At 72.8% G+C, this 46,912-nt stretch carries 35 protein-coding genes and 1 pseudogene; 25 read left to right on the forward strand and 11 right to left on the reverse strand.

Annotated features, from left to right (window positions below):
• Together GT045_RS10570 and GT045_RS10575 are read right to left on the reverse strand one after the other, a co-directional pair.
• The coding region (locus GT045_RS10570; RefSeq protein WP_161333987.1) for a glutathione-independent formaldehyde dehydrogenase at positions 1–1,169 on the reverse strand (1,169 nt) is incomplete at its 3' end.
• A gap of 285 nt (positions 1,170–1,454) precedes the next feature.
• Positions 1,455–2,588: a hypothetical protein gene (locus tag GT045_RS10575; RefSeq protein ID WP_202516034.1), complete on the reverse strand. Its 1,134-nt coding sequence runs from the start codon at positions 2,586–2,588 to the stop codon at positions 1,455–1,457.
• A gap of 264 nt (positions 2,589–2,852) precedes the next feature.
• Between GT045_RS10575 and uvrA the strand changes: the two genes are divergently transcribed.
• Positions 2,853–5,321 (forward strand): excinuclease ABC subunit UvrA, encoded by a 2,469-nt coding sequence (gene uvrA / locus GT045_RS10580; protein ID WP_161333988.1) that lies wholly within the window; start codon positions 2,853–2,855, stop codon positions 5,319–5,321.
• A 127-nt stretch (positions 5,322–5,448) separates the two neighbouring features.
• Here the strand turns inward: uvrA and GT045_RS10585 are convergent, their stop codons facing one another.
• The 3 genes from GT045_RS10585 to GT045_RS10595 all read right to left on the reverse strand — a co-directional run bounded on the left by GT045_RS10585 (position 5,449) and on the right by GT045_RS10595 (position 8,546).
• Complete coding sequence (locus GT045_RS10585) at positions 5,449–6,012, reverse strand: type 1 glutamine amidotransferase domain-containing protein (protein WP_161287273.1); 564 nt, start codon at positions 6,010–6,012, stop codon at positions 5,449–5,451.
• 367 nt (positions 6,013–6,379) lie between these two features.
• Entirely contained in the window at positions 6,380–7,225 is an 846-nt protein-coding gene (locus GT045_RS10590; RefSeq protein WP_161333989.1) for an aldo/keto reductase, read from the reverse strand.
• A 133-nt stretch (positions 7,226–7,358) separates the two neighbouring features.
• Positions 7,359–8,546, reverse strand: coding sequence for an MFS transporter (locus GT045_RS10595; protein ID WP_345942604.1), 1,188 nt, complete (start codon positions 8,544–8,546; stop codon positions 7,359–7,361).
• Positions 8,547–8,812: 266 nt separating this feature from the next.
• Between GT045_RS10595 and GT045_RS10600 the strand changes: the two genes are divergently transcribed.
• The gene (locus GT045_RS10600; RefSeq protein WP_161333991.1) at positions 8,813–9,703 is read left to right on the forward strand and encodes a LysR family transcriptional regulator; all 891 of its coding nucleotides are present in this window, start codon (positions 8,813–8,815) and stop codon (positions 9,701–9,703) included.
• A 187-nt stretch (positions 9,704–9,890) separates the two neighbouring features.
• Here GT045_RS10600 and GT045_RS10605 read toward each other — a convergent pair whose 3' ends face one another.
• Positions 9,891–11,660 carry a helix-turn-helix domain-containing protein gene (locus GT045_RS10605; protein WP_161333992.1) on the reverse strand — a complete coding sequence of 590 codons (1,770 nt, stop codon included), beginning with the start codon at positions 11,658–11,660 and terminating at the stop codon, positions 9,891–9,893.
• 291 nt (positions 11,661–11,951) lie between these two features.
• Here GT045_RS10605 and dnaK point away from each other — a divergent pair, with 291 nt between their 5' ends.
• The 9 genes from dnaK (at position 11,952) to panD (ending at position 21,641) form a co-directional block, all read left to right on the forward strand.
• Positions 11,952–13,850, forward strand: coding sequence for a molecular chaperone DnaK (dnaK, locus tag GT045_RS10610; RefSeq protein WP_161333993.1), 1,899 nt, complete (start codon positions 11,952–11,954; stop codon positions 13,848–13,850).
• Positions 13,851–13,858: 8 nt separating this feature from the next.
• On the forward strand, positions 13,859–14,467 hold the full coding sequence (locus GT045_RS10615; RefSeq protein ID WP_161295957.1) for a nucleotide exchange factor GrpE: 609 nt from the start codon (positions 13,859–13,861) through the stop codon (positions 14,465–14,467).
• Between the two features lie 6 nt (positions 14,468–14,473).
• Positions 14,474–15,427, forward strand: a complete 954-nt coding sequence (locus tag GT045_RS10620; RefSeq protein ID WP_161333994.1) for a J domain-containing protein — start codon at positions 14,474–14,476, stop codon at positions 15,425–15,427.
• Entirely contained in the window at positions 15,424–15,831 is a 408-nt protein-coding gene (locus GT045_RS10625) for a chaperone modulator CbpM (RefSeq protein WP_161295961.1), read from the forward strand. The genes GT045_RS10620 and GT045_RS10625 overlap by 4 nt, the downstream gene beginning before the upstream one ends.
• Positions 15,822–18,461 (forward strand): ATP-dependent chaperone ClpB, encoded by a 2,640-nt coding sequence (clpB, locus tag GT045_RS10630; RefSeq protein ID WP_161333995.1) that lies wholly within the window; start codon positions 15,822–15,824, stop codon positions 18,459–18,461. Before GT045_RS10625 ends, clpB begins: the two co-directional genes overlap by 10 nt.
• Positions 18,458–18,904: a thioredoxin gene (gene trxA, locus GT045_RS10635; protein WP_161333996.1), complete on the forward strand. Its 447-nt coding sequence runs from the start codon at positions 18,458–18,460 to the stop codon at positions 18,902–18,904. The genes clpB and trxA overlap by 4 nt, the downstream gene beginning before the upstream one ends.
• Positions 18,905–18,909: 5 nt before the next feature.
• Positions 18,910–19,173, forward strand: a complete 264-nt coding sequence (locus GT045_RS10640) for a UBP-type zinc finger domain-containing protein (RefSeq protein WP_161295967.1) — start codon at positions 18,910–18,912, stop codon at positions 19,171–19,173.
• Entirely contained in the window at positions 19,173–20,987 is a 1,815-nt protein-coding gene (locus GT045_RS10645; RefSeq protein WP_161333997.1) for an FAD-dependent oxidoreductase, read from the forward strand. The genes GT045_RS10640 and GT045_RS10645 overlap by 1 nt, the downstream gene beginning before the upstream one ends.
• A gap of 234 nt (positions 20,988–21,221) precedes the next feature.
• Positions 21,222–21,641: an aspartate 1-decarboxylase gene (panD, locus tag GT045_RS10650; RefSeq protein WP_161333998.1), complete on the forward strand. Its 420-nt coding sequence runs from the start codon at positions 21,222–21,224 to the stop codon at positions 21,639–21,641.
• 1,049 nt (positions 21,642–22,690) lie between these two features.
• Here panD and gndA read toward each other — a convergent pair.
• Positions 22,691–24,130 (reverse strand): NADP-dependent phosphogluconate dehydrogenase, encoded by a 1,440-nt coding sequence (gene gndA / locus GT045_RS10655; protein WP_161333999.1) that lies wholly within the window; start codon positions 24,128–24,130, stop codon positions 22,691–22,693.
• 270 nt (positions 24,131–24,400) lie between these two features.
• On the opposite strand from gndA, the gene GT045_RS10660 reads away from it, so the two are divergent.
• On the forward strand, positions 24,401–25,600 hold the full coding sequence (locus GT045_RS10660; RefSeq protein ID WP_161334000.1) for a transglycosylase family protein: 1,200 nt from the start codon (positions 24,401–24,403) through the stop codon (positions 25,598–25,600).
• A 730-nt stretch (positions 25,601–26,330) separates the two neighbouring features.
• Here GT045_RS10660 and GT045_RS39590 read toward each other — a convergent pair.
• A pseudogene (locus tag GT045_RS39590) lies at positions 26,331–27,152 on the reverse strand (DMT family transporter); the annotation flags it as partial.
• A gap of 228 nt (positions 27,153–27,380) precedes the next feature.
• On the opposite strand from GT045_RS39590, the gene GT045_RS10670 reads away from it, so the two are divergent.
• The 6 genes from GT045_RS10670 (at position 27,381) to GT045_RS10700 (ending at position 36,170) form a co-directional block, all read left to right on the forward strand.
• Positions 27,381–28,142, forward strand: a complete 762-nt coding sequence (locus tag GT045_RS10670; protein ID WP_161334001.1) for a (2Fe-2S)-binding protein — start codon at positions 27,381–27,383, stop codon at positions 28,140–28,142.
• A 45-nt stretch (positions 28,143–28,187) separates the two neighbouring features.
• Positions 28,188–29,333, forward strand: a complete 1,146-nt coding sequence (gene glgA / locus GT045_RS10675; RefSeq protein WP_345942606.1) for a glycogen synthase — start codon at positions 28,188–28,190, stop codon at positions 29,331–29,333.
• A 51-nt stretch (positions 29,334–29,384) separates the two neighbouring features.
• Positions 29,385–30,605, forward strand: a complete 1,221-nt coding sequence (gene glgC, locus GT045_RS10680; protein WP_161298331.1) for a glucose-1-phosphate adenylyltransferase — start codon at positions 29,385–29,387, stop codon at positions 30,603–30,605.
• Positions 30,606–30,729: 124 nt separating this feature from the next.
• Positions 30,730–33,051 (forward strand): GH92 family glycosyl hydrolase, encoded by a 2,322-nt coding sequence (locus tag GT045_RS10685; protein ID WP_161334003.1) that lies wholly within the window; start codon positions 30,730–30,732, stop codon positions 33,049–33,051.
• Between the two features lie 147 nt (positions 33,052–33,198).
• Entirely contained in the window at positions 33,199–34,530 is a 1,332-nt protein-coding gene (locus GT045_RS10695; protein WP_161334004.1) for a wax ester/triacylglycerol synthase family O-acyltransferase, read from the forward strand.
• A 137-nt stretch (positions 34,531–34,667) separates the two neighbouring features.
• Positions 34,668–36,170 (forward strand): SDR family NAD(P)-dependent oxidoreductase, encoded by a 1,503-nt coding sequence (locus tag GT045_RS10700; RefSeq protein ID WP_161289902.1) that lies wholly within the window; start codon positions 34,668–34,670, stop codon positions 36,168–36,170.
• Positions 36,171–36,201: 31 nt separating this feature from the next.
• Here the strand turns inward: GT045_RS10700 and GT045_RS10705 are convergent, their stop codons facing one another.
• A complete protein-coding gene (locus GT045_RS10705) occupies positions 36,202–36,597 on the reverse strand; it encodes a hypothetical protein (protein WP_161334005.1) in 396 nt (131 codons plus the stop codon).
• Positions 36,598–37,088: 491 nt separating this feature from the next.
• Between GT045_RS10705 and GT045_RS38835 the strand changes: the two genes are divergently transcribed.
• Together GT045_RS38835 and GT045_RS10710 are read left to right on the forward strand one after the other, a co-directional pair.
• On the forward strand, positions 37,089–37,262 hold the full coding sequence (locus tag GT045_RS38835) for a hypothetical protein (RefSeq protein ID WP_345942605.1): 174 nt from the start codon (positions 37,089–37,091) through the stop codon (positions 37,260–37,262).
• A 57-nt stretch (positions 37,263–37,319) separates the two neighbouring features.
• Positions 37,320–37,805, forward strand: coding sequence for a GNAT family N-acetyltransferase (locus GT045_RS10710; RefSeq protein ID WP_161334006.1), 486 nt, complete (start codon positions 37,320–37,322; stop codon positions 37,803–37,805).
• A 9-nt stretch (positions 37,806–37,814) separates the two neighbouring features.
• Here GT045_RS10710 and GT045_RS10715 read toward each other — a convergent pair whose 3' ends face one another.
• Positions 37,815–39,167 (reverse strand): amidase family protein, encoded by a 1,353-nt coding sequence (locus GT045_RS10715; RefSeq protein WP_161289911.1) that lies wholly within the window; start codon positions 39,165–39,167, stop codon positions 37,815–37,817.
• A 305-nt stretch (positions 39,168–39,472) separates the two neighbouring features.
• Positions 39,473–40,540, reverse strand: a complete 1,068-nt coding sequence (locus tag GT045_RS10720) for a LacI family DNA-binding transcriptional regulator (protein WP_161292032.1) — start codon at positions 40,538–40,540, stop codon at positions 39,473–39,475.
• Between the two features lie 219 nt (positions 40,541–40,759).
• Between GT045_RS10720 and GT045_RS10725 the strand changes: the two genes are divergently transcribed.
• The 5 genes from GT045_RS10725 to GT045_RS10745 form a co-directional block, all read left to right on the forward strand.
• Complete coding sequence (locus GT045_RS10725) at positions 40,760–42,046, forward strand: sugar ABC transporter substrate-binding protein (protein WP_161334007.1); 1,287 nt, start codon at positions 40,760–40,762, stop codon at positions 42,044–42,046.
• Between the two features lie 6 nt (positions 42,047–42,052).
• Positions 42,053–42,940 carry a sugar ABC transporter permease gene (locus GT045_RS10730; RefSeq protein WP_161334008.1) on the forward strand — a complete coding sequence of 296 codons (888 nt, stop codon included), beginning with the start codon at positions 42,053–42,055 and terminating at the stop codon, positions 42,938–42,940.
• Positions 42,937–43,842 (forward strand): carbohydrate ABC transporter permease, encoded by a 906-nt coding sequence (locus GT045_RS10735; RefSeq protein ID WP_161334009.1) that lies wholly within the window; start codon positions 42,937–42,939, stop codon positions 43,840–43,842. Before GT045_RS10730 ends, GT045_RS10735 begins: the two co-directional genes overlap by 4 nt.
• Positions 43,843–43,880: 38 nt before the next feature.
• The gene (locus tag GT045_RS10740) at positions 43,881–45,137 is read left to right on the forward strand and encodes a glycosyl hydrolase (protein WP_202527715.1); all 1,257 of its coding nucleotides are present in this window, start codon (positions 43,881–43,883) and stop codon (positions 45,135–45,137) included.
• A partial coding sequence (locus GT045_RS10745) for an endo-beta-N-acetylglucosaminidase (protein WP_161334010.1) occupies positions 45,134–46,912 on the forward strand: 1,779 nt, incomplete at its 3' end. The genes GT045_RS10740 and GT045_RS10745, both read left to right, overlap by 4 nt.

A 46,912-nucleotide genomic window follows, 5' to 3' on the forward strand; every position in this document is an offset into this window, starting at 1 on the left:
TTGTGGCCGTTGCCGTGGCCGTCGGGATGCAGGACGACCTTGGTCCAGCCCTCGTCACGGGCGTCGAAGTGCTCGTAGGCGGTGGGGGCCTCGTCCAGGCTGAGTTCGTGGGAGACGACGAAGCTCGGTTCGGCCTTCCCGCCGGCGATCAGGTCCCGCAGCGCCCGGTTGTACCGCTTCACCGGCGCCTGCCCGGTGCCCATGTGCTGGCCCTTGAACCACATCAGGCCGAAGTCGATCGGGACCTTGCCCTGGGCCTCGAGTTCGCCCTGGGCCTGCGCGCCGCCGGGGTCCTGGGGGAGGAACACGCCCACCACGCCGATGTCGCCCGTGAACCGGACCGAGTCGATCAGGCCGTTGAGGGTGAGGCTGGCGTCCTCGTGTCCCTGGGGGTCGTGTGCCTGGTAGCCGACGCATTCGCAGCCGTTGTCGGCGCCCAGGCCGAGGGTGGCTTCCTTGACGACCTCCGCGGGGTTCTGCTCGGCGGTGTTGATGGGGATGGCCCCGATCTCCTCCGCCTTGCGCAGCCGGTCGGGGTGGTGGTCGGCCGTCCAGACGCGGCCGGCGCCCTTGAGGAGGGCGGAGTAGGTCGCCATCAGCCCGACGGGGCCGGCCCCGAAGACGATGGTCTGGTCGCCCGGTTTGACGTGGGCCATCTCGGTGGCGTGGTAGCCGGTGGGGAAGATGTCGGCGAGCATCACGTAGTCGGTCTGGCGTTCGGCGGCGTCCTCGCCCAGGCGCAGCGCGTTGAAGTCGCCGTAGGGCACGCGCAGCAGTTCCGCCTGGCCGCCCTGGTAGGGGCCCATGTCGGCGAATCCGTAGGCGGCTCCGGCGAGGGCCGGTTCCGGCTGCATGGTCAGGCAGTAGTTGGTCAGGCCCTGCTCGCACTGCTTGCAGAAGCCGCAGGCGATGTTGAAGGGCAGGACCACGTATTCGCCGACCTGGACCTTGCGGACGGCCGAGCCGACCTCCACGACCTGGCCCATGTTCTCGTGGCCCAGGGTGCGGCCGGACTCGAACGAGGTGCGGCCCTCGTACATGTGCAGGTCCGAGCCGCAGATGTTGGTGGTGGTGATCTTGACGATGATGTCGCAGGGGTGTTCGATCTTCGCGTCCGGCACGTCCTTCACGGTGACCGTTCGCGGTCCTTCGTATACCGCTGCTTTCATGGTGACTTCCCTTGATGTCACGGCCTGGCGGTGAGGAAAGGGCACACAGAGCCTGACTCCCGGAAGCGCTGCGACGGGGGCCCGGGGCTCCGGTACTCCTTGGGGGCCGTTCCACCCGGATCAGGTGGAACGGCGGTCATGCCGCCGGCCCGCCAGGCGGAACTCGGCGCTCCGGCGGCGTTGCGTCCGGGTCCCCGCCCGCCCCCGAGACGAAACAATCACGCACCGACCGATCAGCGGAACATCCGCACCGCGACGGCCACCGACCGACGGCACCTCCCCGGCTCAGCTCACCGGCTGGTCACCGTGGTCGTCCTGCAGCATGCTGCGACGTTCCTGTTCGCGCTTGGAGTAGGCGGCTGCCCGGATCGCCTCGTCGCTCTCCAGACCCGACCCCAGCGCGCCGCCCACCGTGGCGACCGAGGCGACGAACCATGACAACGTCCAGTACTGCGAGGCATGCAGCGGCGTTCGTGCCATGGAGGCGAACACTCGGTCGTTGAGGATGAACAGAGCCCACACCAGGTTGATGACCATCAAACCCACGTAGCAGACGAGCACCCCGATACCCACGGTCACGACCGTCGAGGCGTTGTAGAGAGCCGTCCTCTTCCTCGCCTCCGGCGAACCCTCGTCCGTTCGGTGCCACAGGTTCGCGTCCACGATCAGCCAGCCGATCATGAGCGCGACGGAGCCGACCGTCGCGATCACCAGGCGGGGCGTGCTCAGGGACGCGGCCAGGCTCCAGATGGTGGAGTTCACGGTGGCGACCGCTCCCGTGGCGAGCGCGGCCGCCAGCGCTTTCGACAAGCCCGGCACCAGGCGCCACGGCCGGTTGGCGCGGACCATACCGAGGAGCACCCTCAGGTAACCGCGCGGGCCACTGACCACGTACCGCAGGTCGGCGATCTCCTCCTCGCCGACCTGGCCCGGATGGATGGGCGCGAGACGACTGGTGAAGGGCCCCCGCAGCGGCTGACTTCCCGGAGGTCCCTCAGCCTCGGTGGCCTGCGGGCCCGCCAAGCTGAGCACGGCTTCTTCCACGGCCTGCCGGGCCCGCGTCTGCAGCCGGAATCCCCCCAGCGGGGGAAGGGACAGCAGCGCCAAGCCGTGTTCGTGACTCAGATCCACCACGAGCTTGCGTCCGTGTGAGTGCAGCGGGAGGTCGGTGAGAGCCACGACGACGTCCCAGTTCCCCTTGCTTCCCCGGTCCATGATCCGGTGCATCAGCGTGGGCGGGTCCTCGGTCCCCGCGGTGAAGGGCTCACTGACCACCTCGACGTCGAACCGTCGTCCCTGGCCCGACTTGTCGGCGAGCCGAGCAGGAAGAATCCGGGCCATGCGCTGCGCGATCTCCGTGGGCGCGTCCGGATCCGCCAGGAGGGCCACGACCGTAACGTGCTGAGACGACACCCGCATGGCTCCTTCTCGTCGGCTGCCCCCGCGATCGCCCGTGCCCACAGGATGCCCCCGGGGCGACGCCGACGCCGGGTGACACGCTGGCCCCTGCCGGCAGGGGCAGGTACGGTCGGATCTCCTCGTCCTCCCCCCTGCGGGAGCTGCTCCACCGTGGGCGGTGCTGGGGCCGTTGTCACCGAAACCGCGATTCGCCGGACGCTCGGGGCGAGGCCCGGTGACGCCGCCTGGCGCGCGGTTCCCGGCGTGATCAGGTAATCAGGAACGGTGGACAAGGACGCGACCGACCCCTTCGTACATGTCCGGGGCGCCGGTGAGAACAACCTGCGGAACATCGACGTCGACGTTCCGCGGGACGCGATGGTCGCCTTCACCGGCGTCTCCGGTTCGGGCAAGTCCTCGCTCGCGTTCGGCACGCTCTACGCGGAAGCCCAGCGGCGCTACTTCGAGTCCGTGGCACCGTACGCCCGAAGGCTGTTGCAACAGGTCGGCGCACCGCACGTGCAGGAGATCACCGGACTGCCACCGGCCGTGGCCCTCCAGCAGCGACGCGGGTCGCCCAGCTCGCGCTCGACGGTCGGCACCATCACCACGCTGTCCAATCTGCTGCGGATGCTGTACTCCCGCGCCGGCACCTATCCGCCCGGGGCCGCACGACTGGAAGCCGAGTCGTTCTCCCCCAACACCGCGGCCGGCGCCTGCCCGGAGTGCCACGGACTGGGCGTCGTGCACGACGTCGCCGAGGACCTGCTCGTCCCGGACCCCTCGCTGAGCATCCGCGAGGGGGCGATAGCCGCCTGGCCGGGGGCCTGGCAGGGCGCCAACCTGCGCAGTGTCGTGAACGGCCTGGGGATCGACATCGACCGGCCGTGGCGCAGGCTCAGGAAGAGGGACCGGGACTGGCTGCTGTACACGGACGAGCAGCCCTCCGTGTACATCGAGCCGGAGGAGGACCGCGTCGACTACGGCTACCAGGGCAAGTTCTGGAGCGCCCGCAAGCACGTCATGCACGTCCTCGCCGACTCCAAGAGCGAGAAGATGCGCGAACGGGCGCTCCGCTTCGTCAGGAGTGTGCCCTGCCCCGAGTGCCACGGCAGCGGACTGCGCCCCGAGGCGCTCGCCGTGACCTTCGCCGGACGTTCCATCGCCGAGATCAACGCGATGCCGCTCACCGAGGTCGTGGCGCTGCTGCGGCCCGTGGCCGGGCGGTCCGAGGCCGACGCCACCACGTCGACCGCCCGGTCCGGGGAGACGACCGAGGTCGCGGTCCGGATCTGCGGCGATCTGGTCGCGCGGATCGACGTACTGCTCGACCTGGGCCTCGGATATCTCGGCCTCGGGCGCCGCTCGACGACCCTGTCGCCAGGCGAGGCGCAGCGCCTGCGGATCGCCTCCCAGCTGCGCTCGGGGCTGTTCGGCGTCGTCTACGTCCTCGACGAACCCTCCGCGGGCCTGCACCCGGCCGACGCGGAACCGCTGCTGGACGTGCTGGACCGCCTCAAGGCGGCGGGCAACTCGCTGTTCGTCGTGGAGCACGACATGGACGTCGTACGGCGGGCGGACTGGGTGGTCGACATCGGCCCCGGGGCGGGCGAGGGCGGCGGGCGCGTGCTGTACAGCGGCCCGGTCGCCGGTCTGGAGCGGGTCGCGGAGTCGGCCACGAGCCAGTACCTGTTCGGGCGCGCCCGGCCGCTCGACCACCGCCCGCGCACCCCGCACAGCTGGCTGCACCTGCGCGGAGTCTCCCGCCACAATCTGCGCGACGTGTCCGTCGAGGTACCGCTGTGCGTACTGACGGCGGTGACGGGCGTGTCCGGTTCCGGGAAGTCGACGCTGGTGACGCAGGTGCTCGCCGAGGTCGTCCGCGGCCACCTCGGAGTCGTACCGGAGGAGCCCGAGGAGGCGCAGCTGGAGGTCGACGTCCAGGACGCCTCGGGGGTCGAGTCGTTCGACCGGCTGGTCCTGGTCGACCAGCGGCCCATCGGCCGGACCCCCCGGTCCAACCTGGCGACGTACACCGGGATGTTCGACGCGGTGCGCAAGCTGTACGCGGCGACGGACGAGGCCAGGGCGCGCGGCTACTCGGCCGGGCGGTTCTCCTTCAACGTGCCCGAGGGGCGGTGCGAGACCTGCCAGGGCGAAGGGTTCGTCGCGGTGGAACTGCTGTTCCTGCCCGGCACCTACGCGCCGTGCCCGACCTGCCACGGCGCCCGGTACAACGCCGAGACGCTGGAAGTCACCTACCGCGGCAAGAACATCGCGGAAGTGCTGGCGCTGTCCGTCGACGCCGCCGCCGAGTTCCTGTCCGCCGTCCCGGCCGCCTCCCGCAGTCTGGAGACGTTGCGCGAGGTGGGACTGGGATACCTGCGGCTGGGCCAGCCCGCGACGGAACTCAGCGGCGGTGAGGCGCAACGCATCAAACTGGCCACCGAACTGCAACGGGCCCGTCGCGGGCACGCGCTGTACCTGCTCGACGAGCCGACGGCGGGGCTGCACCCTTCGGACATCGCGCTGCTGCTGCGCCAGCTGCACCGGCTCGTCGACGCCGGCAACACGGTCGTCCTCGTCGAGCACGACCTGGACACGATCGCCACCGCCGACTGGGTCATCGACCTCGGGCCGGGCGGCGGCGACGCGGGTGGGCGGGTGGTCGCGGTGGGCCCGCCGGCCAAGGTGGCGCGGGCCCGCCGCAGCGCCACCGCGCCCTATCTCGCGGCCCGGCTCGCACGCTCCTGACACCGGCGAGGAGCTGAGCACCGGTCAGCCGCGTTCGGGGCGCAGGGTCGCGCGCGGCGCCGTGCCGCGCTCCGTCTGACGGCGGACACGGCTCGTGAGCTGCCCCGTTCGGGACCGTTCCGCCGGGTCAGCCGGGTATGGGCTGGTGCGCCCGGCCGAACTGCTCCACGACGGCGGCGCAGAAGGCGGGCAGGTCGGCCGGCCCGCGGCTGGTGACCAGTTGCCCGTCGACGACCACCTCCTGATCGACGACGTCCGCGCCGGCGTTGCGCAGGTCGGTGCGGATGCTGGGCCAGGACGTCAGGCGGCGGCCCCGCACGGCGTCGGCTTCCGCCAGGGTCCACGGGCCGTGGCAGATCGACGCGACCGGTTTCCCGCCCGCCATGAAGTCCTTGACGAATCGCACCGCGTCACGGTCCATGCGCAGCTGGTCGGGGTTCATGGTGCCGCCGGGCAGGAGCAGGGCGTGGTAGTCGTCGACGGAGGCATCGGCGACCAGGCGGTCCACAGGGAAGGTTCCGGCCGCGTCGAGGTCGAACTGGCGGGCCTGGATCTCGCCGGGGTGCAGGGAGAGGATCTCGGTCTTCGCCCCTGCGCCCTGCAACGCACCGCGCGGCTGGTCGAGTTCCACGCGCTCGACGCCGTCGGTGGCCAGGATCGCCACCCGCATCCCCTGGAGTTCCTGTGTCATGTCATGGCTCCCTTCGCGAGTCGCGGGCCGGAGTCGGACGCCGCCGCGTGCGGGCGAGGAGAATCCAGGGTTCGACGGTGTCCCTGCCTCACGGACGCCGACACACCCGGCACGCTCATGCCTCTCGCCGCCGCACCGGGACCGGAGGGCTTCGTCCGCTCCCGCCCGCGCCGCCATCGGCTGCTACCCCGACGAGATTCGCAGAGCCCCCCGTCGAGCGCCTCCGCACCCCAGGCCGAAAAAGGACTCCCCCTCTTCCCCCGGCAGAGCAGCACGAAGCGCCTGGGCATCCCTCGGCCGGCCGTCCGCGCGAGGCTGCCGGGCGTCGCGACACCGCCCCGCACGGAGCGCCACCCTGTCGGCTCCTTCAGAGCATCTCCAGGGGCGTGGGCCCGCTGGGCGGCGGGAACGACTCGTCGAGAGCGTCGAGCGCCTCGGCAGGAAGGCGGAGGTCCACCGCGCCGCGGTTCTCCCGGACGTGGTCGGGTGATCCGGAACGCGGGATCGCGGCCACCCCTTGTGCCAGCACCCAGGCGAGTGCCACCTGGGCCGGCGTGGCGCCGAGGGCCCGGGCCACGGCACCCAGAGCCTCGCCCTTCAGCAGCCGCCCCTGCTCGATCGGGGAGTAGGCCATGACCGTCACCCCGGCACCGCGGCACCAGGGGAGCAGATCCCACTCGATGCCGCGCCGGGAGAAGTTGTACAACACCTGGTCGACGGCCACGGCGTCGCCACCGGGGAGGGTGGTCAGCTCGACCATGCCGGCGACGTCCAGATTGCTCACGCCCCAGTGACGGATCTTCTCCGCCTCCATCAGGTCGGTGAATCCCGCCAGGGTCTCCTCGAGCGGCCACCGTCCCCGCCAGTGCAGCAGGTAGAGGTCCAGCCGTTCCGTACGGAGCCGCCGCAGGCTGCCCTCGCAGGCGGCGACGGTGCCCTTCCGGCTCGCGTGGCCGGGCAGCACCTTGCTGACGAGGAAGACCTCATCCCGGCGTCCGCGCAGGGCCTCCCCGACGAGCTCCTCGGCTGCGCCGTCGCCGTACATCTCCGCCGTGTCGACGACGGTCATGCCCAGGTCCACACCCAGTCGCAGCGCGGCGATCTCCTGTTCGCGCCGGGCCGTGTCCTCGCCCAGGTACCAGGTGCCCTGCCCGAGCGCCGCGATCTCCTCACCGGAGGGGAGCGCGACCGTTCCGGCCGATTCCGCAGACATCTCGGGCCTCCCGTCTGCCGCGGATCCGCGTCACGCGCCCGCACCGGGTGCCCTGGTCCGCGTCACGCGCACCCGCACCGAGTGCCCAGGTCCGCGCGTCCCAGACAGCCGTGCCGCATGCGCCGCAGGGAGGTCAGGAGGGGCGAGCGGACCGTGCCGAGAGCGCGCCGGGACCGGGTGCGCGACCGCGCAACGCGACGGCGACCGACACCACGGCGCCGCAGGAGAGGACCGCCGCGAAGCCGATCATCGCGGTCTGCACGGCGAAGTGCCGCAGGGCGATGCTGAACAGGACGGACGGCAGGCCCATCCCCAGGTACGCGACGACGAAGAACACGGCGAGGACCCCCGCGCGTGAGGCGGGCTCGGCCACGGAGACGGCACGTTCGACGCCTCCCTTGAACAGCAGCCCGGAGCCGGCTCCCGACAGGGACACGGCGACCAGGTAGAGCCAGAGCGCCGGATGGTAGAGGGCGACGGCGCACAGGACCAGGCCGGCCGGGAAGACCACCGCCCCCACGGCCAGGACCCGGGGCAGCGGGAGACGGCCCAGCACCAGCTGGGCGGCCGCCGCGGACCCGAACATGAGGAAGGCCGCCAGACCGGCCACGAGGTGCGAGTCGGTGTGCAGGGTGCCGTGGAGCACGCTCGCCCCCAGGGAGGAGATCAGGCCGAGGATCGCGAAGGCGAAGGCGCCCAGGGCGCCGGCCGCGCCGAACGTCCGCCGGCCGCCCGGGCGCAGGGCGAACCTGAGGGGCGGTTCGGCCGCGGGCAGCTCCCGGTCCACGGTCTCCGGGGTGGACAGGACCAGCACCAGGCACACGGCCATGGCGAGCGTGAAGATCAGCTGGGTGGTGACCAGGGGCGTGGGAAGCCACTCGGCGGCGGCTCCGGCGACCAGGGGCCCGGACGCCAGGCCACCGAGATTGGCCGCGGTGGCCACGATGCCGGGCAGCACCGAACCCGTCCGGTCCGGACGGGCCTCGTGGTGGAGGTCGTGCAGGTACGTCGTAGCGGTCGAGGCCATCAGCCCCAGTCCGACACCGTTCAGGATCCTGCCCGTGATCAGCCCCGGCAGGTCCCGCCACACGATCAGTACGACCGACGCGACGATGCCGACCAGCAGCGCCGGGACGATGATGCGTCGCCGGCCGAGCCGGTCCGACAGGTGGCCCAGTCCGAGGAAGCCGGCCGCCGCGCCCACGACCATCGATGCGTAGGCCACCGTGACGGTGGTCGAGCCGAAGTGGTCCCGGGCCTCGTACAGCGGCCACAGCGGGGTCGGCGCCGTGCCGAAGGCCATCAGCACGGTGAAGGCCACCGCCACGAACCAGAAGCCGGTCGTGTGCGAGGCACGGCGCCGGGCGGGGGCGCGGGGCGGCAGGCCGGCGGGAGCGGGTGCCGGGATCCGGTGGGTCGGGCCGGCGGGAGCGTCGGCTGCGGGACGGCTCAGCGGCGTCGGGACGGCAGGCAGGGGTACCCCTCCTCGGGTGGAAGTGGATGGCGCTTTCCATCCTCCTCACCAGGCAGGATCAATGCCAACGAATGTTTTTGCTGAGCTCGAGCAATGCGAGTGATACTTCTCGTGTGGAGCTACGTCAACTGGAGCACTTCATCGCGGTCGCCGAGGAGCTGAGTTTCACGCGTGCCGCACGTCGGCTGCACGTGGTGCAGTCGGCCGTGTCCGCCGCGATCCGCTCCCTGGAGCGCGAGCTCGGCTGCGCGCTGTTCGAGCGCACGTCGCAGCAGGTCCGGCTCACCGGGGCGGGCGCGGCGCTGCTGCCGGAGGCCCGGGCCACCCTGCACGCCGCCCAGACGGCCCAGGACGCCGTGCGCGCCGCACAGGACACGCTGCGCGGCACGGTGATCGTGGGCGCCATGGCCTCGGTCGAGGTGGTGGACCTGCCTGCGCTTCTCGGGCAGCTGCACGCGCGGCATCCGGCGATCGACGTCCGGCTGCGGCTGGCCACGACCGGATCGGCGGGACTGGCGCACGCGCTGCTCAGCGGCGACCTGGACGTGGCCTTCCTGTCGCTGCCCGAGCGCAGGCCCGCCGGGATCGACGCAACGGAGCTGGCCACCGTGCCGCTCGTCCTGGTGGTGAGCGCCGGCCATCCGCTCGCGCGGCGGGGAGAGGTGGCGCTTGCGGACCTCGCGGGGGAACCCTTCGTGGACTTCCCGCCGGGCTACGGCAACCGCGAGGTGGTCGACCGGGCGTTCGCGGCGGCGGGCGTCGCACGGCGGGTGGCACTGGAAGTGCCCGACATCGACATGGGGGCGGCGCTGGTCCGGCACGGTCTGGGCATCGCCTTCCTGCCCGCGTTCGCCGTCGCCCGCACCCCCGGCCTGCACGTCCTGGACGTCCACGACGCCACGCTCCGCTGGAGCATGCATCTCGGCACGTCGTCGACCCGGCGGCCCGGCGCGGCTCTGCGGGCGCTGCTCGACCTGGTCGACCTCCACGTCATCGCCCTGTGACGCCGGGGCCGGTGCCCGGGCCTTCTCGCCCCCCGAGGCCGGTGCCGAAGGCCCCGCCGGGCATGGCGACGGCGGTGACGAACCAAGGCCCCGTCCGGAAAGAGCCACCCGCCCACCGCAGCGCTGTGGCAGGGCAGCCCGCCCGACCGCTGCTGACACCGCTCGGCGCAGAAGGTCCGGTGAGGCATCAGCCAGGTCTGCCCAGCACGATCTTCCACACTCGGGTCGCCACCTGGAGGTTCAGCCGGTCCTCGACGTTCGCGAGGTCGTGGGCGCTGATGTCGCGGATGCGCTGGAGCCGGTAGCGCAGCGTGCTGCGGTGGATCGCGAGGGAGTCGGCGGTCTCGTCGTAGTTGCCGCCGCAGTCGAAGTACCGGGACAGGGTCTCCACCATGGCCGCGTGGTGCCGGGAGTCGTAGTCGATGAGCTGTCCGAGCCATTCGTCGACGAACGTCTCCAGTTCCCGGTAGTCGTTGCCGGGTCCCAGGATGCGGTAGAGGCCGAGCTCGTCGAAGAACGTCGTGCCGTAGCGCTCGCGGGAGTGGCGGCGGACGTCCAGGGCGCGCCGCGCCTCCTGGTAGTGGTGGGGGATGTCGTTCAGGGAGTCGGAAGGGGCGCTCACCCCGATCGTCCCGGACCGTGTTCCGGTCTCCCGGGCGAGCGCCTCGTACAGCGCGTGGGCGTGCGGCCTCTCGTCGGCGATGAGGACGACGTGGTCCGGGCGGCGGGCCAGCAGCGCGCGCATGCCCACGGCGGAGGCCGCCCGCCCCACGGTCTGTGCGAAGGAGTCGTCGGGGGTCCGGTTCGACCACTGCACCACGACGACGTAGTGGCTGCGGTGCAGGTCGTGTCCGGCTGCCTCGGACCGGGCGTAGGCGCTCGGTCCGTCCGTCCCTGCCAGGAGGTCGTCGGCCAGCTCGCGGTGCAGCCTCAGCTCCGTCTCGGCCAGATCGCGCAGGTGCGTCATTTCCAGGGCGAGCGACGCGGCGGCGTGTTCCAGCGCGAGCACGGTGTGCTCGTCGGCCTCGTCCCGGGCGTCGACCAGGGCCAGCACGCCCAGGATCTCGCCGTGCGAGCGGATCAGGGTGATCAGCCGGTCCCTCATCCGCACCGGCCCGGTCTCTCTGGCGACGGCGTGCAGCATTTCCTCCTGGCGCACGGGATCCGGTTCGGGATAGGGGACGGGGCGGCTGGGGCCGGTCCAGGACCTCAGCCGGCCGAAGCGGTCCTCGACCAGCGCGGGAAGTCCGGTGAGCCCGTGCAGTGCGCGGGTGACAGCGTCGTCGCCGCCACCCGACGCAGCGACGTCGGCCATGAGAGCGTGAACGGCTCGCTCGTAGCCCAGCTCGGCCCCCACAGAGATCAGCTGCCGCTGGAGGGCTGTGCGTTCCTCCCTGAGCCGGCGAAGCTCCAGCGCGTCCTCGCGCTGGCGGCGGCGTGCGAAGGCGACGGACAGTGCGGCGGTGGTGTGCCGGACGAGCAGGGCGAGCAGGGATCGCTCGGCCGCGGTGGGCCGGGAGCGGGACGTGACCACGAGGTAGCCGTGGAGTCCCCCAGGTCCGCGTAGCCCCAGGGCCCGGCCCCAGGGCCTGCCGGCCACGGTCACGTTGCCGTCCTGCCCGGCCAGTTCCCGCACCCTCCGGCCCACGGCCAGGGCATGCGGCCGCCTGTTCCTGGGGCTGGGGACCAGGTCGCCGCCCACCGTGAGGTATCCGGCCTCGGCGCGGTACGGCCCCGCGGCGACGATGTGGTCCATGGCCAGGCGCAGGATCGCGTCTTCGTCGGGGGCGTCGAACAGGGAGCGGGAGAGCGCCGTCAGGCCGCGGGGGTCACGGTCGGCGAGTGGGCGGGGCTGCCTGCGCACGGCCGCGTGGTACCGCCGGGCGCTGCCCCGCGAAGGGCGGCCCGCCCGGCCGGGGCAGCGGTGGTAGGGGCTGTGCGTCCGACTGCCGGCCATGTGATCACTCCGTTCTCCCCGAGCCTTCAGGGAGGCGAGCGGTATTCGGCGTACCCGCTACCGGGTCGGTCTACCCGGGATGTCCGGATGTGTTTTCTCGTCCTCGTGGGGCGACCGGACCCGTGCATTCCTGACTCGCCAGGCGCAGGCGTGGAGCCACCCGGTTCGTCACCCTGGGGAGTGCTCGAGACCCTCCGTGCGCACCGACGGGAGACCGGCGGGGTCCCACCTCCACCTGAGCGAGGGTGATCCGGAGAGTCGACGCAGGCGCCGCACCTGGAGGAGTTCCTCATGGCCAAGGCAGTGGGCATCGACCTGGGCACCACCAACTCGGTGATCGCCGTGTGGGAGGGCGGCGAGCCGACCGTCGTGCCCAACAGCGAGGGCAACCGCACGACACCGTCCGTGGTGGCCTTCACCGACACCGGGGAACGTCTGGTGGGCCAGCTGGCCCGGCGCCAGGCGATCCTCAACCCCAAGGGCACCATCTACTCGGCCAAGCGGTTCATCGGCCGGCACTTCGACGAGATCTCCGACGAGGCCAGGGCGGTGGCGTACGACGTCGTCGAGGGCGACGGCGGGGCGGCCCGCTTCAAGGTGCGCGACAAGCTGTACGCGCCTGAGGAGATCAGCGCGCAGGTGCTGCGCAAACTCGCCGACGACGCCTCCAAGCAGCTGGGGGAGCGGGTCACGGAGGCGGTCATCACGGTGCCCGCCTACTTCAACGACGCTCAGCGCACCGCCACCAAGGACGCCGGACGGATCGCCGGACTGGAGGTGCTGCGGATCATCAACGAGCCGACGGCGGCCGCCCTCGCGTACGGCATGGACAAGAAGGAGCACGAGACCGTCCTCGTCTTCGACCTGGGCGGCGGCACCTTCGACGTGAGCATCCTCGACGTCGGCGACGGCGTGGTGGAGGTGCGCTCCACCGCCGGTGACAGCCACCTGGGCGGCGACGACTTCGACCGGCGTCTGGTGGACCACCTGGCGGACGACTTCCAGAAGGAGAACGGCATCGACCTGCGCAAGGACCCGCAGGCGCTGCAACGACTCTTCGAGGCGGCGGAGAAGGCCAAGACCGAGCTCAGTTCGGTGACGCAGACGCAGGTCAGCCTGCCGTTCATCACCGCTGACGCCTCCGGCCCCAAGCACCTCACCGACTCGATCATGCGGTCCACGTTCGAGCAGATCACCGGGGACCTGGTGGAGCGTTGTCTGGGACCGGTCCAGCAGGCCATGGCCGACGCCAAGGTCGGCGAGAGCGACATCGACGAGGTCATCCTCGTCGGCGGTTCCACCCGCATCCCCGCCGTCCAGGCTCTGGTCCGCAGGCTGACCGGCGGCAAGGAACCCAACATGAGCGTCAACCCCGACGAGGTCGTGGCCCTGGGCGCCGCGATCCAGGCCGGGGTGCTCAAGGGAGAGGTGAAGGACGTCCTGCTGCTCGACGTCACGCCCCTGTCGCTGGGCGTGGAGACGCGCGGCGGCGTGATGACGAAGATCATCGAGCGGAACACCACCATCCCCGTGCGCCGCAGCGAGACCTTCTCCACCGCCGAGGACAACCAGCCGGCCGTCGACGTGGTGGTCCTCCAGGGCGAGCGCGAGCGGGCCGCCGACAACCGGGTGCTGGGCCGGTTCCAGCTCACCGACATCCGGCCGGCACCGCGCGGCGAGCCACAGATCGAGGTCACCTTCGACATCGACGCCAACGGCATCCTCAACGTCAAGGCCCGCGACCGGGACACCGGCAAGGAACAGGGCATCACCATCAGCGAGAGCTCCAACCTGGACCGCGGTGAGGTCGACCGCATGGTCCAGGAGGCCGAGCGCAACCAGGGCCAGGACCAGGCACTCCGCGAGGCCGTCGACGCCCGCAACGAACTCGACGCCGTCGCCTACCAGGTCGAGAAGCGCCTCGCCGAACTGGGTGACGCGGCGCCCGCCCACGAGAAGGCACGCGCCGAGATGCTCGTGTCCGACGCCCGGGCGGCGGTCAAGGAAGAGGCGGGCGTGGAGCGCGTGCGGCCGCTGGCCTCCGAACTCCAGCAGGTACTCGCCGGACTGACGGCCCATCAGGGCGCCGCCGCAGGGGGTGGTCCCGGCCAGGACGCCGCCACCGGCGGTCCCACGGGTGGCGGTGGCGGTGACGATGATGTCATCGACGCCGAGTTCGACAAGAGCTGAGGCGCACCATGCCCACCCATCCCCAGGAACCCGGCCGGGCCGCGTCGGATCCGGGCGTACGGGTCCCGGAAGGCGCCGGGCCTCCTCCCCGCGGGGATCTGCCCCGACCGGACCCGCCCCGGCCCGAAGCGGCGAACGGCGAACCGGGACCCGATGCCGCCGGCTCCGCGCCTGCCGAGGACGAACACACGACCGCGATCCGGGAACTGGAGGACCGCTGGCGGCGCGCACTCGCCGACCTCGACAACCTGCGCAAGCGCCACGCCAGGGAACTGGAGCGCGAACGGGCGGCCGAGCGGTCCCGCACGGCGGCCGCCTTCCTGCCCGTCCTCGACAACCTCGAACTCGCCCTGACCCACGCCGGCGCCGATCCGGGCGCGGTCGTGGAGGGCATCCGGGCCGTACGCGACCAGGCGGTGAACGTCCTCGAACTGCTCGGCTACCCGCGGCATGCGGAGACCGGCGTCGCCTTCGACCCGGCCCGGCACGAGGTGGTCGGCGTCGTCCAGGACCCCGGCGCCCCACCGGGCACCGTCGTCGAGGTGCTGCGCCCCGGTTACGGGGACGGCGAACGGCAGCTCAGGCCCGCCGCCGTGACGGTCGCGAAGCGGGAGTGACCGGTCATGGCACGGGACTTCTACGAGGTGCTGGGCGTGTCGCGGACCGCGAGCCAGGACGAGATCCAGCAGGCGTATCGCAGACTCGCCCGCAGGCACCACCCGGACGTCAACAAGGACCCCGGGGCGGAGGAGCGTTTCAAGGACCTCAACGAGGCGTACAGCGTCCTGTCCGATCCCAAGTCCCGGGCTCGCTACGACCGCTTCGGCGAGGATTTCCGGAAGATCCCGGAGGACTTCGACGAACGGGTCGCGGCGGGAGCGGGCGGCGGCTTCCGCGGTCGGAGGACCGCGGGCGGGGGCGGTCCTCGCGTCCGGTACGCCACCGGCTTCGGAGACGACTTCGGCGCGGAGGGCATCGACATCGAGGACCTGCTCGGCTCCATGTTCGGAGCCGGCGCCGCCCGAGGCGGCGTCCCCGGCGCGGACCAGGAGGCGGAACTGCCGCTCACCGTCGAGGAGGCGTACCGGGGCGGCCGTCGCACCGTCACCCTCGCCGGTCCCACCGGGCAGCCGCGGCGGTACGAGGTCGACGTGCCGCCGGGCGTCACCGACGGGCAGCGCATCCGGCTGGCGGGCGAGGGTGGCCAGGGCAGTGGTGACGCCGCCGCCGGCGACCTCTACCTGCGGGTGCGTGTCCAGCCCGACCCCCGGTTGCGGCTGGACGGCCGGGACGTGCACGTCCAGGTCCCGGTCACCCCGTGGGAGGCGGCCCTGGGCGCGACCGTGCCGGTGCCCACGCCCGGCGGCGGCACGGCGAAGGTCACGGTGCCCGCGGGCTCGTCCAGCGGCCGGCGGCTGCGGCTGCGCGGCGAGGGCATGCCGAACCCGCGGGGCGCGAACGGCGACCTGTACGCCGAACTCCGCGTCATGGTGCCGCCCACCCTCGGCGACCGGGAGCGCGAACTGTTCGAGGAGCTCGCCGCCACTTCCTCGTTCGACCCCAGGAGGACGCGATGAACGACCGACCCGCGGGAGCGGCAGGCATCGGCCGGGCCGGCGCGGGCGCCCGTCCGGTACGAACGGGCACCGACATCACCGCCTCGACGGCCGTCCGGTACGCGCTCGTCCCCGTCCCCAGGCTCTCCCTGGCCGCCGTGGCCCTTCGCTCGGGCCTCCACCCCGACCTGATCCGCCGGTTCGTCGCCCTCGGCCTGGTCGACGCCGAACGCGACGCCGAGGGGCGACTGGTGTTCGACCCCACGGCCCCGGCGGTTCTCGCCCGTGTCCAGCGGCTGCGCACCGGACTCTGCCTCAACTACGCATCCATCGGCCTGGTGCTCGACCTGCTCGACCGCATCAGCCTGCTCGAAGCCGCCCTGCGCGGCCGCGGCACGAGGAGTGAAACACCCCCATGGACATGAACCGTCTCACCCAGAAGTCCCAGGAAGCCCTCCAGGAGGCCCAGAGCGCGGCCGTCGGCATGGGGCAGACCGAGGTCGACGGGGAACACCTGCTGCTCGCACTTCTCGATCAGGAGGACGGTCTGATCCCGCGGTTGCTGCGACAGGCCGGCACCCAGCCGGAGGAGCTGCGCGCGGCCGTGCGCGAGGAACTCTCCCGCCGCCCGAAGGTCACCGGTCCCGGCGCGGCACCCGGCCAGGTCTTCGTCACCCAGCGCCTGTCCCGCCTGCTCGACGCCGCCGAGCGGGAGGCCAGACGCCTCAAGGACGAGTACGTGTCCGTGGAGCACCTCCTGCTCGCCCTGGCCGAGGAGGGCTCGGCGACCGCCGCCGGACGCCTGCTCAAGGAGCACGGCGTGACCCGGGATTCGTTCCTGAGCGCGCTCACCCAGGTCCGCGGCAACCAGCGCGTCACCTCCGCCAACCCCGAAGTGGCCTACGAGGCTCTGGAGAAGTACGGCCGCGACCTGGTCCTCGAGGCCCGGTCCGGGCGGCTGGACCCGGTCATCGGCCGTGACGCGGAGATCCGCCGCGTCACCCAGATCCTCAGCCGCAAGACCAAGAACAACCCCGTCCTCATCGGCGATCCCGGCGTCGGCAAGACCGCCATCGTCGAGGGCCTGGCCCAGCGCATCGTCCGCGGCGACGTCCCCGAGGGCCTGCGCGACAAGACGGTGTTCGCTCTCGACATGGGCTCCCTGGTCGCCGGCGCCAAGTACCGCGGCGAGTTCGAGGAACGCCTCAAGGCCGTGCTGTCCGAGGTGAAGGCCGCCCAGGGGCGCATCCTGCTCTTCGTCGACGAACTCCACACCGTCGTCGGCGCGGGTGCCGCCGAAGGGGCCATGGACGCGGGCAACATGCTCAAGCCGATGCTCGCCCGCGGCGAACTCCACATGATCGGCGCCACCACCCTCGACGAGTACCGCAAGCACATCGAGAAGGACGCCGCCCTCGAACGCCGCTTCCAGCAGGTGCTGGTCGACGAACCGAGCGTGGAGGACACCATCTCCATCCTGCGCGGGCTGCGCGAACGCCTGGAGGTCTTCCACGGCGTGAAGATCCAGGACACCGCGCTGGTCTCCGCGGCCACCCTCAGCCACCGCTACATCACCGACCGGTTCCTGCCCGACAAGGCCATCGACCTCGTCGACGAGGCGTGCGCCCGGCTGCGTACCGAGATCGACTCGATGCCCGCCGAACTCGACGAGATCACCCGCCGCGTCACCCGCCTGGAGATCGAGGAGGCGGCCCTGTCCAAGGAGACCGACGCCGCCAGCAGGACCCGCCTGGAGGAACTGCGCAGGGAACTGGCCGACCTGCGCGGCGAGGCCGACGCCAAGCACGCCCAGTGGGAGGCCGAACGGCAGGCCATCCGCCGCGTGCAGGAACTGCGCCAGGAACTGGAGCAGGTCCGCCTCGAAGCGGAGGAGGCCGAACGCGCCTACGACCTCAACCGCGCCGCCGAACTCCGCTACGGCCGCCTCCAGGACCTGGAGCGCCGGCTGATGGCGGAGGAGGAGCAACTGGCCGCCAAACAGGGGCAGAGCCGGCTGCTGCGCGAGGTCGTCACCGAGGAGGAGATCGCCGAGATCGTCGCAGCCTGGACCGGCATCCCCGTCGCCCGCCTCCAGGAGGGCGAACGCGAGAAACTGCTGCGCCTCGACGAGATCCTGCGCGAGCGCGTCATCGGCCAGGACGAGGCCGTCAAGCTCGTCGCCGACGCCATCATCCGCGCCCGCTCCGGCATCCGCGACCCGCGCCGCCCCATCGGCTCGTTCATCTTCCTCGGCCCCACCGGCGTCGGGAAGACCGAGCTGGCCAAGACCCTCGCGGCGGCCCTGTTCGACTCCGAGGAGAACATGGTCCGCCTCGACATGAGTGAGTACCAGGAGCGGCACACCGTCAGCCGGCTCATGGGCGCACCACCCGGATACGTCGGCTACGAGGAAGGCGGCCAGCTCACCGAGGCCGTACGCCGCAAGCCGTACTCGGTGGTGCTGTTCGACGAGATCGAGAAGGCCCACACCGATGTCTTCAACACCCTGCTGCAGGTCCTCGACGACGGCCGCATCACCGACTCCCAGGGCCGCACCGTCGACTTCCGCAACACCGTGATCATCATGACCTCCAACATCGGCTCCGAGCACCTCCTCGACGGCGCCACCGCCGAGGGTGAGATCAAGCCGGACGCCCGCGCCCTGGTGATGGGCGAGCTGCGCGGGCACTTCCGCCCGGAGTTCCTCAACCGCGTCGACGACATCGTGCTGTTCAAGCCGCTCGGTGAGCGGCAGATCGAGCGGATCGTGGAGCTGCAGTTCGACGAACTGCGCCGCCGCCTCGCCGAACGCCGCATCACCGTCGAACTCACCGAAGCAGCCCGCGAGCTGATCGCCCACCAGGGCTACGACCCGGTGTACGGGGCCCGTCCGCTGCGCCGCTACATCTCCCACGAGGTCGAGACGATGGTCGGCCGCGCCCTGCTGCGCGGTGACGTCCAGGACGGCGCGACGGTCCGCGTCGACGCCGAACACGGAGAGCTGGTGGTCACCTACGACCAGCCCGAGGACGTGAAGGGAGCGCGGGCGGCATGAGCACGACGCGGGCGACGACCGTCAGTTGTCCCCACTGCGGGCGCACCAACCGGGTGCCCGTGGCCGCGGAAGGCCGCCCCAAGTGCGGCCACTGCAAGCAGCCCCTACCGTGGATGGTGGACGCGGGCGACGACGACTTCACCGAGGTCGCCGAGCGGGCCGACGTCCCCGTCGTGGTCGACCTGTGGGCCACCTGGTGCGGCCCCTGCCGCATGGTCAGCCCCGCACTGGAGAAGGTCGCCACCGATCTCGCCGGCCGGATCAAACTCGTCAAGGTCGACGTCGACAGGAATCCGCGACTGTCACGGCGTTTCGAGGTCCAGGCCGTACCGACACTGCTGATCCTCGACCAGGGAGAGACGGTCGCCCGGCAGGCGGGGGCGGCGCCCGCCCCCGCTCTGCGCCAGTGGGTGGAACAATCGATCACCGCCCGGAAAGGGTGATCCGGATGACCCTGCACGCAGATCCCCACCTCGCGCTAGTCCGGCCGGTCCAGCCGCTGACCCCGGAAGGGTGTCAGGAGTGTCTGCTGCTCGGCTCCCCGTGGGTCCACCTGAGGCTCTGCCTGACCTGCGGGCACGTCGGCTGCTGCGACTCCTCGCCGAACAAGCACGCGCACAAGCACGCGGCTGCCGTCGCCCATCCGATCGTGCAGTCGTTCCAGCCCGGTGAGGAATGGCGCTGGTGCTACGTCCACGAGGCGTTCGTCTGATGTCCGGCGACCGGTCGCTGCCGGGCGAAGAACCGGTGCCGGAGAAAGCGGACGAGGCCGCCTTCCGGGAGACCCCGGACATCTACGGCGCGTATCCGCGCCTCACGGAGGACCAGACCGCACGTCTGGCGGAGCACGGGCGACGCCGGACCATGGCTCCGAACGACGTGCTGATCCGGGAGGGGGAGCGCTGCGAGACGTTCTTCGTCGTCCTCAGCGGTACCGTCGCCGTCGTCGAGGGCTACGGCACTCCCGAGGAACACGTGCTGCGCGTCCACGGCCCCGGTCGCTTCATCGGTGAACTCGGCCTGCTGTACGGACAAGTGGCCTTCTACACCGCTGTCGCCAGGGAGCCGGGCGAGGTCCTTGTCGTCTCCCTGGACCAGTTGCGTCACCTCGTGTCCCAGGACCCCACCATCGGGGACATCGTGCTGCGCGCCTGTCTGTGCCGTCGCGCGCTGCTCGTCGGACAGGGCGCCGGCTTCCGCATCATCGGCTCGCGCTACTCGCCCGACACCAGGCGGCTGCGCGAGTTCGCCGTCCGCAACCGGCTGCCGCACCGCTGGATCGACCTGGAGACCGACGAGGAGGCCGAGGAGCTGCTGCGCCGCTTCGGCGTCGGCCCGGCGGACACCCCACTCGTCATCTGGCGCGACACCACCCTGTTGCGCAACCCCAGCAACGCGGAACTGGCCCGGCTCATCGGCCTGCCGTCACTGCCCGCCGCAGACCGTCACGGTGACGTCCTGATCGTCGGCTCCGGACCCGCCGGCCTCGCTGCCGCGGTGTACGCCGCCTCCGAGGGCCTGAGCGCCACGGTGGTGGAGGCGATGGCCACCGGCGGCCAGGCCGGCACGTCGTCCCGCATCGAGAACCTGCTCGGCTTCCCATCCGGCATCTCCGGCGCCGAACTCACCGAACGCGCCGTCCTCCAGGCCGACAAGTTCGGCGCCAGGATCAGCCTTCCGCTGGAGGCGACCGGCCTGCACCCCAAGGACGACGACCACTACGTCGTGACGTTCTCCGACGGCAGCGAGATCGCCGCCCGCGCCGTCGTCCTGGCCATGGGCGCCCGCTACCGCCGGCTCCGGGTGCCCGGCATCGAACGCCTGGAGGGAACGAGCGTGCACTACTCGGCGAGCCTCTACGAGGCCCAGCAGTGCCGCGACGACCCGGTGGCCGTCGTCGGCGGAGGCAACTCGGCAGGCCAGGCGGTGTTGTTCCTCGCCGGGTACGCGCCGAAGGTGCACCTGCTGGTCCGGGGAGCCGGCCTTGAGGCCAACATGTCCCGCTACCTGATCGACCAGGTCGAGCGCCATCCACGGGTGGAGGTCATGCTGCACACCGAGGTCACCGAGGTCATCGGCCAGGAAGTGCTGGAGGAGCTCGACGTGGTCGACAATCGCACGGGCGGGCACCGCCGGCTCGCGGTACGGACCCTGTTCGTCTTCACCGGCGCCGACCCCCACACCGAGTGGCTCGCCGGCACCATCGCCCTCGACTCCCGCGGCTTCGTCCTCACCGGGCCGGAGGCCCAGGAAGCCTGCGCCCAGCCCGAGGTGTGGCACGGCCGAGGGCGTTCGTGCACGACCCTGGAGACCAGCCTGCCCGGGGTCTTCGCGGTGGGGGACGTCCGTAGCGGCTCGGTCAAGCGGGTGGCCTCCGCGGCCGGGGAGGGCGCGATGGCCATCCACTTCGTGCACCGGCACCTGGGGCACTCGGCCGTACCCGGCACCACGGGCACGTCGGCTGTCGCCGGCCACTCGGACGTCGCCCCGCGCATACGCCACAAGGAATCCGCATGGTTCGCATGACGAAGGGCGGACGACGAGAGCACGGCGGCGCCGCTCGTCCTCGCCAAGGCGGCTCACGGCCCGTCCGGCCCGGCGTTCGCCCTGCCCGGCTCGCACGGAAGGCGGCCGGGGAGCCTGCTCGCAGAGTGAAGCGACGTCCCTGACGGGCATCGGCTCCGACGCGTGCCGGTGTACAGTGGCCAGCGCCCTTGACCTGCACAAAGCAGGCAGGGAGCCGTCTTACAGGAGTCCAAAGTGCTGCGTACTCTGTTCAAGTCCAAGATCCACCGCGCCACCGTCACCCAGGCCGACCTGCACTACGTGGGATCCGTGACGATCGACGCCGATCTGCTCGAGGCCGCCGACCTGCTGCCCGGGGAACTGGTGCACATCGTCGACATCACCAACGGCGCCCGCCTGGAGACGTACGTCATCGAAGGCGAACGCGGCTCCGGAGTCGTGGGGATCAACGGGGCCGCGGCCCACCTCGTCCATCCCGGCGACCTGGTGATCATCATCAGCTACGCTCAGGTGACCGACGCGGAGGCGCGCGAGCTGCGGCCCCGGGTCGTGCACGTCGACGCCGGCAACAGGATCGTGTCCCTCGGTGCCGACCCGGCCGAGCCGGTCCCCGGCTCGGACCAGCGGCGCAGCCCGCACGCCCTGGGGGCGTGACCGCCGACGGCCCCTGGGCGGACCGCACGATGCAGCCGCCCCCCGTCCCGGGCGGACCGTCGACCGGACGGACCCGGACGGACCGTTGACCGGACCGACCCGAGCGGGCCGTCGGCCGACCCCGGCCCGGACCGGCCCCGAGCGGGCCGTCGGCCGGGCCGGGCCGGGCTGTGGATCAACGGCCGGAACGCGCTGCGGGCGGTCGGCTCAAGGCGTCGGCTGCCATCCGCCCGGGTGCGTCCGCCGATGCCGTCGGGTGAGTGGCCGTGCGGCTGTCGGGTAGGCGGGGGAGTAGTCCGGAGCCGACACCGTGTGACACCCCGGAGGACATGATGACCAGTCCGCACCCCGACCCGGTACCGCCCGCCCCGCAGCCCGGCCCGGGTCCGACCCCGCCGGATCCCTACCCTTCCCCGGTCCCGCCGCCCGAGCCGGCTCCGCAGCCGACTCCGCCGGCACCGGGCCCCGACCCGACGCCCCAGCCGGCACCCCCGGCCCCCGGCCCACCGGAACCGTCTCCGTCCCCCATCCCCCCGGGCCCGGAACCCGTACCGAGCCCGGAACCGGGCCCGCCCCTCAGCTGAGCCCACGCCCGCCGGGCGGCAGTGCGCCCCACCATGACCACGGGGCCACGGACGCACCGCGACCCCGCACCCCGCCCGGCGAGAGCGCCCCGTCAGGGGCGCGGGGAACTGCGCGTTCAGCCACGGCGAGGCCCGCACTCGCGCACCGCCGAGCCCCCCGCCTCGTTGGGCGCCCGGCGCTGCCGGTTCACCGGGGAACCCAGCCGGACGAGAGCGCCCCGTCGGGGGCGGGGGGAACTGCGCGTTCAGCCAGGGCGAGCCCGCACTCGCGCACCGCCGAGCCTCTCGCCTCGTTGGGCGCCCGGCGCTGCCGGTTCACCGGGGAAGCCGGCCGGGCGTCAGCGCCCCGTCAGGGGCGCGGGGAACTGCGCGCTCAGCCACGGCACACCCGCACCCGCACACCAACTGGCCCGCCGCACCCCGCCCCGGCTCCACCCCGGCCCCATCCCGGCCCCATCCGCCAGGCTACGCAGAGACCTCACTCCGGTCCCCGCCCCACAGCGTGTGGAACGTACCGTCGCGGTCCACCCTCCGGTACGTGTGCGCCCCGAAGAAGTCCCGCTGCCCCTGCGTGAGCGCCGCGGGCAACCGCTCCGCCCGCAGCGCGTCGTAGTACGCCAGCGCCGCCGCGAACCCGGGCGTCGGCACTCCCTGCCGTACCGCCGCCACCACGACCTCCCGCCAGTCGTCCTGCGCGGCGGCGATCTCCCGGGCGAACGTCTCGTCGGACAGCAGGCTCGGCAGGTCGGCCCGGGCGTCGTACGCGGCGCGGATACGGTCCAGGAAGGCCGCCCGGATGATGCAGCCCCCGCGCCAGATCGCGGAGACGGCCCCCAGGTCGATGTCCCAGTCGTACTCCTCGCTGCCCGCCGCGAGCTCGTGGAAGCCCTGCGTGTACGACACGATCTTGGACGCGTACAGCGCCTGCTCCACCCGGTCGGCGAAGGCCGCCGCCTCCGACTCGCTCAGCGCGGACGCCGTCGGCCCGGCCAGCCCGCGCGAAGCCTCCCGCAGCGCCGCGTGGCCCGACAGGGAGCGGGCGAAGACCGCCTCGGCGATGCCGGACACCGGAACGCCCAGGTCCAGCGCGATCTGGACGGTCCAGCGGCCGGTGCCCTTCTGCTCGGCCTGGTCCACCACCACGTCCACGAACGGCTTGCCGGTCGCCTCGTCCACGTGGGACAGCACCTCGGCGGTGATCTCGATCAGGTAGGAGTCCAGCCGGCCGGTGTTCCAGGTGCGGAAGATCTCCGCGATCTGCCCCGGCGTGTACCCGGCGACATCGCGCAGCAGCTGGTACGCCTCACCGATCAGCTGCATGTCGGCGTACTCGATGCCGTTGTGGACCATCTTCACGAAGTGCCCGGCACCGTCGGGACCGCAGTGCGTGACGCAGGGCGCACCGTCCGCCGCCTTCGCGGAGATCTTCTCCAGCATCGGGCCCAGCGACTCGTACGACTCCTTCGAGCCGCCCGGCATGATGCTCGGGCCGTGCAGTGCGCCCTCCTCGCCGCCGGAGACGCCGGTGCCGACGAAGTGGATCCCGCGCTCGCGCAGCTTCCGCTCCCGGCGCCGGGTGTCCGCGAAGTGCGCGTTGCCGCCGTCGATGATCACGTCACCGGGCTCCAGCAGCGGCGCGAACTCCTCGATCACCGCGTCCGTCGGCTCGCCCGCCTTGACCATGATCATCAGCCGGCGCGGCCGTTCCAGCGCCGCCACGAACTCCTCGGCGGTCTCGGCCGCGATGAAGTCACCCTCCTGCCCGAACTCCTCCACCAGGGCCTTCGTCCGGGAGACCGTACGGTTGTGCACGGCGACCGTGTAGCCGTTGCGGGCGAAGTTCCGGGCGAGATTGCGGCCCATGACCGCGAGGCCCGTGACGCCGATCTGCGCTGAAGTGCTCATACCGCCTGCTCCCTGGTTGCCTCGACACTACGGCTCCGTCAGTACGGGTCCCTGCCCATCCTGACGTGCCGCTACGGCGAGCGCACATCCGGCCCGCCACGCATGTGTACGCAGCGGAGCCGCCTTCCGCCTCAGCCGTCGCCCGCCCGGCTCAAGCAGGGTCCGTTTACGGCCACTTGACGAATGCGAGAGGCCGGTTGCCGTCTTGTCATGGCCTGTTCGCCGCGCTTACTTTTGCCGCTCCTGACGCATGCCGAGGGGATTTCGGACATGGCCGTACGCGGCCGGCACCGCCGGTACCAGCCGAACAGGATCAACCGCGCCTCACTCACCGTCACGGCGAGCGGCGCCGGCCTCGCGATGCCGCTGGTCGCCGCCGGCACCGCGCACGCCGCCGACGCGGCCACCTGGAACAAGGTCGCCGCCTGCGAATCCAGCGGCAACTGGAGCATCAACACCGGCAACGGCTTCTACGGCGGACTCCAGTTCACCCAGTCCACCTGGGAGGCGTACGGCGGCTCCCGCTACGCCGCCCGCGCCGATCTGGCCGGGCGCGCCGAGCAGATCGCCGTCGCCGAGAAGGTCCTGGACGGTCAGGGACCGGGCGCCTGGCCCGTGTGCTCGGTGCAGGCCGGTCTGAGCCGGGGCGGGGGTGGCCCCGAGGTGCACACCGACTCGACGGCCACGCGTCCCGCGCACACCGCCACCACGAAACACACCGCCACCACGAAATCCGGCAACCGGAAGTCCACTTCCGTCAAGGACGTGCAGCCGCAGACCACCCCGCAGTCCCGCGCGGGCCGGGCCGAGATGTACACCGTGGTGCACGGCGACACCCTCTCCGGCATCGCCGGCGAACACCGGGTGGCGGGCGGTTGGCGCGCGCTGTACGCCGGTAACCGCACGACGATCGGCGCCGACCCCGACCTGATCGTCCCGGGGCAGCGGCTCGGCCTGAGCGGCACCCACACCGCACCCGCGCCGTCCAAGCCACCGAAGAGGAGAGCACCTTCGGAGCACCGCACCGCGCACCCCGGCACGCACCACACCCCGCCCCCGACCCGGCACACGCTGGTCGCGCCGGTGACCGCCTCCGTCGGCACCGGCTACCGCGTGGCGGGCTCCCACTGGTCGAAGGGCTACCACACCGGCGTCGACTTCCTCGTGGGGACCGGCACCTCCGTGAAGGCGGTGGCGGCCGGGCACGTGGTGGCCGCGGGCTGGGGCGGCTCGTACGGCTACCAGGTGGTGCTGCGGCACTCCGACGGCCGCTACACCCAGTACGCCCACCTGTCCGCCATCTCCGTGCGGGCCGGCCAGAGCGTCACGGCGGGCCAGCGCATCGGCCGCTCCGGCTCCACCGGAAACGTCACGGGCCCGCATCTGCACTTCGAGGTGCGGACGGGGCCCGGCTTCGGCTCGGACATCGACCCGCTCGCCTATCTGCGGGCGGGAGGCGTCAGGATCTGACGCGGGCCCGGGAACGGGCGCGGGCCCGTTCCCGCTGCCGCCCCAGCACCGGCAGCGGGCCGAAGACCCCCGCGGAGAGCAGGGCGTACGACGGGAGGAGCACCTGCCCGGCCGGCGGCGCACCGCCGTCACCGGCCGCCCCGCTTCCCGCGGGGCCCGGTACGAGCAGCTCGTGCAGGACCGGTTCGCCCGGACCGGCCCCGCTCCCGACGAGCCCGGCCCCGGCCGTTTCGACGAGCCCGGTTCCGGTCGTCCCGACGAGTCCGGCCCCCGTCGTCCCGACGAGCCCGGCCTCCGTCGTCCCGACGAGCCCGGCCCCCGTCGTCCCGACGAGCCCGGCACGGTCCGTCCCGGTGCGGCCGGCCCCGCGCCGCCGCCGCGGCACCCGGAGGTGCGTCGAGCAACCACCCGCCGCAGGGACACCCACCACGGGACCACTCGCCGCAGGGGCACCTACGACGGGACCACCCGCCGCAGGGGCAGCCATCACAGGGGCCCCCATCGCGGAGCCCTCCGCCACCGGGGCCCCCACGACGGGACCACCCGCCGCAGGGGCAGCCATCACAGGGGCCCCCATCGCGGAACCCTCCACCACCGGGGCACCCACCACGGAGCCACCCACCACGGAGCCACCCACCACCGGGGCCCCCAGCACGGGGCCACCCATCACGCGGGCACGCGCCCCCCGGCCCCCCGTCGGCCTCACGGTCTCCGTCGCAGGCGTCTGCTCCAGCCGTTCCGAGGTCAGCATGATGAGGCCGCCCGCCGCCACCACCCCGCAGCCCAGGGCGAGGACGGTGCCCGTGCCGCCGTGGCGGAACGTCTCCCCGAACATCAGGATGCCGACCGCAGCGGCCAGCATCGGATTGACCACGGTCGCCGTGGCCAGCGGGGCGGCGAGGCCGCCGCCCCGGTAGGAGGCCTGGGACAGCAGGACGCCGGCGACCGTGAACAGGGCGATCACCGCGAGGGAGGGCAGCTCGGCCGGGTCGAGGCCGCGGGACCAGTCCACGGCGACTGTCTTGGTGAACACCGACGACATGCCGAACGCGATGCCGGAGGCGGTGGCGAGCAGCACGCTGCGCACCGCCGGATGCCGGTGCGCGGTCAGGCCCGCGCACATCAGCGCCACCACCGCCCCGCCCGTGACCAGCGCGACCACCAGCCGCTGGGCCGGCGCCAGGGAGTGCGCGGAGGAGGAACCGACCAGCGACAGCAGACCGGCGAGGCCCGCCGTGGCCATGAGCGCGCCGCGCCAGGCGGTCCGGCCGGCCCGGCGGCCGACGAAGAGCGCCGCCATCGGCAGCGCGAAGACTATGGTCAGCGCGCCGAGCGGCTGGACCAGGCTGAGCGGCCCGCACGCCAGCGCCACGACGTGCAGCACACCGCCGAGACCGTTGAGCGCGAGTGCGCCCCACCAGCCCGGCCGGCGCAGCGGCAGACAGGCGCTGCCGGGCGAGGACACCGCGACCTGCTCCTGTGTGATCGCTCCGCCCGCGTAGGCCAGGGCGGAGACGACCGACAGGAGCACGGACAACGCCAGGGCGCTCATCGGTGTCTCCTCTGGGTGCGGCGGGCGTCCTGGGCCCGGCGCTGCGTACGGTCGGCTTCCATGGCCAACACTCTGCCTGCCCAGGGTCGTTGCGTCGTCGTCCCTGAGCACGCAATGCGTCCTACTGCCGATGGAGTACACCGGCCGGGTGATCATCCCCAGGAGGGGTGACTGCGGGTGGACACCCGCCCGTCCGGCCCGTCCGGGCGCCTGGTAGTAGTGCCTGTCGTGGACCTCGACCCCGAACTCGCCGCACTGCGCCCCCTGGGCGGATTCTTCGTCCTGCGCACGATGTCCGGCACGGCCCCGGCCCCGGACGGCGGCGGTCCGTGGCGGCTGCCGACCCTCGCGGAGGGCTACGGAGGCGTCACGTCGGACGGCCACGCCGATCCGGTGGCGCTGCGGGTCGACACCGTGGCGGACCGGCTGCGGACCGCCGAGGTCCGGGTCGCCGCCTCCATAGCGCAGCAGGGGCTCGCCGCCCGGCTGTGGTCGGCGGCCGTGGGCTGTGCCGTCCTGTACGGCCGGCTGCCCGACCTGGACCCGCGCCTGCTGCGCTGGGACACCCGCGCCGCCGCCCCGGACGACCTGTGGCTCACCGGACTGCGTCCGCTGCCCGGGGACGCGGCCGGCCTCGCCGAGGCCGTGCTGCACGGCCATCTGGAGCCCCTGACAGCGGCCCTGCGGGACCGCTACGGTGTCGCGGCCGGCCTGCTGTGGGGCAACGCGGGCTCCGCGCTCGCCGCGACCGGCCGGGAGCTGAGCCGCTGGGCCCGCGCCCACGGCCGTACCGACGTGGCGGCCCGCGCCCGCGCCCTCACCGGCGAACTCCTCGCCCACCCCCTGCTGAAGGCCACCGGCACCCGTACCGGCACGGCGTTCCGGCGCCGCAGCTGCTGCCTCTACTACCGGGTGCCCGGCGGCGGACTGTGCGGCGACTGCTGCTTCACCCGCCCGCCGCACTCTTCCCCGGGCACCGCATCTGGGTGACCATGGGAGAACCTGCCGGCGAGACCAGGGGGTTGACGGGTGCGAGTGGGACTGCTGACCCGGGAGTACCCCCCGGACGTGTACGGCGGCGCGGGTGTCCACGTGGAGTTCCTGGCCCGCGAGCTGACCTCCCTGGTGGACCTGGAGGTGCACTGCTGGGGCGAGGGCCGCGGGGCCGGTGTGGTACGCCACCGCCCCTGGTCCGCCCTGGACGGCTCCAACGACGCGCTGCGTACCTTCTCCGTGGACCTCGCCGTCGCCGCCGCCCTCGAAGGCCGCGACCTCGTCCACTCCCACACCTGGTACGCCAATCTCGCCGGCCATGTCGCCAAGCTGCTGTACGGCGTGCCGCACGTGGTCACCGCCCACTCGCTGGAGCCGCTGCGCCCCTGGAAGGCCGAGCAGCTCGGCGGCGGGTACGCCCTGTCGAGCTGGGCCGAGCGCACCGCGATCGAGGCCGCCGACGCGGTGATCGCCGTCTCGGGCGCCATGCGGGAGGACGTCCTCGCCTGCTACCCGGCGCTGGACCCGGCCCGCGTCCACGTCGTCCACAACGGTATCGACACCCGGCTCTACCGCCCCGCCCACGGCACCGACGCCCTCACCCGGCACGGCATCGACCCCACGCGGCCGTACGTCCTGTTCGTCGGCCGGATCACCCGGCAGAAGGGCGTGCCCCATCTGCTGCGCGCGGTACGGGACATCGACCCCGGCGCCCAGGTCGTGCTCTGCGCGGGCGCGCCCGACACCCCGGAGATCGACCGGGAGTTCCAGGAGCTGTTCGAGGAACTACGCCGGGTCCGGGCGGGCGTGTTCTGGATCCCGCAGATGCTCCCGCGCCCCGAGGTGGTCCAACTCCTCACCCACGCGGCCGTGTTCGTCTGCCCCTCGGTGTACGAGCCGCTCGGCATCGTCAACCTGGAGGCGATGGCCTGCGGCACGCCCGTGGTGGCGTCCCGGGTGGGCGGCATCCCCGAGGTCGTGGCGGACGGCCGTACCGGCCTCCTGGTCGACGCGGACGACGGTTTCGAGGCGGGTCTCGCCCGGGCCCTGGACACCGTCCTCGCCGACCCGGAGGCGGCCCGGCGGATGGGGGAGGCCGGACGGGCGCGCGCGGTGGGCGAGTTCGGCTGGGACGCGGTGGCCCGCCGTACCGCGGGGCTGTACCGGGAGATGCTCGGGCAGGCTTAGTCCGGCCCGCTCGGGGCATCCATGGTGGAACCAGGGGTGAGGGGAGCGGCCATGCGTCGTGGAGGGCCTTCGGTACTCGGGATCGTGCTGGCGGGCGGGGAGGGCAAGCGCCTGATGCCGCTCACCGCTGACCGCGCCAAACCCGCGGTCACCTTCGGCGGGACGTACCGGCTCGTCGACTTCGTCCTCTCCAACCTCGTCAACGCCGACGTGCTGCGGATCTGTGTGCTGACCCAGTACAAGTCGCACTCGCTGGACCGGCACATCACCACCACCTGGCGGATGTCCAGTCTGCTCGGCAACTACGTCACCCCTGTCCCGGCCCAGCAGCGCCTCGGCCCGCGCTGGTACCTGGGCAGCGCCGACGCGATCCTGCAGTCCCTGAACCTCGTGTACGACGAACAGCCCGAGTACGTCGCCGTGTTCGGCGCCGACCACGTCTACCGGATGGATCCCCGGCAGATGCTCGCGCAGCACATCGAGGGCGGCGCGGGCGTGACCGTGGCCGGCATCCGGGTGCCGCGCGCGGAGTCCTCGTCGTTCGGAGTGATCACGCCGGGTTCGGACGGCCGCACCGTCGAGCGCTTCCTGGAGAAGCCCACGCACCCGCCGGGCCTGCCGGACGACCCCGAGTGCGTGTTCGCCTCCATGGGCAACTACGTCTTCACCACGAAGGCCCTCGTGGAGGCGTTGCACCGGGACGCCGAGGACGAGCAGTCCGCGCACGACATGGGTGGCTCGATCCTGCCCCAACTGACCGCGCGCGGCGAGGCCCAGCTGTACGACTTCAGTGACAACCACGTGCCCGGGGAGACCAGCCGCGACCAGGGCTACTGGCGGGACGTGGGGACCCTGGACGCCTACCACGAGGCGCACATGGACCTGATCGCCGAGCGCCCGGCGTTCAACCTCTACAACCGCCAGTGGCCGATCTACACCCACTCGGGCCAGCTCTCCCCGGCCCGCTTCAACGCGGGCGGCATGGCGAGCGAGTCCATCATCAGCGCGGGCTGCCTGATCCGCGGTCAGGTCAGCCGGTCGGTGCTCTCCCCGGGTGTCCGGGTCGACCCCGGCGCGGTCGTGCAGGGTTCGGTCCTGCACGACAACGTCCGCATCGGCCGCGGGGCGGTGGTCCGCGGCGCGGTCCTGGACAAGAACGTGGAGGTGCCACCGGGCGCCACGATCGGCGTCAACCCGGAGCGGGACGCCGAGCTGTACACCGTCTCCAAGGGCGGCGTGATCGCGCTGGGGAAGGGCCGGCGGGTGTCCTGACCGACGCTTCGTCAAGGCTCTCCGGCGCGACGCGTCACGCGCCGATTTCGCGGAATGCCCGGGTTCGCGGCGTCCGGCCCTCAGGATGCAGGCAACGATGTCCAACCTGCGGAGGTCATCCGACATGAGAGGGACCCGGCGCACGCGGCTGTGTCTGGCCGGGGTGATGGCAGCGTCGGCGCTGATCACCGCCCCCGCCGCACGGGCCGCCGAGCGGGCCGACGGCCACCTCGCCGACCTGGTGAACCCGTTCATCGGGAGCCAGAACGAGGGCAACACCTTCCCCGGCGCCGCCGTGCCCTTCGGCATGGTGCAGCTCTCCCCGGACACCGGGCACAGCACCGGCTACGACTACACGCAGAACCGTATCCGCGGCTTCTCCCTGGTCCATCTCTCCGGCGTCGGCTGCCGTATCGGCGGTGATCTGCCGGTGCTGCCCACCACCGGTGACGTCACCCGGACGGACTACGCCCAGTACGCGGCGGCCTTCTCGCACGACGACGAGGAGGCGAGCCCCGGCTACTACCGTGTCGGCCTCGCCTCCGGCATCCGCGCCGAACTGACCGCGACCGCCCGCACCGGAGTGCAGCGCTACACCTTTCCGGCCACCGGCAAGGCCAACGTCCTGCTGAACGCGGCCCAGTCGCTGCACAAGGCGGTGAGCAGCACGGTGGAGGTCCTGGACGACCGCACCGTGCGCACCGAGATCACCGGCCACGGCTTCTGCCGGGACACCGGCCCGTACACCGTCTACACGATCACCCGCTTCAGCCGGCCGTTCACGGCCCACGGCACCTGGGACGGCAGTACCGTCACCCCCGGTGCCCGCAGCGGGTCCGGCGGCGCCTACGTCCGCTTCGACACCACCCGGGACCGCACCGTCGAGGCGACCACCGCGCTGTCGTACGTGGACGCGCGCGGCGCCGCGACCAACCTGCGCGCCGAGGGCGGCCGGTCGTTCGACGCCGTGCGCGAGCGTGCCCGCGCGCAGTGGGAGCGCCGGCTCGCCGGGGTCCGGGTGCGGGGCGGCACGCCCACGCTGCGCCGGACCTTCTACTCCTCGCTGTACCGGTCCTTCCTCGCGCCCAACGTCGGCGGCGACGCCGACGGCCGCTACTTCGGCTGGGACCGCCGCACGCACCGCGCCCGGGGCTTCACCTACTACCAGAACTGGTCGCTGTGGGACACCTACCGCACCCAGGCCCAGCTCCTCGCGCTGCTCGCGCCGCGCGAGGCCCGGGACATGGCGCGGTCGGTGGTCGCCGTCGACGAGGACGGCGGATGGCTGCCCAAGTGGGGTTACGGACCGGTCGAGACGAACATCATGAGCGGCGACCCCGTCACCCCGTTCCTGACCACCGCCTACCAGCTGGGACTGCTCAAGGGCTTCGAGGAGCGGGCCTACCGGGCGCTGCGCAAGAACGCCGACGGCGTGCCCCCGGCGGAGTACCCGGGCATCGGCCGCGAGGCCAACGCCGAGTACCTCGCCGACGGTTTCGCGCCGTACGTGAAGGGCCGGCCGTACGCCAAGGCGGGCGACTCCGACTACCACCACGGCGCCTCCGTCACCCTGGAGTACGCGCTCGCCGACGCGATGCTCGCCCAGATGGCCCGCGGCCTCGGACACCACGAGGACGCGGCCCGCTACGCCGCCCGCTCGCGGAACTACCGCAACGTCTTCGACCCCACGACCGGCTTCTTCCGGGCCCGCGACACCACCGGCGCCTTCACCGGCCCCGCCGACCCGGCCCGCGCCACCGGCTTCCACGAGGGCACGGCCTGGCAGTACCAGTGGCTCGTCCCGCAGGACGTACCGGGCATGGTCGGGCTGATCGGCGGCAAGCGCGCCGCCAACGACCGGCTGGACGCCTTCTTCGCCTACGACCGGCTGCTCGCCGACCCGGAGCGCACCGCCCGCGAGGTGTGGGTGCACGGCGACCCGTACGCCTACTACAACGCGGCGGTGTACAACCCGATGAACGAGCCGGACCTCATCGCGCCCTACACCTACCTCTCCACCGGTCAGCCCTGGAAGACCACGGACGTGGTGCACGCCGCCCTCACCCTGTTCACCGACGGTCCCACCGGCATGACCGGCAACGACGACCTCGGCACCATGTCCGCCTGGAACGTGCTGTCGTCGATCGGGCTGTTCCCGGTCCAGCCCGGCTACGACACCTGGGGCCTGACCACCCCGGTCTTCGACCGTGTCGAGCTGGCCCTGGACCGCCGCTACTGGCCGGGCGGCGCCCTGACGGTGACCGCGCCCGGCACCTCGGCCGCCGACCGTTACGTGCAGTCCGTACGCACCGACGGGACACCGCACGGCCGGACGTACCTGACCACCGCCGCGCTGCGCTCGCTGCGCACCCTCGCCTTCACGGTCGGCCCGCACCCGTCGGAGTGGGGTACGTCACCCCAAGCGGCGCCGCCCGCTCTGAGGTGACCTCAGCCGCCTCCCCGGCCCCGCCGCTCCCACCGGCGGCGGGGCTTAACCTGACGTTAACTATGCGTAGCCTGATCGTACTTGACCGTAATCCCCTGCCGGGGATTGACTGCTGAGGCAGCCGTCGCCCACGCGTGAGGCAAACCCTTGACTTCCGACCTGCTCGCTCCCCTCGACCTGGCCTTCTGGAACATGGAGTCCGACCGGCACCCCATGCACCTCGGCGCGCTCGGTGTCTTCGCCGCGCACTCGCCGACCGCCGGGGCGCACGCGGCCGACCTGCTCGCCGCCCGCGCCGCCGCCGTGCCCGGACTGCGCCTGCGCATCCGCGACCTCTGGCAGCCGCTCGCCTTCGGCGGCGCGGCCCGCGAGAGCGACCCGGACTTCGACCCCCTCGACCACGTCCGGCTGCACGCGCCGACCGACGACTTCCACGCCGTCGCCGGCCGGCTGATGGAACGCCCGCTGGAACGCGGCCGGCCGCCGTGGGAGGCCCATGTGCTGCCCGGCGAGGACGGGGTGTCCTTCGCGGTGCTCTTCAAGTTCCACCACGCCCTCGCCGACGGGCTGCGCGCGCTGAAGCTGGCCGCCGGCATCCTGGACCCCGTCGACCTGCCCGAACGCGCACCCCGCCCCGTCGAGCCGCCCCGCGGCCTGCTGTCCGACGTGCGCCGGCTGCCCGCGCGGGTCCCCGGGCTGGTCAGGGACGCGCTGTCCGACGCCGGCCGGGCCCTGGACATCGGCGCCTCGCTCGCCCGCTCCACCCTCGGGATGCGCCCGTGCGCCGCCCTCACCTCCACGCCGAGCGGCACCCGCCGCACCGCCGGGGTCGTCCTCGACATCGACGACGTCCACCGGGTGCGCAAGAGCGCGGGCGGCACCGTGAACGACGTGCTCATCGCGGTGGTCGCCGGCGCCCTGCGCCGCTGGCTGGAAGAACGCGGCGACGGCACCGAGAAAGTCGCGCCGCGCGCCCTGATCCCCGTCTCCCGGCGCCGCCCGGGCACCGCCCAGACACAGGGCAACCGGCTCTCCGGCTATCTGATACGGCTCCCGGTGCACGAGCCCGACCCGCTCGGCCGCCTGCACACGGTGCGCACCGCGATGGTCCGCAACAAGGACGCCGGCGCCGACCGGGGCGCGGGCGCGGTCGCGCTGCTCGCCGACCACGTCCCGGCCCTCGGCCACCGGCTCGGCGGACCGCTGGTCGGCCAGGCCGCCCGGCTGTGGTTCGACATCCTGGTCACCAGCGTGCCGCTGCCCGGCCTCGGGCTCCGGCTCGGCGGCCACCAGCTGACCGAGGTGTTCCCGCTGGCCCCGCTCGCGCCCGGCCAGGCACTGGCGGTCGCGATCTCGACCTACCGCGGGCACGTGCACTACGGCCTCGTGGCCGACGCCCGGGCCGTGCCCGACCTGGACCGATTCGCACACGCGGTCTCGGCGGAGGTGGAGACGCTGCTGTCGGTGTGCGATCACTGAGGCGCCGCCGGGCGCCCCGCGGGGGCGGGGCCCGGGGGAGCGGTTTGGTTCCCGGGCCCGGCGCTCCGTAAAATCCGCTGTTCGAAGGCGGGCGCGAGTCGGAGCGCTGCGCGGGTGATCAGGGAAGCGGCAGCGCGATGACGGTGACAGAGGACGGCTCGGCGTCCATGGACGAGGTGGTCTACGGGCCCGGGATCGACCCCGAGCGGCTGGCCGTCTGCCTGAGCGTGCTGGACGAACTCGACCGGATCGAGGTCGACCACCCCGACGCGATCGCGGTGCGCCGGGCCACCTCGGCCATCTACCGCACGGTCAAGCAGCGCCGCCGCCAGGAGCGCCGGGCCGCCAAGACCGCGCACGACCGCACGGTCACGGAGGCCACCGCCACCGGCTCCGCCGAGCGCATCGACGACGAGACCGAGGGCATCCTGCCCTCATCCAAGATCGGCGAGGGCCGGATCGCGGGCATACTCCAGCGCCCCCGCTCCTGCTACGTCTGCAAGCAGCGCTACGTCGAGGTCGACTACTTCTACCACCAGCTCTGCCAGAAGTGCGCCGCCGAGAACCGTGCCAGGCGGGACGCCCGCGCGGACCTCACCGGCAAGCGCGCCCTGCTCACCGGTGGCCGGGCCAAGATCGGCATGTACATCGCGCTGCGCCTGCTGCGCGACGGCGCGCACACGACGATCACGACGCGGTTCCCCAAGGACGCCATCCGCCGCTTCAGGGCGATGGAGGACTCGGCGGACTGGATGCACCGGCTGGAGGTCGTCGGCATCGACCTGCGCGACCCGGCCCAGGCCGTCGCGCTGGCCGACCAGGTGGCCGAGGCGGGCCCGCTGGACATCCTGATCAACAACGCCACCCAGACCGTACGCCGGCTGCCCTCCGCCTACGCCGCGCTCGTCGAGGGCGAGAGCGCCCCGCTGCCGGCCGGCGAGCTGCCCGCCCACCACGTCATCGGCGCCTTCAACTCCGGCGCGGTCGGTGAGCTCGGCGCCGCCGCCGCGCTGCCCGCCGGCGTGAGCGGCCTCGACGCGCAGCAGGTCTCCGACCTCGCGCTGGTCGCCGGCAACGCCAGCGTCGCCCGGCACCTCGACGGCACCGCCATCGACGCGGGCGGCCTGCTGCCGGACGTCGTCGACACCAACACCTGGGTGCAGACGATCGAGCAGATCTCCCCGGTGGAGCTGCTGGAAACCCAGCTGTGCAACTACACGGCGCCGTTCATCCTGATCAGCAAGCTCCGCCCGGCCATGGCCGACGCGGCGGCGAAATCGGCGAGCGGGCGGGCGTACATCGTGAACGTCTCGGCCATGGAGGGCGTCTTCAGCCGCGGCTACAAGGGCGCGGGCCACCCGAACACCAATGCCGCCAAGGCCGCGATGAACATGGTGACGCGGACCAGCGGCGAGGAGATGTTCCAGACCGACCGCATCCTGATGACGTCGGTCGACACCGGCTGGATCACCGACGAACGCCCGCACTACGACAAGCTGCGCCTGGCGGAGGCCGGTTTCCACGCCCCCCTCGACCTGGTCGACGGTGCCGCCCGTGTCTACGACCCCATCGTGCGCGGAGAGGCCGGCGAGGATCTGTACGGGGTCTTCCTGAAGGACTACGCGCCCGGCAAGTGGTGACGCGCGGCGACCGAACGGCGGCGGCCGGCCCTCAGTCGACCGCCCCGAGCCGTGCGTGGCGGGCCGCCACCAGCTCCAGCACCGTCCGCCAGTCCTCCAGCACGCCCGCGTCCAGGCCGGCCGTACGGGCCTCCTCGTCGGCCTGGCGCAGCCGCGGCAGGCCGTCGTCGGCGAGGCCCGGTTCCCCGCGCACCAGCCGCGCCACCCGCTCCCCGAGCAGGCAGCGCACCGCCTCGGCCGCGCCGAGCGCCCGGTGCGCCTCCTCACCCGGACGGAGCAGCGGCCCGATGCCCCGCACCAGGGCCGCGACCTGCAGCTCCTTGTCGGCGGGGCGGCTTCGGCGCAGCAGCGCCGCGGTCCGCAGCGCGTGCTGAGGCCGGGCGGCGTACAGCAGATCCATCAGCTCCTCGACGCTGCGCAGCTCCATGCGTCAGTCCTTCCGCGAGACAGCCGTTGCCGCGCCAGCAGACCATGTCCGCCTTGCCACCCGGCCAACGGCACCTGAACTGAACCGGATCCCGCCGACCGTCGCCCCCAAACTCGAAGAGGTGTTCGCCCAGGTAGGCCGAGTGGGTGATTCCATGCGTCGGGCGAGTGAGCGGCTTGTTTCAAAAAGCCCCATATTGAGGGGTATTGAGGGGCTGCTCGAAGCAAAGGGCTTACGGGTTGTTTGCATTCCCTATCGAGCGGATGCCTGCTCATTTGGTTAATCTGGAGCGGACGGACAACAGTACGGGGTCCCACCCACACCCATCGTCCGTCCCGGGGCGAGCCCGTCGACAGCGGCCTGCTCTGACCGAGGTACCGGCGCCACCGCGTCCGAACTGGCCTTCCATCCAGACCCGAGCGGGCGTCCAGCGCCGAAGCGCAGACTGTTCGGTACGCCCCGAGGGTGACCCGACACATAAGGAGTGCGCGGTGACACCGGAGAAGACGAATCGCGAGCAGCGCCCCGCGGAACACACGGAGCGCGTGGGCCGGCGGCCCGGAGAGCTCGGCAGCCTCGACGTGTGGGCCCGGTCCGCCCCGATCCGCCTCGCGGGGTACGAGGACGACCTGGCCGAGCCCCACATCCTGCCGAGCGTGGACTGACCCCCGGGGCCGGACCCGTCGCGATCGCGCACGCATGGGCGTGACAGACTCACGCCCATGCTGATCAGAGAAGCCGCGGCCGAGGACTGGCCGCGGATCTGGCCTTTCTGGCACCGGATCGTCGCCGCCGCCGAGAGTTACGCATGGGACCCGGAGACCACCGAGGAAGCGGCCCGCGACCTGTGGATGGGCCCGGCCAAGCGGGTCTACGTCGCCGAGGACGAGAGCGGAACGGTGGTCGGCTCCGCCTACCTCACCGCCAACTACGGCGGCCCCGCCGCCCGCGTGGCCAACGCCGGCTTCATGGTCGACCCCGACCGCTCCGGTCGCGGCATCGGCCGCGCGCTCGCCGGACACCTCCTCGCCGAGGCCAGGGCGCACGGCTTCCGCGCGATGGTCTTCAACGCCGTGGTCGAGACGAACCCCGCCGTCGGCCTGTGGGCCTCACTCGGCTTCACGATCCTCGGCACCGTCCCGGAGGCGTTCGACCACCCCCGGCACGGCCGCGTCGGGCTGCACATCATGTACCGCGCGCTGGACTGACGCCCCGCCTCACCGCCAGGCGGTCAGCGGCGCCGTCCGCCGCCAGGGCATCAGTTCCTCCAACTGCGCCGCCAGGTCCAGCAGGACGGCCTCCGCGCCCGGCCGGCCCACGAGTTGCACGGCGCAGGGGGCGCCCGAGGGCAGCGTGCCGGCCGGGACGGACATCGCGGGCCAGCCGGTCAGGTTCCACGGCGGCGTGAAGGGCGAATAGGCCGAGTCGGCGAGGACGTTGCGCAGCCAGCCGCGCTCGTGCCAGGGGCCGGCCTGCGGGGAACGGCGGGCCAGAGCCGGGGTGAGCAGCACGTCGTGCTCGGTGAAGAAGGGCGTCAGCCGGGCGCGCAGCCGCTCCCGGGCGGCACCGGTACGGACCGTGCCGTCGAAGCGGCGGCCCAGGGCGGCGTGCACCCGGGTCCGGCGGGCCAGCCGCGCCCGGTCCAGCCCCGCGGCGTCCCGCGCCGTCCCGGCCGTCCAGTGCTGCAGCGCGGTCACACCGAGGGAGAGCGGGTACGGCGGCTCGGCCCGCCGCACCCGGTGCCCGGCCCGGGCCAGTGCCCCGGCCGCCTGCCGCACCGCGGTCGTATACGGCCGGCTCACGCCCACCCCGGCGACCGGGCTGCGCAGAGCCACGGCGATCCTCCGGGGGCCGGGCTCCGCCGGGCGTGCGAACTCCGCGCCGGCGAGGACCCCCAGCATCAGCCGCGCGTCCTCCACGGTCGTGGCCAGCGGGCCGTTCTCCGCCATGCCGAACCAGTCGCCGTCGCCGATCCCCGCCGGCACCACCGCGTGCCCCGGCTTCAGCGTGACCAGCCCGCAGTTGGCGGCCGGGATGCGCAGCGAACCCATCCCGTCGTTGCCGAGCGCCAGTGGCACCAGCCCCGCGGCCACCGCCGCCGCGCTGCCACCGGAGGAGCCGCCGGCCGAGCGGGACGTGTCCCACGGATTGCGGGCGATGCCGTACGGGCCCTCCGTGGTGGCGAAGACGCACAGTTCGGGCACGTTCGTCAGGCCCACGACCACGGCACCGGCCGCGCGCAGCCGGGCCACCGTCACATGGTCCTCGGCGGCCGGCCCGTCCGAGGTGGCGGCGGAGCCGCAACGGCACGACTCGCCCCGCACCGCCAGGTTGTCCTTGACCGCCACCGGCACGCCCGCGAGGGGCAGTTCGGTCAGATCGGTACGGGCGCCCACCTCGTCGGCCTCGGCGAGCGCCGCCTCCGCCCGGACCTTCCGGAAAGCCCCGATCCGGCCGTCGAGCCGCTCGATCCGCTCGAGATGCCCGGCCACCACCTCCCGGGGCGTGACCCGCTTCTCGCGGACGGCGGCGGCGATCTCGGCGGCACTGCGGCCGGCCCAGCTGCTCACGGGCGCTCCTCGGGTAGGCGTCGGCTCCGCGCCCGCCGGCACCGGCTACCGGCCGGTACGCGTCAGGGCGCAGGGAGAACTCTGCACGGCGGCCCGGGGGTACGTCGAGAGGCGGTCCGCCGCCCGGCGCCCTGTCCGCCGGCCTCCCCGCGCACCGGAACCGCCCGCCGCCCGGCCCGCGGACCCGTCCGTCCCCGCCCCGGCGTGCGGACCCGTCCCCGCCCCGCCGAACGGCCGCGGACCCGCCCCTGCCCCCGCCCCGGCGGCGGCGCGGGTCCGCGGTCGTTCGGCGGGCGGGTGATCCCTCAAGTCGTCTCCCGCGAGCGCGCGTCGGCCGGTACGGCCCCGGTGCTGCCCCGGACCGTCAGGCGGGGCGTCGGCACGCGGACCGCGCGGGCCGAGCCGCCGTCCAGCAGGGCCGTCAGCTCGCGAGCCGCCGTACGGCCGAACTCCGCGCTGTCCCGGGAGAGCGCGGACAGCCACGGCTTGACCATGCGGCACAGGGCGGAGTCCTCCCAGGAGACGACGGAGACGTCCTGGGGCACGCGGCGGCCCAGTTCGGCCGCCGCCGTGGCCCCGGCCACCGCCATCACGTCGTTGTCGTAGATCAACGCGGTCGGGGGAGCGGCGGCGCCCAGCACCCGGCGGGTGACCGCGGCGCCCTCGGTGTCCGAGTAGTCGGTGGTCACGGAGCGGACCTCGGCCAGGCCCCGCCGCCCGGCCTCGGCGGCGAGGGCCCGGATCCGGCGCTGGGTGTGGGCGAGGCCGGGCAGCCCGGCGATGTGCACGATCCGCCGGTGGCCGAGGGCGGTCAGCTCGTCCACGACCGAGGCCATCGCGCCCGCGTCGTCCGCCCAGACCGTCGACAGCCCCGGGTGACGCTCGTCCGGCGCGCCCCCGATCACCACGGCCGGCAGTCCCAGCCCGTCCAGCAGCTCCGGGCGCGGATCGTCGGCGCGCGGGTCGACGACCAGCACGCCGTCCACCCGGTGCTCGGCCCACCAGCGCCGGTACACCGCGCACTCGTCGGCGACGTCCTGCGCCACCTGGAAGAGCAGGCCCAGGTGCCGCTCGGCCAGTACCTCCTGGATGCCGGAGACCAGCTGGAGGAAGAAGGAGTCGACGCCCAGCGTGTGCGCCGGGCGGGCAAGCACGAAACCGACCGTGGCCGCGCCCTCCCCGGACAGGGCGCGGGCGGCCGTGCTGGGCCGCCAGCCCAGCTGGTCGGCGACCCGGCGCACCCGGGCACGGGTGGCCTCGGAGACACCGGGGCGGTCGTTGAGCGCGAAGGACACGGCGCTCTCGGACACTCCGGCCCGCCGGGCGATGTCCTTCATCGTGGGCCGGCGGGCGGGGGACCGTCTGGTCGGCACGCTTCTCCCCCTTCCGGGAGGCTGCTCGCTAATGCGCTTGAGTGTCAAGACCCTAAAGCGCATTAGTACTTGCGGGCAACCGGGGGGTCCGACGCCTCTCACCTGGACTAATGAAATGCATCCCGCTTTAGCTCGGGCGAACTCATTGACTTACCCGGAAGGCTCCGGGCAAGGTCGCTGGCGCCACCGGAAGCCCGACACAGCAAGGGAGCCGTGTCCGTGCCCATGTCCCGCAGAGCCCTCGCCGCCGCCGCCGTCGCCCTCGTCCTGCCGCTGAGCGCCTGCGGCTCGGGCGGCGGCGACGGCGGCACCGCCGACGCCTCAGGAAAGGTCGAGGGCGACATCACCTTCCAGACCTGGAACCTGCGCGCAAACTTCAAGTCGTACTTCGAGGGCCTGATCGACGACTTCGAGGCGAAGTACCCCGGCACGCACGTGAAATGGGTCGACCAGCCCGCCGAGGGCTACGCCGACAAGCTCAGCGCCGACGCCGCCGGCGGTACCCTCCCCGACGTCGTCAACGTCTCCCCGGACCTGGTCGCCCCGCTCGCCCAGGCCGGCCTCGCCCTCGACCTCGACAAGGCCGCCCCCGCCTACCGGTCCGAGTACCTGCCCGGCGCCTGGGCCGGACACCAGGTGCCGGGCAGGACCGGCACGTACGCCTTCCCCTGGTACCTGAACACCGGGCCGCTCTTCTACAACAAGGCCCTGTTCGAGCAGGCCGGCCTGGACCCCGACCGGCCGCCGAAGACCTACGACGAACTCTTCGCCGACGCCCGGCGGATGGCCGGGAAGACCGGCGGCAAGGTCGCCACCCTCGCCAACGTGCCCACCATCGAGGACTTCGGCCGTTACGGCGTACCGCTCATGAACGAACAGGGCACCGGATTCGCCTTCAACGACGCCAAAGGTGTCGAACTCCTCACCAGGTACAAGGAGTTGTACGACGCCAAGGCGCTCGACCCGCAGGCGCTGACCGCCACCGGGGAGTCCGCCGGCAAGAAGTTCCTCACCGGCGCCGTCGCCATGAACCCCGGCAGCGCCCTGGACCTCGGCAACTTCAAGAAGAACGCGCCGAGCCTGTACCGGAACATCGGCATCACCGACCAGATCACCAGCACCGGGCACGTCAACATGTACGTGATGGGCGTCATGGTCAACTCCCGCACCAGGCACACCCCGGCCGCCGTCGCCTTCGCCCACTTCGTCACCGACGCGCGCAACCAGATGTCCTTCGCCCGGAAGGTCGCCATCTTCCCGAGCACCGCCGGCTCCCTCGACGACCCGTACTTCACGAAGGAGGACGGCACCGACGAGACCCGGGTGCGGATAGCCGCGGCCAAGTCGCTGAAGAGCGCCGTCAACTACACCCCCGTGCTGTTCAGTGAGCAGATGAAGACCGCCCTGCGCAACGAGGTCGCCAAGGCGCTCCAGGGCAAGGAGAGTCCGCGGGAAGCCCTCGACAACGCTGTCGAGGCCGCCGACCGGCTGCTCGGGCAGGGCTGACCCGCCGTGGCCGCCCCCTTGCGCATCAGGCGCCAACTCACCTTCACCCCCTGGCTGTTCGCCGCACCCGGACTGCTGGTCACCGGCGGTTTCGTGCTCTACCCCTTCGTCTCCACCCTGGTGAACTCCTTCACCGACCGCCGCACCCTCGTACCCGGCCGCTTCGTGGGCCTCGCCAACTTCCGGGAGCTGCTCCACGACGACATGTTCTGGACCGGCCTGCGCAACAGCGCCCTGTACGTCCTGGGCGTCGTCCCGGCCCTGGTCGTGCTGCCGCTGCTGCTCGCCCTGCTGGTGCGCAGGAACATCCCCGGGATCACCTTCTTCCGGTCCGCGTTCTACACCCCCGTCGTCGCCTCGATCGTCGTGGTCGGCCTGATCTGGGTGTGGCTGCTGGACGAACGCGGGCTGGTCAACTCCCTGCTGGAGACCGTCGGGATCGGCCGGATCGGTTTCCTCAGCGACCAGTGGCTGCTCCTGCTGAGCGCCATGACGGTCACGGTGTGGAAGGGCCTCGGCTACTACATGATCATCTACCTGGCCGCCCTCGCCGACGTCCCCCGCGAGCTGCACGAGGCGGCTGCCGTGGACGGCGCCGGACCCGTACGCCGCTTCCTGTGCGTCACCGTGCCCGCCGTACGGTCCACGATGGTCCTGGTCGCCGCGCTCTCCTCGGTCGCCGCCTTCAAGGTGTTCTCCGAGGTGTACCTGATGGCGGGCCCCAGCGGCGGGCCGGCCGGCGAGGACACCACCCTCGTCATGCTCGTGCAGCGCACCGGCACCGGCCTGACCGGCAGGGTCGGCTACGCCTCCGCCCTCTCCGTCGTCGTCTTCACCGTCACCGTCGCCCTGATGCTCCTCGTCCTGCGCGCCGACCGGAAGGAGGAGGCGTGAGCGTCCTGGAGAAGGTACGGCCCGAGCGGCCGGACACGGCCGTCGTGACACCGCGCGTCACGGACGAGCACGGCCGCCGCGTCCGGGCCGGCGAACTGGTCTGGCGCTACCTGCTGCTGCTCGGCGTCCTCGCCCTGACCGTCGGCCCGTTCCTGTGGCAGCTGTCCACCTCCCTCAAAGGCCCCACCGAGGACATCTACGGCTCACCGCCCAGGTTCCTGCCCGCCCACCCCACCCTGCACAACTACGCCCGCGTCGCCGACACCATCCCGGTCTGGGACTACGCCCTGAACTCGCTGAAGGTCGCCACCGCCAACGTCGTCACCAACTGCGCCGGTTCGGCCCTGGCCGGATACGCCCTGGCCCGGCTGCGCTACCGCGGCCGGCGTGCGACCACGCTCGTCTTCGTGCTGGCGATGCTCGTACCCGTCGAGGGCATCGTCATCGCCCAGTTCACCACCATGCGCGAACTGGGCCTGAACAACACGCTGATCGGCGTCGTCCTGCCCGGCGCCGTCGGCGCGATGAACGTCCTGCTGATGCGCAACGCCTTCCGCAACCTGCCCTACGAGATCGAGGAGGCGGCCTACGTCGACGGCGCCGACGCCTGGCAGCGGTTCCTGCGCGTCGCGCTGCCCTCGGTCAAGGGCACCCTCGCCGTCGTGGCGATCTTCGCCTTCATGGGCGCCTGGGACGACTTCCTGTGGCCGCTGATCGTGCTCAGCGACCCCTCCAGGTTCACCCTGACCATCGGCCTGAACTACCTGCACGGCACCTTCGCCAACGACGAACGCCTCGTCGCCGCCGGCACCGTGATCGCCGTCGCGCCGCTCATCGCCCTCTTCGCCTGCCTCCAGCGGTACTTCTTCCGCGGGGTCGGCGAGGGCGCCGTCAAGGGCTGAACGACGTCAGCCGCCTCCCGAGGACAGCTAGGACACCCATGCCCCCTGCCGTGCGCTTCGGCGTCAACTACACCCCCAGCGACGGATGGTTCCACCACTGGCTCGACTTCGACCTCGACTCCGTGCGCGCCGACCTGGACACGATCGCCGCGCTCGGCCTGGACCACGTCCGCGTCTTCCCGCTGTGGCCCTGCTTCCAGCCCAACCGCACCCTGATCCGGCCGCGCGCGGTCGACCAGCTCGTGGCCCTGGCCGACGCCGCCGCCGAACGCGGCCTGGACGTCAACGTGGACGGCCTCCAGGGTCACCTGAGCAGCTTCGACTTCCTGCCCGCCTGGACCCGCACCTGGCACCGCCGCAACCTCTTCACCGATCCGGACGTCACCGACGGCCAGGCCGCCTACCTGCGCACCCTCGCCGCCGCCCTCGCCGACCGCCCCAACTTCCTCGGCATGACCGTCGGCAACGAGGTCAACCAGTTCGCCGCCGGACCGCACCCGGACCCCGACCGGATCACCGCCGAACAGGCCGGACGGTGGCTCGAACGGATGCTGGCCGCCTGCGCCGAGGGCGCCCCGGGCCGCGTCCATCTGCACGCCTCCTACGACGCCGCCTGGTATCAGGACGACCAGCCCTTCACCCCCGGCCACTCCGCCCGGCTCGGCGCCGTCACCGCCGTGCACTCCTGGGTCTTCAACGGCACCGCCCAGCGCCACGGCCGCACCTCCGTACCGGCCGAGCACCACGCCGCCTACCTGGTCGAGCTGAGCAAGGCGTGGGCCGACGAGCCGCACCGGCCGGTGTGGCTCCAGGAGGTCGGCGCCCCCGCGCCGCTGGTACCCGCCGAGCACGCCGCCGCCTTCGCCCAGGCCACGATCACCAACGTCCTGGACTGCCCCGACCTGTGGGGCGTCACCTGGTGGTGCTCCCACGACGTCTCCCGCGGCCTCGCCGACTTCCCCGAACTCGAGTACTCGCTCGGCCTGCTGACCGACGAGCGGCAGCCGAAGGACATCGCGCGGGCGCTGGCCGAGGCGGCGCGCGCCCCCCGCCGCACCCCGCCGGTGCGCGGCACGGCCCTCGTCGTGCCCGCCGACGCGGCCCACCGCTCCCGCTGCGCGCCCGGCGGTGACGTCTACGACGCCTTCTTCCGGCTCGTCGCCGACGGCGCCCGCCCCACCACCGTGCTCGACACACGCGCCCACGACACGACCCACCTCGCCGCGCGCGGCATCACCGACGTCGTCACTTCCGACCAGGTACTCCCCACCCACCACGGAGGCACCCGCTCGTGAACCCCACCAGACGCACCGTGCTGATCGCCGCCACCGCCGCCACCACGGCCACGGCCGCCGCCGCCAGGGCCGCCGTCGGCCGCGCGCCCGCACCGCCCGCCCCGCGTGCCGCCGCCGCGACCCCGCCGTACGCCTCGTACTGGTACCCGGACTCGCTGCCCGCCGGGAGCCCCGGCCCCGGCATCACCTGGCGCGGCCTGAAGACCTGGCGCGCGGCCGACGACCCCGACCTCGCCTGCAACGCCGCCTCCGTGCCGCTCGCCCCCCGCTTCACCCCGACCCCGGCGAACACCACCGCCCGCGGTGGACAGGCCCGCGTACAGGCGCTCGTCTCCTTCGGGCCGACGTCGGGCAACCCCTCCCAGGGCTCGGCCACCGCCGACTACTACGCCCTCACCCACTGGGCCTACCTCGACGAGCTGGTGTTCTGGGGCGGCTCGGCCGGCGAGGGCCTGATCCTCGCGCCGAACGCCCCGGTCGTCGACGCGGCCCACCGGCACGGCGTCCCCGTCCTCGGGAACGTCTTCCTGCCCCCCGTCGCCTACGGCGGCCGGCTCCAGTGGACCCGGGACCTGGTGCAGAAGGACGCCACGGGCCACCACCCGCTCGCCGCGCAACTCGTCGCGGTGGCCGCGGCGTACGGCTTCGACGGCTGGTTCGTGAACGCCGAGACGAGCGGCGGGAACACCGCGCTCGGCACGGCCGTGCTGGCCTTCGTGAAGGAGCTGAGGGCGCTCGCGGCGGCCAGGGGACAGCGGGTGACCTGGTACGACGCGATGACCGTGAACGGCACGGTCAGCTGGCAGGGGGCCCTGGACAGTCAGAACCAGCCGTTCTTCCAGGCCGCCGACGACATGTTCGTGGACTTCCGGTGGAGCGCGGGCACGCTCGCCTCGTCCGGCACGAGGGCGCAAGCGCTGGGCCGCAGCCGGTACGAGCTGTGGGCCGGCGTCGACGTCGAGTCGAACGGCTCCGGTTCGTCCGTGGACTGGGACGCGATCGTGCCGGCCGGGAAGCCGCACGTCACCTCGATCGGCTTCTACCGGCCGGAGTGGACCCGCAACCACCTGCCCGCCGACCGGCGTGCGCCCGAGGACTTCCACGCGGCGGACGACCGGTTCTGGACCGGGCGGTCCCTGGACCCGTCGCGGCCCGACGCGAGCGACCCCTGGCGGGCGCCGGCGGTGTCCGTGGCGGACCGTTCGACGGTGACCTCGGTGCCGTTCGCGAGTACGTTCAACACGGGACACGGCTTGCGGTGGTACGAGGAGGGGGCCGTCACCTCGGACGTGCCCTGGAACCACCTCGGACTCCAGGACCGGCTGCCCTCCCGGCGCTGGGTCGTCCGCACGGCGGGGGAGCGCCCGGCGGTCTCGTTCGACTTCTCCGACGCCTGGCGGGGCGGCAGCAGCGTGCTCGTGGCGGGTGAACTGAGCCGGCCGGCGGTGCTGGACCTGTACGCGACCCGGCTGCCGATCGATGTGGACACGGTTGTCGACCTGACCTGCCGGAGCGAGTCGGGGGGTGTGAACGTCGAACTGGCCGTGGCGACGGCCGAACCGGGCACCGCGGGGGCGGCCCCGCCGTACACCCGTCTCCGCGGCCCCGCGGGAACCCGCGTGGACCCGGTCGACGGCTGGCGGACCGTGACCGTCCCGCTCACCGGGCTGTCCGGGACCGTCCACGCCCTCGGCCTGCGGCTCACCGCCACCGACGGCCCCGTGCGCTGGCGGCTCGGCGGCCTCGCCGTCCGCCCCGCCGGCACCCCGCCGCCG

This window comes from Streptomyces sp. SID486 (assembly GCF_009865385.1).
Classification (GTDB): Bacteria; Actinomycetota; Actinomycetes; order Streptomycetales; family Streptomycetaceae; genus Streptomyces.

Bases quoted from the DNA above. Each gene is read 5' to 3' on its own strand.
- dnaK (WP_161333993.1), top strand. From the start codon at position 11,952: ATGGCCAAGGCAGTGGGCATCGACCTGGGCACCACCAACTCGGTGATC.
- clpB (WP_161333995.1), top strand. From the start codon at position 15,822: ATGGACATGAACCGTCTCACCCAGAAGTCCCAGGAAGCCCTCCAGGAG.
- GT045_RS10645 (WP_161333997.1), top strand. From the start codon at position 19,173: ATGTCCGGCGACCGGTCGCTGCCGGGCGAAGAACCGGTGCCGGAGAAA.
- GT045_RS10710 (WP_161334006.1), top strand. From the start codon at position 37,320: ATGCTGATCAGAGAAGCCGCGGCCGAGGACTGGCCGCGGATCTGGCCT.
- trxA (WP_161333996.1), top strand. From the start codon at position 18,458: ATGAGCACGACGCGGGCGACGACCGTCAGTTGTCCCCACTGCGGGCGC.
- gndA (WP_161333999.1), bottom strand. From the start codon at position 24,130: ATGAGCACTTCAGCGCAGATCGGCGTCACGGGCCTCGCGGTCATGGGC.
- GT045_RS10625 (WP_161295961.1), top strand. From the start codon at position 15,424: ATGAACGACCGACCCGCGGGAGCGGCAGGCATCGGCCGGGCCGGCGCG.
- GT045_RS10660 (WP_161334000.1), top strand. From the start codon at position 24,401: ATGGCCGTACGCGGCCGGCACCGCCGGTACCAGCCGAACAGGATCAAC.
- GT045_RS10640 (WP_161295967.1), top strand. From the start codon at position 18,910: ATGACCCTGCACGCAGATCCCCACCTCGCGCTAGTCCGGCCGGTCCAG.
- glgC (WP_161298331.1), top strand. From the start codon at position 29,385: ATGCGTCGTGGAGGGCCTTCGGTACTCGGGATCGTGCTGGCGGGCGGG.
- GT045_RS10615 (WP_161295957.1), top strand. From the start codon at position 13,859: ATGCCCACCCATCCCCAGGAACCCGGCCGGGCCGCGTCGGATCCGGGC.
- GT045_RS10740 (WP_202527715.1), top strand. From the start codon at position 43,881: ATGCCCCCTGCCGTGCGCTTCGGCGTCAACTACACCCCCAGCGACGGA.
- GT045_RS10700 (WP_161289902.1), top strand. From the start codon at position 34,668: ATGACGGTGACAGAGGACGGCTCGGCGTCCATGGACGAGGTGGTCTAC.
- GT045_RS10605 (WP_161333992.1), bottom strand. From the start codon at position 11,660: ATGGCCGGCAGTCGGACGCACAGCCCCTACCACCGCTGCCCCGGCCGG.
- GT045_RS10685 (WP_161334003.1), top strand. From the start codon at position 30,730: ATGAGAGGGACCCGGCGCACGCGGCTGTGTCTGGCCGGGGTGATGGCA.
- GT045_RS10585 (WP_161287273.1), bottom strand. From the start codon at position 6,012: ATGACACAGGAACTCCAGGGGATGCGGGTGGCGATCCTGGCCACCGAC.
- GT045_RS10575 (WP_202516034.1), bottom strand. From the start codon at position 2,588: ATGCGGGTGTCGTCTCAGCACGTTACGGTCGTGGCCCTCCTGGCGGAT.
- GT045_RS10590 (WP_161333989.1), bottom strand. From the start codon at position 7,225: ATGTCTGCGGAATCGGCCGGAACGGTCGCGCTCCCCTCCGGTGAGGAG.
- GT045_RS10705 (WP_161334005.1), bottom strand. From the start codon at position 36,597: ATGGAGCTGCGCAGCGTCGAGGAGCTGATGGATCTGCTGTACGCCGCC.
- GT045_RS10620 (WP_161333994.1), top strand. From the start codon at position 14,474: ATGGCACGGGACTTCTACGAGGTGCTGGGCGTGTCGCGGACCGCGAGC.